This is a genomic window from Bradyrhizobium sp. HKCCYLS3077, assembly GCF_051167555.1.
Classification (GTDB): domain Bacteria; phylum Pseudomonadota; class Alphaproteobacteria; order Rhizobiales; family Xanthobacteraceae; genus Bradyrhizobium.
In genome coordinates this window covers 676,933-729,901 of record NZ_JBNPTH010000004.1, presented here as the reverse complement: position 1 = coordinate 729,901, position 52,969 = coordinate 676,933, and the positions used below count along the sequence as shown (strand labels likewise).

Here is a 52,969-nt window from a genome sequence, read left to right as displayed (position 1 = left end):
TTTCGCGGGCAGTTCGGGGGCGGCCAGCGGCGCCGGCAGCGCTGAGAGCGTGATCGACGGCGGCGCGACCGGTGCCGGCGGTTCGATCACCGGAAGCGGCGCGGCGATCTTGGCGGGCGGCGCGAGGGCGGCGGTCGTGATCTTGTCGCTGCTCTCCGCGGCCTGCGCGGGCGTCCTGACATCGGCGGGCGGATTCAGCGTCTGAGTCTGCGCATGGGCCAGCATCTGCCGCGCGGTCATCGGCGTCTCAGCCGACGCCGAGACCGGGATGAGCACGGCGGCTGCGAAGGCCAATTGGAGGGCAGTCTGGCGAGAGGTGAACTTGATCATGGCAGGCTCCTTGTCGTCTCTGCGAAATCGTTGTGTTGCTCAGGCCGCTGCGCTGGTGTTCGCCTTGTCGTGGGCGACGACCACGCGCTGGCCGCGCATCTTGGCGATCACCTCGTCGCGCGGGCCGAATGCCAGCGACTTTCCGAAGGCCATCACCATGACGCGATCAACATGCGCCAAAAGCTGCGGACGGTGCGTGACCACGATCACGGTGCGGCCGGCGGCCTTCATCTGCGCCATGGCATGAGCCAGCGCCCGCTCACCATCCTCGTCGAGGTTGGAATTCGGCTCGTCGAGGATCAGCAGCCGCGGATTGCCGTAGAGCGCGCGAGCCAGGCCGACCCGCTGGCGCATGCCGCCCGACAGCGCCACGCCGCCTTCGCCGATCGGGGTGTCGTAGCCATTCGGCAGGCGCAGGATCACCTCATGCGCACCGGCGGCCTTGGCGGCGGCGATCACGGCCGCTTCGTCGACCTTGGCGAGGCGGGCAATGTTGTCGGCGACCGTGCCGGAGAACAGCTCGATGTCCTGCGGCAGATAGCCGATGTGCTTGCCGAGGCGGTTCTGGTCCCACTGGCTGTAGGCGGCGCCGTCGATGCGGATCACGCCTTCGCGCAGCGGCCAGACGCCGGCCATCGCGCGGGCCATGCTGGACTTGCCGCTGGCCGAGGCACCGACGATCGCGAGGCTCTCGCCGGCCTTGAGCGAGAAGCTGACGCCCTTGACCGAGGGACGGCCGGCAGCCGGCGGCCACACCACCGCATTCTCGACGTCGATGTCGCCGCGGGGCGTCGGCAGCGCGGTCGGGGCGGCCGTGACGGGAAGCGCCTGGAACAGCTCCTCGAGCCGGCGATAGGCGGAGCGGAAGGCGACGATGCGCTTCCACTGGCCGACGACCTGCTCGACCGGCGCCAGCGCGCGGCCCATGATGATCGAGGTCGCCATCATGGCGCCGGGCGAGATCTGCTGCTCGATCGCCAGCCACGCACCGATGCAGAGCAGGGAGGTCTGCACCGCCATGCGGGCAAACTTGGTGACCGAATGCATCGCCGCGCCGCGCTCGACCAGGGTCGAGTGCGCGTCGACCATTGCCGACTGCCGGCAGCTCCAGCGATCCAGCACGATGTCGCCCATGCCGAGGCCGCGCACGACCTCGCCATTGCGCAGCGCCGATGCGACGAAGCGTGAGGCCTCATTGGCCAGCGCATTGGTGCGCTCGACGCTTGAGCGGGTGTAGAACTCGGTGAACAGCGCCAGCGAGAACAGCACGATCGCGCCGAACAGCGACAGGATGCCGAGATAGGCATGCTGCAGGAAGCACAGCGCGACGAATACGGGGGTCCAGGGCAGGTCGCAGGCGATCGCCGCCGTGCCGCTGGAGATGCAGTCGCGGATGGTCTCGGCGTCGCGGATGATCTGCTGGCCGTAACGATGCCGCGGCGACAGCTCAGCCTTCATCATCGTCTCGAACAGCGGATGCCGCAGCGTGCCTTCGAACTGCACGCCGGCCCGCGCCAGCACGCCGGAGCGGGCGAATTCGAGCACGCCGTAGAGGATCAGGAACACGCCGACGATAAGGGTCAGCATGACGAGGGTGCTGACATTGCGGCTGGTCAGCACGCGGTCGTAGACCTGCATCGAGTACAGCGGCGAGGCCAGCATGCTCGCATTGATGAACAGGCTGAGCACGAAGGTCGCGGTGAGCGCGGGAAAGCAGGCGCGCAGTGCGGTTCCGAGCGGACTGCGGGCGGTGGTCGTGGTCATGGCTGATCCCCTTGGCATTGGCGCTCCGACCTTCGCCCAGCCAAGCGCCTTCGACCGTGACCGGCGTCACATAGGGTGACGCCGATTCACGGGCGCTTGAGTTGGCGAGATGCAGCCGCTACCGGATGGGTCAGCCGTGCTCAGAGCTCGAAGTTGGCCTCATTCGCAGTGACCTCATGCCTGCCGTAACGTTTCAGACCCTCCGGCTCGTCTCGGGCCTCATCCTGTTTGCATTCGCGGCGACCCACTTTCTCAATCATGCCGTCGGCCTGTTCAGCCTCGAGGCGATGGACGAGGTCCAGGAATGGCGGCTTCTCGTCACCCGGTCCTGGCCAGGGATGATCGTGCTGGCGGGGGCGCTGCTGACGCATGCGGCGCTCGCGTTCGCCAAGACGATCCAGCGCGGCACCTGGCGGCTGCCGCCGTGGGAGCTGATCCAGCTCGCCACGGGATTTGCGATTCCCCTGCTGCTGCTGCCGCATCTCGTCGAGACCCACGTCGCCCATGCGCTGTTCGGCGTCCAGGACGGCTACCTCTATGCGCTGGCGCTGCTGTGGCCGAAGGCGGCGTGGATCCAGACCGCGCTTTTGCTGCTGGTCTGGACTCACGGGTGTCTTGGCCTGCACCACTGGCTGAAGTTCCGCAGCTGGTACCGGCTGGCGCAGCCGCTGCTGATCATTCTCGCCGTAGCGCTGCCGATGGCCGCGCTGATGGGCTTCATGGTGGCCGGGCGGTCGGTCGCTGCGCTGTTGAGCGATCCAGGAATGGCTGAGCGGATGCGCGAGGTCACGCATTGGCCGGGTGAGCTCGATGCGAAATGGCTCGGCCTGTTCAAGATGTCGGCGTGGATTGCTGCGGCGGCATTGCTCGTGGCGGGTGCGACGATCGTCGTTTTCCGCCACATTGCGCTGCTCGCCGCGCCGAAGGTCGCGATCACGTTCCCGGGCGGAGCGACGCTGCAAGCGGCCATCGGCCCGACGCTGCTCGACAGCATCAGGAGCCACGATCTCGCCGATCCCTCGGCCTGCGGTGGGCGGGCGCGCTGTGGTCTGTGCCGTGTTCGCGTCGAGAAAGGCGCGGAGAGCCTCGCGGCGCCCAGCCGTGCCGAACGCGCCGTGCTGGACGAATTGGCGGCGCCGGGCAACGTACGGCTTGCCTGCCAGATCCGCCCCGCAGCGCCGCTCACCGTCACGCCGCTGATCGGGGAGGTCGAGATGCTCGCGCCGATTGCGGCGCAGGATGGTGGCCAGGGCGAGCGCCGCGCCGTCTGCCTGGTCGATATCCGCGTGCGCGCCTTCCCGGCGATCGCAGCTGATCGCTTGGCCTCGGACCTCGCCTTCATCCTGAACGAGATCTTCGGAGCCGTGGCTGACGCCGTTGACGCCCACGCCGGCCGCATCGACCGTTTCCTCGGCGATGGCGTGCTCGCCGTGTTCGGCGAGCTGCGGGGGCTGGATCAGGGCTGTCGCGATGCGCTGCAGGCGATCCAAGCGATGGATCTCGCGATGGATCGGGTGAACGAGAAGATCGGAGCCGAGATCGGCCGCCCGGTCGAGCTTGCGATCGGCGCGCGCGCGACCGAAATCGTGGTCGGGCGCCTTGATCTCGGACGGTTGACACAGATCGCCGTGCTCGGGCTCGGGACGGAATGGCCGGCCCGCATGGCGCAGCTCGCGGACACCCGCGGCTGGCAGCTTGTGCTTTCGGGCGACGTCGCGAGCCGTGCGGGCTTGGGTGACCTCGGCGATGTGAGCCGTGAAACCCTCGCGGCCGGGCAGGGCGGGGCACTTGAGGTGATCGGCGTGAGCCGCGCCCGGGACATCGCTGTCCCGAGCGCGGCACTGGCGAACCCTGGTTAGACGATCGCTGATCATTTTTCGCGGAACGTCTTGGCGAGCGTGTTGAGCAGCGGACCGACCAGATATTCGAGCACGGTGCGTTCACCGGTCGAGATGATCACGTCGGCCTGCATGCCCGGCATGATCTTCTCGGCGATCTCAGGCGGAATGGTCGAGTAGTCGATCACGACGCGCGCCGAGTAGTAGCTCTGCTTGCTCGCCTCGTCGGTCATCGCGTCCGCTGAGACGCTCGCGACCTTGCCGAAGATCGTCGGCGTGCTGCGCGAGGAGAAGTTGGGGAAGCGCACCTCGGCCTTCTGGCCGATGGCGACGCTCTCGATGTCGCGCGGCGACACATGCGCCATCACATCGACGCCCTCGCCGACCGGCACGATCTCGGCGAGCGTATCGCCGGGCTTCACGACGGCGCCGACAGTGTGGACCTTCATGTTCATGACGATGCCGTCGCGCTCGGCGCGGATGTCGACGCGGCGGAGCACGTCCTCGGCAATGACGATCTTCTCGCGCAGATCCGACAATTTGGCGCGGGTTCCGTCGAGCTGCTGCCCGACCTCGGTCAGGTACTTCTGCAGCGTCTGATCGATCTGGAATCGCGTCTGGCCGATCGTCTGCGTGAGCCGCGCCACGTCGGCCTGGGCCTGGCCGAGATCGCCCTCGACGCGGGCGCGATCGCGTTCCAGCTCCAGGAACTTGTTGCGCGGATAGTAGCCTTGCGCGACCGCCGGCCGGACATTGTTCATCTGGGTATCGAAGCTTGCCAGCTGCGAAGTGAGCGAGGCCCGTTGACGGTCGCGGCCGGCGAGCTCCTGCTGCTGCTGGGCGATCTGCGAATTGAGGATGTTTATCTGGCTGATCAGCCCGTTGCGCCGCTCGATGAACAGGCGCTGCTGGTCGGCGATGGCGAGCACGGCTTCCGGCACGTTCTGCCGGTTCAGGAGGCTCTCGGGAAAGGTGATCATCCGCGCATTGCCGCGCTCGGCCAGCAGCCGCGCCTCCTCGGCGAGCGCAGCATCCATCTGCTTGCGCAGGAGATCGGTGTTGGCTTGCGCCTCGGTCGGCTGCAGCCGGAACAGCAGGTCGCCGCGATGGACCGCGTGGGTCTCCTTGGCCAGGATCTCGCGGACGATGCCGCCCTCGCGATGCTGGACGACCTTGTGGTCGCCGGAGACGGACACCGTGCCCTGCGCGATGGCGGCGCGGTCGAGCGGCGCGAGCCCGGCCCACACGCCGAAGCCGCCGAACACGAGGGCGATCGAGGCATAGCCGAGCAGGGCGTAGCGTCTGAAGTCGGCTTTGTTCGGCTCCGGCCGGGCCGCCGGTTCGATGAAGTCGTTTTCCTGCACCAGTGACATCGACATGCTGCGTCCCCGCGTTTTCTCGTCGGACGCCAGCATCGGCAAACCATGCCTGCAGCACTGTGCGGCATGTCACATTGAGAGGAAAGGCGGCAGGAGATGCTGTTGGTGGGGCCGCCTACTTCTTCTTCGGCCCGAAGCGCGGCACGCATTTCACGCTGCGGACGATGCCGGTTTCCGCCATCCTGGAGCCGGAAACCTCCTTGACCTGGCCGGCAGGGCAGGTGCCGTCATCGACCATCACGCGCTGCCCGAGCCGGAGATCGGTGATGTCCTGCTCGCGCCCGACATATTGGGCTTGTGCGGGGGCGGCGAGAAGACTCGCCGAGACGGTCAGGCCGAATACAGCGACCGGCAAGCGCAAAGACAGCACGTCACGCATCACTTCCCCTCGATCTTCACACCGTTCGGGCCGACATTGATCTGGAATCCGTCGGGCTGCCGCTTCGACTGATAGAAGTTGTAGCCGAGCACGACGACAGCGGCGGTGAGAATGCCGAGCAGGAAATAGAGAATGTTGCGATGGTCCGACATGCCGAGTTCCAGAATCCGCGCTCGCGCGCATGCGCCAATGTACGGGGAGACCTGCGATTCTGAAAGCAGCGGCAAATTGGGTGCACGGACGCGCGGGATTGTGATTTGCTGCGGCCTTCAGCAATGGGATTTCGGACCAGCATGATTACTTCGGACACCACGCAGCGCATTCTCGACGCAGTCGACGCCGGCTTCGACCGCCAGCTTGCGACCACCAGCGACTTTGTCGCGATCCCCTCGACCCGCGGCGCCGAAGGACCATGCCAGGACATGTTCGGCGATCTCCTGCGCGAACGCGGCTACGAGGTGGACGACTGGCACATCGATCTCGACGAGCTCAAGGACATGCGCGGCTATGGTCCGATCGAGCATGATTTTTCGAAGGCTCGCAGCGTGGTCGGAACCTATCGGCCGGCGACCACGGCCGGACGCTCGCTGATCCTGCAGGGGCATTGCGACGTGGTGCCCGCGGGCCCGCTCGACATGTGGGAGACGCCGCCGTTTTCACCGGTGATCCGCAACGGCCGGATGTATGGCCGCGGCGCCTGCGACATGAAGTCGGGCACGATCGGCGCGCTCTACGCGCTCGATGCGATCAAGGCCGCCGGCCTCAAGCCGACGGCGCGCATCCATCTCCAGTCGGTCATCGAGGAGGAGAGCACCGGCATCGGCGCGCTCTCGACCTTGCAGCGCGGCTATCGCGCCGATGCCTGCTTCATTCCGGAGCCGACCAGTGAGAAGATGGTGCGATCCCAGGTCGGCGTGATCTGGTTCCGCATCAAGGTGCGCGGCATTCCGGCCCATGTGTTCGAGGCGGGTATCGGCGCCAACGCGATCAAGGCGAGCTATCATCTCATCCATGCGCTGGAGAAGCTCGAAGCCGACTGGAACGAGCGCGCCAAGCGCGACCGGCACTTCAAGACGCTGAACCATCCGATCAACTTCAACCCGGGCATCATCAAGGGGGGCGACTGGGCCTCAAGCGTGCCGGCCTGGTGCGACGTCGATTGCCGCATCGCGATCCTGCCGGGCTGGTCGGTCAAGGAATGTCAGAACGAGATCCTCGCCTGCATCGCCGCCGCCTCGCGCGATCATCGCTTCCTCTCCAACAACCCGCCCGTCGTGGAATGGTCCGGCTTCCTCTCGGAAGGCTACGAGCTGACCAACTCGGCCGAGCCCGAAGCCGCGTTCGGCCGCGCCTTCAGTGCGGTCTTCGGCGGCGAAGTGCAGGACCTCGTGTTCACCGCGCTCACGGACACGCGCTTCTACGGCCTCAACTACGACATTCCGAGCCTGTGCTTCGGCGCGACCGGCGCGGCGATGCACGGCTTCAACGAATATGTCGAGATCGACTCGCTGCGCCGCGCGACCAAGACCATGGCCTTGTTCATTGCCGAGTGGTGCGGAATCGAGAAGGCGTGAGCCGGGAGAGTCACCCCGGAAGCAATGACCTCTGAGGTCATTGCTTCCAGTTGGACGCTCGGCTCATCAGATGCGCTGAAGGCACGCGAAGAGGTGCCGTGCGATGAAGAGGAGGGAGAAGCATGACGCCGCTCGACAAGATCAAGTCGATGAAGATGCCGTTCGCGGAACTGAAGGGCGTCGTCTTCACCGAGGCCAGCGCCGAGCGGGTCGTTGCGGTCATGCAGGTGCGTCCCGACCTCTGCACGCTGCATCAGACGATCCATGGTGGCGCCGTCATGGCGCTCGCCGATTCCGTTGGCGCGGCAGCGACGGTCATCAACCTGCCCGAGGACGCCAAGGGCACCACCACCATCGAGAGCAAGACGAACTTCATCGGCGGCGCCAGGGAAGGGACCGTCGTGACCGCGACCGCGACGCCGGTGCATCGGGGCCGCCGGACCCAGGTCTGGCAGACCCGAATCGAGACCGGTGACGGTAAGCTGGTGGCGATCGTGACACAGACCCAGCTCGTGCTGTGATGATTCGTACACAAACGAGTTGTTAACTCACGCGATCCGCGCATGGCCGCATGATCTCACCGTAGAGAGCAGGGCTTGCAATGGATGCTGCGATGCACAATATAGCCCCTGTCTAGGGAAAGACGTCTGTGCGGGAGGGCTTCGAAGAGGAGTCTTTGGCAGTGTCACAGGTAGATACTTTTCGTCCCCGGCCGGGCTTCGGCTATGTGCGGACGCTCAGCCAGCACGAGGAACTGCCGCTGCTGCGCGATCATCTGTTGCGGCTCGATTCAGAAAGCCGGCATGATCGTTTCAACGGCTTCCTCGATGACAGTTTCATCGAACGCTACGCGGCCCGTTGTGCGGCTGACGGCACCATCGTCGTCGCCTACATGGAAAACGGCATGGTGCGCGGCGCAGCCGAATTGCATCCGCCGGAGCAGTCCGAGGACGGGCTTCCGGAGATCGCGTTCAGCGTGGAGTCGTGCGTGCGCCGGCGCGGTGTCGGCAGCCTGCTGTTTCAGCGCGTCATCTCGGAAGCGCGCTGGAAGGGATATCGCAAGCTGCGCGTGACGACGGGATCGCAGAACCACGCCATGCGTGCGCTGGCGCTGAAGTTCGGCGCGCATCTCGCATTCCGCCATGGCGAGTCGACCGGTACGATCGATCTCACCGAGCAACCGCAGGACGAACTGACGAAGCTCGTCATCGACACGCCGATCGCCGCGGCCCGCGCGTTCTTCAACCTGAACCGCGCCTGCTGGAAGCTGATGACGCGCATGTACGACAAGCGCGCCGCTTGATCTGAACGGTTCGGCGACACAAAAAGCGCGGCAGCTTCATGGCTGTCGCGCTTTTGTCGTTTGATGAAGCAGGGCGGATGAAACGAATGCGCGCGCCGGTGAGCTGTGCGCGCAAGCGCCTCAGGTGCCGGTGCGCTTGTCGAAGTTGAAGCGGCGCACCGTGCGGCGCTCGACCACCACGGCGCGCTGCTGCGTGCCCTGGTCGGCGGTGATGACACGGGTGTTGGTGCGCGCGGCGACGCGGCTCGCCTTCTTGACCTCGGGCAGCACCTGCTCGAGCGGCATTCCCATCAGCGCCGAGGCGATCTCGGCCTGGGCCTGGACGTCGTCGGTGATGCCTGACGCCGCGAAGATCGCCTCCTCCAAAGTCGGGGGATCACGCCTGACGCGACGCGTACCGTACTTGGTGTTCCAATCTTCGCTCATGGTGGCCTCGTGAATCGTCCGGGATACCTAGAAGCAGCATTGTTGCATTGCAATATAAAATCCGCTGGGCAGCCCAGCTATGCATTCACCATGTCGCGATCCGGCAACGCTGCCGTGGGCATGTGGATATCCTGAGGCCACCGGCGCAAGGCCGCGTGTCCAGCTTTCGTCAGTCCGTACACGCCGCGCTCGGCGCGATCGAACCAGCCATAGACGTTGCGCTGGAGGATCTTCGATGCGTCCGGAATGTCGGCGCGCAGATCCTTGATGCGCTTCGGTCCATCGGATAGGGCCGAAGCGCAGGCCAGCGCCTGCTGGCGGTATGCGGTCATGATCGGCGCGCGCGTCGATCCTCCGGCGACGGGGTCGCCCTTGCGGCGCTGATGCTCGATCACCAGACGCGAGCGCTTCTTCGGGTTCTTGCGCGGCGCTGTCGTGGGCGGCGGGACCAGCACCTCGACCTGGCCCGCTGATGTGACGGCCAGCATGCCGAAGCCGAGGCGGCGGCACAGGTTGCGATAACGCGCGTCGCTTTCCCGGCCCTTGCCGCGCGCGGACAGATTGGCCGCGACCCAGACCTCGTCGCAGGCGCCGGCACGATCGACCGCCTGAAGCAGCAGTTCGAGGTTGAAGGCCTGCTTCAGCTCGCAGATCACGACCACCGGCGGATCATCGCCCTTCAGCCCGACGACGTCGCAGCCGCCGACCTCGCCCTTGACCAGGAAGCCAAGGTTTTCGAGGAAGCGTTTGACGGGGAGGTAGAGCGCGGTTTCCAAGGGCGGTCCATGAGTGCGACTCAGCGCGCGCGAGTCTAGCCCGGCGAGACTCGTCGTGTCAGCGTCCAGTATTCGATGTGACGCGCGGGCTCTACACCCGGCCAACCACCGGTATCAGCGCGCCGGTCACGCCGCTTGCGGCGTCACTGGCCAGGAACAAAATGACCTCCGCGAGTTCCTGCGGTGTCACCCATTTGTCGAAATCGGCCTTCGGCATGCTGGCGCGGTTGGCCGGCGTATCGATCGTCGAGGGCAGCACCGCGTTGACGGTGATCTTGCCCTTCCATTCGGCAGCCAGCGCCTCGGTCAGCCGATGCACGCCCGACTTGGAGGCAGCATAAGGACCCATGCCGGCGCCGGCCTGCAGCGCGCCCATCGCGCCGATGTTGACGATGCGTCCCGTATTGGAGCGCACCAGATGCGGAATGGCGGCGCGGGAGGCGTGCAGCGCGGTCATCAGGTTGCGTGCATGCATCTTGTCCCAGACGCTGTCGTCGCCCTCGGCGGTGGTCTCGAATGCAAATGCGCCGGCGATGTTGATCAGGGCGTCCAGCGTGCCGAAATGGGCGGCCACGGAGTCGATGGCGACCTTGGCCTGGTCCGGATCGGAGAGATCGACGCCTCCCAGTTCGATGCGGTCGTCGCTTGCCGGAATTTCAGCCTGCGCGTGATCGATCCCGGCCACATGCGCGCCGCGCGCCAGCGCGAGGTCGGCAACGCTGCGCCCGAGCGCTCCTTGCGCACCGGTAATGACAATCACTGCTCCGTTCATTCCGTCCCTGGTCCCCGTTCACACGCCCCGCAGCGCCACCGTCTAATACTATTGGCAAGCCGACGAGTTGCAATGGCTGCGCGGACGCGGCATGGAATTGCAATCAGAGAGCGTGGTTTGCCAGGGGTGACCATGACCGCGGCACAAGACATCGATTTTCCCGACGTTTTTATTACTTTCCCTCATTCGATCAGACATTTCCGGCAAAGTCTGGAGATCAGGCGCAAGACCCGGATCGTGGCGCTGGGTTCGTCGTCCACGGCTGGCACAAATGACATCGTCGCATTTCCGGCCCGTCTCGAGCAGTCGCTGCGCAAGGCAAACTTCGGCTGCATGATCGACGTTATCAATCGCGGCATCGGCGGACAGGAGTCTCCCGAGGAACTGTCGCGCTTCGAAAATGACGTGATCGCCGAGAATCCTTCCCTCGTCATCTGGCAGGTCGGCACCAATGCGGCCTATCGGCCTGAGGTCTACAGTCCCGATGCCGTCGAGGCGGCGTTGCGGCGTGGCCTGCAATGGTTGGCCGGGCTATCCGTCGAGGTCATCGTCATGGACCTGCAATACACGGCAGCGATCGTGACCTATCAGAACCGCCTCGACCGGGCCGAGGAGATCCAGCGGCGGATAGAAAAGGTTACGTCGGCTGCCAAGGTCAATCTCTTCCGGCGCTGGGACCTGATGAAGGGCTGGCACAAGACCGGCAAGATCCCACTGTCGGCGCTCGACGACGGGCACGACGATCGCCTTCATCTGAGCGAAGCGGCCACGGCGAAGATCAGCTTGATTCTGGCCCGTGCCATCATGGCGACGCCAGCGCCGCTGGCCTGATCGCTAAAATTTTCCGGACTTTCGTAAGTGGATCGCCAGCGTGGACGGCTAGCCTGACGCTGTGCCGCTTGAGGGGCGTTGGAGCTTTGTCATGATGAGACATCTGCCGGACCATGGTTTGCCGCTGGTGCAGTTGAAGGAGCAGCGTCGCGATCTCGTGGTGGCCTTGCAGAACCGTGCGGGTCCGGTCACCGGCTGGGAATTGATGCAGATCGCGGCTGTGCAACAGGCGATTTCCGCCTTCGAGGAGGTGATTGCCGATCTCGATGCCATGGAAGCTGCCGAAACGGCCGACATCGAGGCGGCCTGATCGACGCGCGCGAGCGCGTCTGACCACCGCTCGCTCGTCCTTCAGCGAATACAGCAGTTGCAAGACCGCAAAAGTCCGGCGTGCGCCCCATGGGCCCTGCAGCTAACATGCTGCGCCATGCGCCGCCTCGCCACCCTCGTCGCCGTTGCCTTCCAGACACTCTCGTCGTGTCTCGCCGCTGGGGCGGCCTGCATCCCTGATCAGTCGCGCAGCTTCATCTGCGGCGAGGGCAGGGATGCCATTTGGGTCTTTCCTGACACCATCGCTCCGTCGCGCAAGCTCGCTTTCGGCTGGCGAACGTCAGCCGGACTGCCGTCGGGCCAGGCCGAGCCGCCTGGTGACGTCGAGAATGTGCTGATCAAACTGCCGGAGGGCGACGTTCTCGGCCGGCTCGGGGGCGCCTATTGGGCGACCGGCGAAATGCGGGCGAACCGCTACGACTTGGTTGCGGCCTGGTCGCCGGACAGCCGAGCGGTGGTCGAAGTCGCGAACAGCCGCTGGCAAACCGACTCGTTCCGGTTCTACGCGATCAGCGATTCGTCGGTCGTCGCGCTCGACCTTCACGATCTGACAGAAGGCGCTGTCCGCGCCAGGAGCCCGCAAACATCCGACAAGAGCCGTGTGTTTCGGATTCGGGAGGATCTGCCGGTGAAGCTCGGCGCCGACGGGCATCTCAGCTTCGCGGCGATGTTGTTCATTCCAAAGAGCGCGAAGCCAGCGCTCGGCTTCCGGGTGGAGATGACGATCAGGACCGTCAAGTCCGCCGCTGCGGCGCGCATCGTGACAGTCGAGCGCGCCAAGCTGCCTGATTGAAAGGGCGCCTCATGCCGTAAGGTAGCGCTCCCGCAACGCCGCGCGCGCCGGATCGTCGAGACCGAGGCCATCACCCAGATAGGTGTCGATGTCACCGAAATCGTCGCGCATGGTGTCGAATGCCGCCTCCAGGAACGAGGCCTGCACCGTCCCGATCGCCTGGAAGACTTCGAGGGGGAGATCAGGGTGGGCCACGCCCTCGCGGCGATACAATTCGTTGGTCAGCAGGTAGTCCTGCAGAATGATCTCGTGGGGGACGTCGAGCGCCTTCAGGATGAGCGCACACGCGACGCCCGTGCGGTCCTTGCCGGCTGTACAATGGATCACCAGGGGAGCGTCGTCCTGGATGAGATGATCGAACAGCGCGCGGAAGCGGGGCGTGTAGCTGCGGATGTAGTTGCGATACGACTCCCGCATGAGGTCCAAGGCAGCCTCGGCCGTGAGCTGCCCGGCCGCTGCCCGCGCCCGCAAGGCGGGAACGACGCTCGGCTCGATCGGCACGGAGCGCACGCTGATCTCGTCAAGCGCGCAGACGCCGGCCAAACGCTCGTCGCGCCCACGGAAGTCGAAGGCCGTGCGGATGCCGAGCCCGCGCACGGCTGCGATGTCGGTCTCCGTCAATTGGCCGAGATGGTTCGACCGAAACAGCTGCCGCCAGCGCACATGCCCGCCAGCGCGGCTTGGATACCCGCCCAGATCTCTGAAGTTGCTGGCGCCGTGAAGGCCGAGATGGCGGGGCTGAGGATCGGACATTCCGGTAGTCTATGACACGCAGGCTTCCTGTGCGAAAGTTCGTGCGCGCTGTTTTCAGCGGGGAAGCGCATGCGTAGCAGAGAGCAGGGGGCTCGATGAAGTGGATCATGACCACAGCCGTGTGGTTCGCAGCGTTCGCGGGCGCTGCGGTGCCTGCGGTCGCGCAGTCTGTCACGAGCTATGGCTGCGCCGACGGCACGCGATTCATCGTCGGCTTCTATCCTCACGATGCCCGGGCCTTCATGCAGATCGACGGCGGCGAGGTGACGCTGGCGCGCAGAATGGCCGTGTCGGGCCAACGTTATGCGGGCGGCGGTGTCACGTTGATCCTGACCCGCGACGGCCGGACCATGATCCGGCATGCGCGGCGGCCCGCGGCCGTTTGCGAGCGATTGTAGCACATCCGGACAGGATCAAAAAGCAAAGGGCCGCAACCTCATCGGTGCGGCCCTTCAGCAGTGGCGCGATTGCGTCAACGTACAGCCTGACATTAGCGATCCCATGCCGGCTTGGCTTCCTGGATGGCCTCGTCGTGATACCAGCTGCCGCTGTAGATCGTCGGTTGGATTGACGGCGCAACCGTCCGCGCAGACGTTACTCCGGGTGAGCGGGGCGCAACACCGGCCCGCCCTCCGCGCGGAAATTGATAGATCCGTGCGGATCCCTCGTTCACATTGGTGTCCATACTCCAAGTCTCCTTCCCATCGGGCAATGATGATGGTGCGCCCGACTCGTTCTCTTGTGGTTACCACTTGCGATATCGGCGGCTGCCCCGGGGAATGCAATATGATGAAAACGAAATCACATTTTGCGCATTTCTTAGGCATTCATGGATTTGCCTCCTGCAAAGCAACGGGCACCTGACTAACCCTTGAGCCGGACTGAAGGTTGCGAGGATTGGCGGTAATCTTTTCAAAAATGTCGAGGAACTGCTGACGCCTTGTTCGCGGCGTTTTTTGCGCCGCCGCAATGCCAAGGAATCAAGCGGGTTTTTGACAACACCGTTCCGTCGCCATGCGCTCCGTGCAATCCCGGGCGCGCCGCTTTGCCGCACCCTGTGAGTGTGCCGGTAGGGCCGTGGGGGGCCGGGATTGCGCGCCTTGCCTGCGGCGGGAGGTCGCGGCAGTTGGCACGTTCCGTGCTTAAGAGTGCGCTGGCCGATCGTGGCCGGGTAAGCGGGGAGCCTTCGATTGCTGGGCTCCCACCTTTCGATAAGACAGAGAGGCTCAATGACGAAATACAAGCTCGAGTACATCTGGCTCGACGGCTACAAGCCGGTGCCGAATTTGCGCGGCAAGACACAGATCAAGGAATTTTCCTCTTTCCCGACCCTGGAACAGCTGCCTCTTTGGGGCTTCGACGGCTCGTCGACGATGCAGGCCGAAGGCCATAGCTCCGACTGCGTGCTGAAGCCGGTCGCCGTGTATCCCGATGCCGGCCGTACCAACGGCGTGCTGGTGATGTGCGAAGTCATGATGCCCGACGGCAAGACCCCGCATCCGTCGAACGCCCGCGCGACCATCCTGGATGATCCGGATGCATGGTTCGGCTTCGAGCAGGAGTACTTCTTCTACAAGGACGGCCGTCCGCTCGGCTTCCCCGAGTATGGCTATCCGGCTCCGCAGGGTCCGTACTACACCGGCGTCGGCTTCAAGAATGTCGGCGACGTCGCCCGCAAGATCGTCGAAGAGCATCTCGACCTCTGCCTCGCGGCTGGCATCAACCACGAAGGCATCAACGCCGAGGTGGCGAAGGGCCAGTGGGAGTTCCAGGTGTTCGGCAAGGGCTCGCGTACCGCCGCCGACCAGATGTGGATGGCCCGCTACCTGATGCTGCGCCTGACCGAGAAGTACGGCATCGACATCGAGTTCCACTGCAAGCCGCTCGGCGACACCGACTGGAACGGCTCGGGCATGCACTGCAACTTCTCGACCAAGCACATGCGCGAAGTCGGCGGCAAGGAGTACTTCGAGAAGCTGATGGACGCCTTCAAGGAGGCCCGCGCCGACCACATCGCCGTGTACGGTCCGGACAACCACATGCGTCTGACCGGCAAGCACGAGACCGCTTCGATCGACACCTTCAGCTGGGGTGTGGCCGACCGTGGCGCCTCGATCCGCGTGCCGCATTCGTTCGTGAACAACGCCTATAAGGGCTATCTGGAAGACCGTCGTCCGAACTCGCAGGGCGACCCCTACCAGATCGCGTCTCAGGTCCTGAAGACGATCGCGACGGTTCCGACCGGCGCGAAAGCCGCAGCCTAAGACGCCGAACATCATACCCCGGGGCCGGGGCTGACGTGATGATCCGCCGGAGCAGCCGCTCCGGCGGATCATTCGTTTTAAAGGTCGGTCGGCCGAGGCCAAGCCGGTATGGCCGCCCTTGATCAATCGCAAGTCCCGTGCGCTGGGACGGCGGTATGTCCATCTCGGATCGCAGTGGTTCGGATCTGGGAAGCGAGGGATCGAATGACGTATCGCAAGTGGGCTGCAGGTGTGGCGCTGGCCTGTTCGATCGTGTCGCTCGCGGCGGTGCCATCGCGCTCCAGTGCAGACCAATATCTGCCGCGTCTCGGCGACATCATGAATCTGGTGCAGGTCAGGCACGCCAAGCTGTGGTTCGCCGGCCAAGCCAAGAACTGGGATCTGGCCGGCTATGAGCTGGCCCAGTTGAAGCAAAGCCTCACCGATGCGGCGATCTTCTATACGGGTCTTCCGGTGAACAACGTGACGACCCTGAGCCAGCCGATCCAGTCGATTTCGGACGCGATCGCCGCCAAGGACGGCAAGCGCTTCGCCTCCGCCGTGACCGAGCTGACCTCGGGCTGCAATGCGTGCCACGCCACGATGGATCGCGGTTACGTCGCCATTCGAATCCCCACCGACAAGCCGTTCGGCAACCAGGATTTCCGGCCGCAGGGGCGGTGACAGGGGCCGCCGGAGGCGAAAGTTGCGGTGCAAAATTGCGCCTTCCACCGGGGGCGCGCATCGACTAAGAGCGGCGGCATCCCGTCCACCGCCTGAGCCCACATGATCCGCCTCGATAACATCAGCAAGCAAGTCGGCCACCAGATCCTGTTCATCGAAGCGTCCGCCGCGCTCCAGCGCGGCGAGAAGATCGGGCTGGTCGGCCCCAACGGCGCCGGCAAGTCGACGCTGTTCCGGATGATCTCGGGCCGCGACCAGCCGGATGAGGGCCAGGTGTCGACCGATCGCGGCATCTCGATCGGCTATTTCAATCAGGACGTCGGCGAGATGTCCGGCCGCAGCGCCGTGGCCGAGGTGATGGACGGGGCAGGGCCGGTATCGTCGGTCGCCGCCGAGCTCAAGGAGCTCGAGGCGGCGATGGCCGATCCGGAGCGTGCCGACGAGATGGACGAGATCATCGCGCGCTATGGCGAGGTGCTGGCGCGGTTCGAGGAACTCGACGGCTACGCGCTGGACAGCCGCGCCCGCGAGGCGCTGGCCGGCCTCGGCTTCTCCGAGGAGATGATGGACAAGGACGTCGGCCTCTTGTCCGGCGGCTGGAAGATGCGCGTCGCGCTGGCCCGCATCCTGCTGATGCGTCCCGATGTCATGCTGCTCGACGAGCCGTCGAACCATCTCGATCTCGAAAGCCTGATCTGGCTGGAGCACTTTCTCAAGGGTTACGAGGGCGCGCTGCTGATGACCTCGCACGATCGCGAGTTCATCAACCGCATCATCAACAAGGTCATCGAGATCGACGCCGGCCAGCTGACGACCTATTCGGGCGACTATGACTTCTACGAGCAGCAGCGGGCGCTGAACGAGAAGCAGCAGCAGGCGCAGTATGAGCGCCAGCAGGCGATGCTCGCCAAGGAGATCAAGTTCATCGAGCGCTTCAAGGCGCGGGCGTCGCACGCGGCCCAGGTGCAGAGCCGGGTCAAGAAGCTCGACAAGATCGAGCGCGTCGAGCCGCCGAAGCGACGGCAAACCGTGGCGTTCGACTTCCTGCCGGCACCGCGGTCGGGCGAGGACGTGGTGGCGCTGAAGAAGGTGTCCAAGAGCTATGGCAGCCGCCGCATCTATGAGGGGCTGGATTTCACGATCCGCCGCCGCGAGCGCTGGTGCGTGATGGGCGTCAACGGCGCCGGCAAATCGACCTTGCTGAAGCTCATCGCCGGCACGGCCGAGCCCGATGACGGCTCGGTGACGATCGGCGGCAGCGTCAAGATGGGCTACTTCGCGCAGCACGCGATGGATCTCCTGGACGGCGAGGACACCGTGTTCGAGTCGCTGGAGCATTCGTTCCCGCAGGCCGGCCAAGGCTCGCTGCGCGCGCTGGCGGGCTGCTTCGGCTTCTCGGGCGATGACGTCGAGAAGCGCTGCCGGGTGCTGTCGGGCGGCGAGAAGGCGCGGCTGGTGATGGCCAAGATGCTCTATGATCCGCCGAACTTCCTGGTGCTGGACGAGCCGACCAACCATCTGGACATGGCGACCAAGGAGATGCTGATCGCCGCGCTGTCGAACTTCGAGGGCACAATGCTGTTCGTCTCGCACGACCGACACTTTCTCGCCGCGCTGTCCAACCGCGTGCTGGAGCTGACACCGGACGGGCTGCATCAATATGGCGGCGGCTACACCGAATATGTCGCGCGTAGCGGCCACGAGGCGCCTGGCTTGCGCAGCTGATCGTTCGTCCCTTCATTGTTTGACCCATTCGAAGGCCAGCGGGGCGGCACGACGCAGCGTGTCGTCCATCGCCGGGCCGTTGCCCGGAATCGACTGCCGGCTGGCGGCCGGCTCATCGAAGCCGTGCGTCGCGCCGGGGTAGATCGTGACATCGATCGCCGTGCCGGCTTGCCGGGACCGATCGGCCATCGCGCTGCACAGCGTCGGTGACACCTCCTCGTCGTCGGCCGCGAGAAACAGCTGGATCGGCACGCGCGAGGTGAGCGTCGGGCCGAGCAGCGATTTGTCGCCGCAGCCGGGGTAGAACACCAGCGCGCCGCGAAAACCTGCTGTCTGCGTGCCCTGGCGGAACAACACGTTCAGACTGGTGCTGCCGCCGTTGGACCAGCCCTGCAGCAGGATGCGGCTCTGCGTGACGTCACCGCGCTGGCGCAGATAGGCCAGGGCGCCCTCGGCGTCGAGCGGCCGCACCGTCCGTTCATTGACATCGTCGCGGTCGGCATCGTCATGGGTGTGACGGCCGAAGCCGTGCGCCTTGCCGCGCGGTCCGAAACTGTCGGGCAGCAGCGCCACGTAGCCGCGCTCCGCCCAGTAGTTGCCCCACATCATGTGTCGCTTCGACAGCGAGCCGGCATTGCAGGGCGAAGCCGGTGCGGTGCGGGCGACGAGCGAGCAATCCTTGTTGACGTTCGACGAGTAGGGGCCGCCGCGTCCATGCAGCATGACGATCGCAGGGAAGGGACCCTTGCCCGCCGGCTTGAACAGATAGCCCGTCAGCTCAGTGCCGTCGCCGCTGGTAAAGTAGACCGTCTCCGGCGCCGCGGCGAATGCCGATCGCGATAGCAACAGCGCCAACAGGCTAAGTCCTGCAACGGCCGCATGCCGCCAGAGCGGGATCATCGGTGACCTCTCTCCATCTTCAGCTCTCCAGCATCTCCCTGACGCGTCCTGCCAGCGCCTCGACATCGAACGGCTTGGTCAGCACCTGCATGCCCGGCGCAAGCTGGCCGCTGCCGAGGATCGCATTCTCGGCATAGCCGGTGATGAACAGCACCTTGAGGTCCGGCCGCGTCGCGCGCGCGGCGTCGGCGAGCTGGCGGCCGTTCATGCCGCCGGGCAGGCCCACATCGGTCACCAGCAGATCGATCTGCGCATTCGACTGCAGCGCGGCCAGTCCGGTCGGCCCGTCCTTGGCCTCGATCACGGCATAGCCGCGCTCGTCGAGCACCTCCATCACCAGCATCCGCACCGTCGGCTCGTCATCGACGACGAGAATGGTCTGTCCGGTTCGCGCCGACGTCGCGGCGCTTGCCTGCGCAAGATCAGTGGCTTCCGCCTCGCCGACATAATGGCGCGGGAAATAGAGACACATCGTCGTGCCCTGATCGATTTCGGAATAGATCCGCACCTGTCCGCCGGATTGGCGCACGAAGCCATAGACCATCGACAGGCCAAGGCCCGTGCCCTGGCCGATCGGCTTGGTCGTGAAGAACGGATCGAAGGCGTGCTCGATCACGTCGGGCGTCATGCCGGTGCCGGTATCGGTGACGCAGAGAGAGATGTATTGGCCGGGCGGCAGGTCGCGCTCGCGCGCAGCACGGTCGTCGAGCCATTTGTTGGCGGTCTCGATCGTGATGCGGCCGCCCTCGGGCATCGCGTCGCGCGCATTGATGCAGAGATTGAGCAGGGCGCTTTCGAGTTGCGAGGAATCGATCAGCGCCGGCCAGAGACCGCCGGCGGTCACCACTTCGAGATGAACCTGCGGGCCGACGGTGCGGCGGACCAGTTCCTCCATACCCATCACCAGCCGGTTGACGTCGGTGGGCTTGGGATCGAGCGTCTGGCGGCGCGAGAACGCCAGCAGGCGGTGCGTCAAGGACGCCGCGCGCTTCGAGGCGCCCTGGGCGGCGGCGACATAGCGGTCGACCTCGGAGAAACGGCCTTGCCGCATCCGCGTCTGCAACATTTCCAGCGAGCCCATGATGCCGGTCAGCAGATTGTTGAAGTCATGGGCGATGCCGCCGGTGAGTTGCCCGACCGCCTCCATCTTCTGCGACTGGCGCAGCGCCTCCTCGGCCTCCCGCAGCCGCGCCTGCTCGCGCAGACGCTCGGTGACGTCATAGGCGAACTGATGGGCGCCGATCTGCTGTCCGGTGGCGTCGCGCAGCCCGGAGAAACGCAGCTCGTAGAAACGGCGGTCGCGGCCGCTCACACCGAACTCGCCGACCTCGACGAATTCCTCGCCCGCCAGGGCGCGCGACCAGACGGCGCGGACGGCAGCCTGGTGCTCGGGAAGATGGTTGAAGAGCGCGACCAGATCGTCGCCGACTTTCGGCTGCAGGCCGAAGATGCGTTCGAACTCCTGGGTGGCGGCGCCGTTGATCGCGATCAGCCGGAACTGCATGTCGACGACCTGCACGAAGGCGTTGGTGCCCTCGACGATGTCGGCGAGCAGCTTGCGCTCGGCCAAGGCGGCGACGACGCGCGCCTCCAGGGTGTCGTTGATCTCCTGCAGCGCGGCCTCGGCGCGCTTGCGCGCTGTAATGTCCTGGAACAGCACCGCGACCTGCCGCCTCGTGGCCGGCTCGACCCTGAAGGCCGCGAGCTCGAGGTAGCGGCCGGTCGCGACCAGCTCGCGCTCGAAGCGGATCGGCTCACCGGTGCGCAACACGCCGCCATACAGCTCAACCCAGCCGTCGGCTTCATCGGGCACCATCTCGCGCACCTTCTGTCCGACAACGTTCGGAATGCCGGCATGCAGCGCATAGGCCGGATTGGCCTCGACATGGACGTAGTCGCTGAGCGGGCCGTGCGGGCCGTCGAAGAACTCGATGATGCAGAAGCCTTCATCGATCGAGTTGAACAGCGTGCGGTAGCGCTCCTCGCTTTCGGCGAGGGCCGTTTCGGCTTCGGCGCGCTTGCCGGCGTCGGCGGCGAACCGCGCCTTCAGGCGGGCATTCTCGGTTTCAAGCTCCAGCAGGCGCTGGCGGAGCGCGTCGGCCTCCACGGAACTCACGCGGTACAGGCCTCGTTCGGCGTCGACATCAGGATGGTGGTGAAGGACATGAGCAGCTCGATGTGGAGTTCGGCTGACAATATACCATGTCAAAGAAGGCTGCGGTACGCTCCCTCCGATGGAACCTGCGGGATGGTTGTCAATCACCCCGCCGGCTTCCCGGCGGGGTGTCAGTGTCGCGAGCGGATCTCTCAGCCGCCAGCCTCGCACTTCTTCATGAAGCTGGTCTTGGCAGCGCCGGCGAGTTTCTTGCCGTCGGAGCCGACCGCCTTCACCTCGCAGGCATCGGCCATGCACTTCTTCATGAAAGAGGTCTTGGCCGCGCCGGACAGCGCCTTGCCGTCCTTGCCGACGGCCTTGGTCTCGCAGCTGTCCTCGGCGAAGGCGGAACCGGCGGCGAAGGTCGCGAGCGCGGCAATCAGGAAAAACTTCTTCATGAGCGTGTCTCCTTGGGACAATCAATGCGGCGGATGGGAGCCGCAAATCTTGGCGCGATCAAGTTTCGCATTCCGGCTATCACCTGAAATCCGGCGGATGCGGCTGTCGCTCATCAGCATGCTACCGATGACGCCGCTGTGACGCGCGGCGCTAGGGGCTGCCGCGTTGCAGAAAGGCCAGGGTCTGCGGATCGCGCTCGCCATCGCAGTAGCGATCGAGCGCGGTTGCGAATTCCGCGTTTGGACGCACCGAGTCGAATAGCGTCATGCAGGAACGGAATTTCACATCGTCGGGCGAGCCCATGATCTCGCGCAGCGATCTGCCTTCCACGGCGAGGACGAGACGGGTGCATTCGACCAGCCGGCTGCCGAGCACGGCATCGGCCAGATAGGTCTCCGCCTCCGCCCGCGACTGAATCGCATAGCGCTGCGCCATCGCGGAGCTGCCCAATCCTGCAACCTGCGGAAAGATGAACCACATCCAGTGGCTTTGCTTCCGTCCGGCCGCAAGTTCGGCGGTCACGCGGGAATAAATCGAACTCTGTGCCTCGGCAAATCGGCCAAGGTCGGCGGCATCTTCGGTCATCGGCATCTCCAACCTGTTGAGATATCGAAATAATCGCTGAGGCGCCCCGGCATCCCCCGGGTTTTGCCGGGCGCCATCCGGCCGCTGTCCGGGATCAATCGGGGCTGGCCTTTGTCTAGATTATGCCGCACTCTTGCCATCCTATGTCATGACGGGTCGAATCGTACCCCTTGGGGTCGGACATCCTCCGCGGGTGGTCCGAAAGGGGGGTATATCGGGGACGTGATGGCTTCCAGTGAAGCAAGCGTAGAGGTGCTGTTGACGCGTGGCCGCTTCGGGCGCTCCGAAGCGATCGCGCTTGTGCTCGCCGCCCTGGCCATCGCCGCGGGCGCAGCCGCATGGGTGGGTGCGAGCAGCGAGCAGGCGTCTGTCGCCACCGCCACGGCGCCCGCCGCACCGCCGCCGGCGATCACCTTCGAAACCCGGTTTGCGCCGGCGTCTGCCTCGGCGACTGCCTATTCCGAAAAGGACGCGGTGCGCGCGCTCGACCGCTTTGCGCTGCGCGGCACCGATCGCCAGTTGCTGGATGCCCGTGCCGCGCTGGTGAAGGGCATGGAGTCGCGTGATCCGAATGCGCGCGATCCCAACAATGCCGACTGGCGGCCGATGCTGACGGAAGGCAATACGGTTGCGATGCCTGCCCCCGGCGTTCCGCTGCCGCGTCCGCGCCCGTCGCTTGCGAACATGCCGACCAGCCTGGTTTCGGCGAGCGCGGCCGAAGCGGTGGGGCGCGCCGATGACCGGTCGATCCTGCAGAAGCTGACGGATCTGCTGCCGAGCCCGACCAAGTTCGCCTCGCTCGGCCCGGACGCCGGTATCGTCCGCTCCGGCGTCGATCTCGCGGCGCTCGGCTACGAGAGGACCGCCGTCTACGACATCAAGGCCAAGATGGTCTATCTGCCCTCGGGCATCGGGCTCGAGGCGCATTCCGGAATGGGCAGCCTGCGCGACGATCCGGAGCACGTGAACCAGCGCATGGTCGGCGCGACGCCGCCCGCGACCTACGACCTGAAGCCGCGTGAAAAGCCGTTCCACGGCGTTCGCGCCCTGCGCATGAACGTCGTGGAGGGCACGACGCTCGGCCGGGTCGGCTTGCTGACCCACCCTTACATGCTGGGTCCCGAGGGCGATTCGAATGGCTGCGTCTCGATCAAGAATTACGATCGCTTCCTGAAGGCGTATGATGACGGCGAGTTCAACCGACTCGTCGTCGTCGTCGGGCTCGAGGCTGGTACCCCGACGCGGACCGCGCAGAAGACCGAGTGACGGCTTGTTGCTTGGCCCCGGCGCGACCTCGGCGGCAACGCCGGTCGCATCTTCCGGAAGGTCTTCATGATTGATCCCGCAAAGTCGGAAACGCGTCTGCGTACAACGTTCAACATCAAGGTGAACGGCAAGCCGGTCGTGATTTCGACGGTCGGGCAGGCGCATCAGTTCCTCACCAGTCTCAACGCCGTCGAATGGATGGAGTTCAAGTCGCTGCACGACGCCGCGATGTCGGCGCTGCAGGCGGCGGCCGACAACGCCATCATGACCGTGCAGGCGACCAATGCGGTGCGGACGCTGTTCGTAAGTGCGAAACTGTTGTGACGGGGAATTGTGCCGGGGACTGTGCGTGGCTTGCTCCTGCCTGGGTTGGCCGTCTGCTCCCACTCCAAACTCACCGTCATCGTCCGGCTTGCCGCGTTCGCTGAAACTGCGGCGCGCCCTTGCAGTGGTAGCCGCGTCGAAGCCCATCGGGATCGACCGAGAAGCCGCGGCGTACTGGATGCCCGCCTTCGCGGGCATGACGGCAGTCGGTGGGGCCACGGTCTTTCCACATCGTCATTCCGGGGGCGCGCGCAGCGCGAATCCGGAATCTATAACCACGAGCGGTCGTGTGAGGCGTGCTGGTGGCTCCAGCTCGCTCAACGACCCCGTTCGCGAGTATGGATTCCGGGTTCGCGCTGCGCGCGCCCCGGAATGACAGCGGGGGGTGCCGAGGCATCTCGCAAAACTCGGGCTTTCTATCATTCGCAAATGATCTCGCATTCTCGCGACGCGCGGCGTCCGAGTGATCCGTCCGTTTTGCCCTCCTCATAAACGGAGGGCGCGGGGAATGCCGGGCTGCTGGCCGCAACCCATGGCCCGCCTGCAACAAGAAAAGCAGGCGGCAGTCACCACAGGTTCAGCCGAACAACCGGCATTCCCCGCGCGGCGATCTTAACGGCTGCTTCGCGTTCTCCCCGGTGCGCCGGGCGTTCTGGTCACCGTTGCGCATGATGCTTTCGCACCAGCGCGGCATCAGCGTCGGGATGCCAGGACCACGCGACTTGACCGTACGCGACGACGGCGTTCGTCGGCGCAACAAGCGCTGCGCTGCCATCGCGTTCACCGCTCCTCCCGCTCAACGTCCGTGACGACCGCGAACCGCCCCTCCTGCGAGCGGGAGATGGCCCTAGAAGACCACCGAATCCGGATTAGGAAAAGCGGAATATTTGTGACAGCGGGACTGGACAGGCCAAATCAGCTTGATGCGTCGATAGAAAATCGTTTCTGCGCGCAGTGCTGGATCGCTCCAATCAACCTCCGGATGTTCAGATGTCCTGAAAGAATTCGTACTGATTTGCCCGACGGGCAGTATCATTGTTCTTATTTCGAGATTGTTCCGAGTGGTGGACAGCCGAAATTCGCACTTATTAGTTCGCATCCGGCGGCGAGGTCTCGTGCGACGGAACCGAAACAGGGGCGGAAGCAAAATTGATCCACGTCGCGCCAAACTACGGAAGACGTTTTTACCTCCTCATTCAAAAAGAGACGGTCTTGGACTCGCTGCACCAGCACTTCTCTGCGACACTTCGTGCGTCGGTCGAACAGTGATTGACAGAGGGGATTTGCATGATCGGCAACAACGGCCATGACTCCAGCGATGCGTTTTCGCGCATGAATGGAAGCCTGTTGCGCACGGTCTGCGCCTGGTTCTGTTGATGCACTGACATGACGGCCGAGGCGCGCGACGCCTCGGCACCTGGCAGGCATGGCCTGCTCATCACGCGACATCATCAAGTCAACCGAAATGTGCTGCCGAGCCGGCAGCGCAGAGGCCGGCGGCCGTCCTCATCGAGGCGGAACGGCATGCATGACGATCAGGACAAGTGAGGGAAGCCTATGACGACCAAGGATTCGTCGATCAAATTCGCCTATTGGGTGCCCAACGTTTCGGGCGGCCTCGTGATCTCCAACATCGAGCAGCGCACGAGCTGGGACATCGGCTACAACAAGAAGCTGGCGCAGATCGCAGAGGCGAGCGGGTTCGACTACGCGCTGAGTCAGATCCGCTTCACCGCCGGCTATGGCGCCGAGTATCAGCACGAGTCCGTCTCGTTCAGCCACGCGCTGCTGGAGGCGACGACGAAGCTCAAGGTGATCGCGGCGATCCTGCCCGGCCCCTGGCATCCGGCCGTCGTCGCCAAGCAGATCGCCACCATCAATCATCTCACCGAGGGGCGCGTCGCCGTCAACATCGTCAGCGGCTGGTTCCGCGGCGAGTTCGCCGCGATCGGCGAGCCCTGGCTCGATCATGACGAGCGCTACCGCCGCTCGGAGGAGTTCATCCGCGCCTTACGCGGCATCTGGACCGAGGACAATTTCAATCTGCGCGGCGACTTCTATCGCTTCACGAACTACTCGCTGAAGCCGAAGCCGATCGATCCGCAGCCGGAGATCTTCCAGGGCGGCAGCTCGCGCGCGGCGCGCGACATGGCCTCGCGCGTGTCCGACTGGTACTTCACCAACGGCAACTCCGTCGAGGGCATCAAGGCGCAGGTCGACGACATCAGGGCCAAGGCGAAGGCCAACAACCATCAGGTCAAGATCGGCGTCAACGCCTTCGCCATCGCGCGGGACACCGAGGCCGAAGCACAGGCCGTGCTCAAGGACATCATCGACCACGCCAATCCCGAGGCCGTGCACGCCTTCGCGCATGAGGTGGCCAATGCCGGCAAGGCCTCGCCGGAGCGCGAGGGCAATTGGGCGAAATCGACCTTCGAGGATCTCGTCCAGTACAATGACGGCTTCAAGACCAACCTGATCGGAACGCCGCAGCAGATCGCCGAACGCATCGTCGCGCTCAAGGACGTCGGCGTCGACCTCATTCTGCTCGGCTTCCTGCATTTCCAGGAGGAGGTGGCATATTTCGGCAAGCACGTGATCCCGCTGGTGCGCGAGCTCGAAGCCAAAGCCGCGGCCAAGGCTGGCGTGCAAGTCCAGGCGGCGGAGTAGGGCGAGCGCGATGCTGTTGAGCGGGCTTACCACTCCGCTGGATGTGCTGGCTCTGGAGACCTGGGCTCCAGGAGCAGCGCGTCAAGTGCTCGCGATGGAGCAGGCCGACGCGTCGGCGCAGACTGCAGGCGAGTCGCGCGCGGTACTGCGGCTCGCCAACATCTCGCTGTCGTTCGGCGGACTCACGGCGCTCCGCGATGTCGATCTCGACGTCGCGGAGGGCGAGATCCGCGCGGTCATCGGCCCGAATGGCGCCGGCAAGAGTTCGCTGCTCAACGTCGTCAGCGGGCTGTACCGGCCGGACCAGGGCGAAGTCTGGTTCGGCGGGCATGCGTTCCGGCAGGTGCCGACGGCGCAGCTCGCGCGTCACGGCGTCGCCCGCACCTTCCAGAACCTCGCATTGTTCAAGGGACTTTCGGTCTTCGACAACGTGCTGATGGGGCTGGCGCATCGGGTCCGCGCCGGCTTCCTTCGACAGCTCGTCGGCACGCCCGCGGCGCGGCGGATCGAAGCCGACAATCGCGCGGCGGCAGAGGAGGTGATCGGCTTCCTGCATCTCCAGGAGGTCCGCGACCGCATCGCCGGCACCTTGCCTTATGGCCTGCAGAAGCGGGTCGAACTGGCGCGCGCGCTCGTCGCGCGTCCGAGGCTCCTGCTGCTCGACGAGCCCTTCGCCGGCGTCACCTTGAGCGAGAAGCAGGAGCTGGCGCAGCACGTGCGCGGCGCGCGCGACCGCTACGGCACCACCATCGTGCTGATCGAGCACGACATCGGCATCGTGATGGATCTCTCGGACCATATCGCCGTGCTCGATTACGGCCGCAAGATCGCCGACGGGCCGCCGGCCGAGATCAAGACCAACCAGGCGGTAATCGATGCCTATCTCGGCGTCGCCCACGAGGACGAGACGGAGCTTGCGATCTGATGTTCGACTATCAATTCCTGATCGAGGTGCTGGTCGGCGGCCTGCTCTCCGGGGTGATGTATTCGCTGGTCGCGATCGGCTTCGTGCTGATCTACAAGACTTCGGGCGTGCTCAATTTCGCGCAAGGGGCGATGCTGCTGTTCGCGGCGCTGACCTTCGTCAGCCTGGTCGAGCGCGGCACGCCGTTCGCGCTGGCGCTGCTGGCGACGCTCGCCATCATGGTGGCGCTCGGCATCACCATCGAGCGCGCCGTGCTGCGGCCGCTGATCAATCAGCCGCCGATCACGCTGTTCATGGCGACGCTCGGGCTGTCCTATGTGATCGAGGGCGCTGCGCAATTGCTGTGGGGCACGCAGGTCCACGGGCTGGAGATCGGCGTCAGCGACATCCCGTTCGACATCGGCGGCGTGTTCATCAGCCGCTTCGACCTGTTCGCCGCCGCCGTGGCCGGCAGCCTGGTGGCGCTGTTCACGGTGTTCTTCCGCTACACCCGGACCGGCCTCGCGTTTCGCGCGGTCGCCGATGATCAGTTCGCCGCGCTCGCGGTCGGTCTGAGGTTGCCGCGGGTCTGGGCCGCGGTGTGGACAGCGGCTGGCATCGTCGCGTTGGTGGCAGGGCTGTTGTGGGGCGCGCGGCTCGGCGTGCAGTTCTCGCTGTCGCTGGTGGTGCTCAAGGCGCTGCCGGTGCTGGTGCTCGGCGGCTTCGATTCCATCACCGGCGCGATCGTCGGCGGCCTCCTGATCGGCGCGATCGAAAAGCTCGCCGAAGTCTATGTCGGGCCGTTCTTCGGCGGCGGCATCGAGGCGTGGGCGGCCTATGTGGTCGCGCTGGCGCTGCTGCTGGTGCGCCCCTCCGGCCTGTTCGGCCAGAAGCTGGTGGAGCGGGTGTGATGAGCACGATCACCGAAACCGCTCTGACGCCTTCGCGGCTCGCTTGGCTCACTCCGAACCTGCTCGGCGTCGTGCTGCTGCTCCTGCTCGGCTACGGCGTCGTGCCGTGGATCGGCTCGGACTACCTGATGGACGCAGTGCTGACGCCGTTCCTGGCGCTGGCATTGGCTGCGGTCGGGCTCAACGTGCTGACCGGCTATGCCGGCCAGGTGTCGCTGGGCTCGGCGGCGTTCCTCGCGGTCGGCGCTTATGCGGCCTACAATCTCAATCTGAGATTGCCGGGCCTGCCGCTGCTCGCCGATATCGTGCTGGCCGGCGGCATCGCCGCTGCCGTCGGCATCGTGTTCGGCCTGCCGAGCTTGCGGCTGCGCGGCTTCTATCTCGCGGTCTCGACGCTGGCGGCGCAGTTCTTCGTGCAGTGGGCGCTGACCAAGTTCGGTTGGTTCTCCAATGACAATGCCTCCGGCGTCATCGACGCGCCGGTGCTCCGCATCGGCAGCCTGACGTTCTCCTCGGCCACCGGCCGCTACGTGTTCTCGCTGACGATCGTGACGATCGCGACCGCGCTGACGGCACGGCTGCTGGCCTCGCAGACCGGGCGCAACTTCATCGCGGTGCGCGACCACGAGGTCGCGGCCAAGGTGATCGGCGTGCCGCTGTTGCGGACGAAGCTGCTCGCCTTCGGTTTCTCGTCGTTCCTGATCGGCGTCGCCGGCGTGCTCTGGGCGTTCGCCTACCTCCGCACGGTCGAGCCGGCCGGTTTCAACCTCGATCGCTCGTTCCAGATCCTGTTCATCATCATCATCGGCGGGCTCGCCTCGCTGCGCGGCGCCTTCATCGGCGCGGCCTTCATCGTGGTGTTTCCGCTGCTGCTGTCGCGGCTCGGGGCCGCCGTGCTCGGCAGCGTGTTCGACTCCGGCGTGCTCGAGATGAGCCAGCGCATCGTGATCGGCGCGCTGATCATCGCCTTCCTGATCGCCGAGCCGCGCGGCCTGGTCGCGCTGATCGACCGTGCCGTCGCGGCAGTGCGCCGCCTCCGTTCATCCCAGTCCTGAAACAGTCACACACAAGGAGAGACACGATGACGACATTCAGACACGCAAAGCTGGCCAGGAGACTGACCTTGGGGGCGGCGCTCGCCCTCGGGCTCGTCACCAGCCTGCCGGCGCAGGCCGACGAGCAGTTCTTTCCGCTGCAGAGCTATCGGGTCGGACCGTATGCGGCGGGCGGCACCGGATTCTTCGGCGGCTTCATCGACTATCTCAATCTGATCAACATCCGCGACGGCGGCGTCAATGGCGTCAAGCTGACCTGGGACGAGGGCGAGACGCAATACGAGGTCGAGCGCGGCGTCGAGGTCTATGAGCGGCTGAAGAGCCGGCCGGGTGTCGCCGCCTGGAACCCGCTCTCCGTCGGCATCGCCTATGCGATGATCGACCGCATCGGCAAGGACAAGGTGCCGCTGATCACGATCAATCACGGCCGCACCGACTCCACCGACGGCCGCGTCTTCCCTTACGTGTTCCCGCTGCTGCTCAATCCCTACAGCGAGACCTCGGGCATCGTGAACTACATCGCCACCCGCGAAGGCGGGCCTGAGAAGCTCAAGGGCAAGAAGATCGTGGTGCTGTATCACGGCTCGCCCTACGGCAAGGAGACGATCCCGATCTACAAGCTGTTGTCGGACAAATACGGCTTCGAGCTCGAGCAGATCGAGGTCCCGCATCCCGGCAATGAGCAGCAGTCGCAATGGCTGTCGATCCGCCGCGCCAAGGCCGACTACGTCGTGCTGCGCGGCTGGGGCGTGATGAACCCGGTGGCGCTGAAGACGGCGCAGAAGACCGGCTTCCCGGTCGACCACATCATCGGCAACGTCTGGTCCAACTCCGAGGAGGACGTGATCCCGGCGGGCGACGCCGCCAAGGGCTATGTGGCGATCACCACGCAGGCCTCCGGCGCCGAATATGCGGTGCTGCAGGAGGTGATCAAGACCGTCTACGGCGCCGGCAAGGGCAATCTCGACGACAAGAAGCGCATCGGCAGCGTCTACCACAATCTCGGCATCGTGAACGGCATCCTCAACGTCGAGGCGGTCAGGATCGCGCAGGAGAAGTTCGGCAAGCGGACCCTGACCGGCGACGAGGTGCGCTGGGGCTTCGAGCATCTCCAGCTCGATCCGGCACGGGTCGAGGCGCTCGGCGCCAAGGGCCTGTTCCACTCGATCAACGTCACCTGGGACAATCACGAGGGCAATGGCCGCGTGACCTTCCAGCAATGGGACGGCGCCAAGTGGAAGGTCGTCTCCGACTGGATCTCGCCGGATTGGGCGGCGCTGCGGCCGATCATCGAGAAGTCGTCGACGGCCTACGCGCAGGAGCGCGGCATCAAGATCCGCACCTCCGGTGACGATCCGGTCGGGCAGTAAGAGCAGCATGCGCGGGGGCGGTACTCCCGCGCACTGATCGGGGCCTCATGGTTCGAGATGGCGCTGCGCGCCTCCTCACCATGAGGGTTCGGATCCCTCCGCGACTTCGGACCTCGTCCTGAGGAGCACGCCGTGAGGCGTGCGTCTCGAAGGACGGCTACGGGGCAGCTATCGGCGGGCGCTCTGCGCAGTGAAGGAGTCTTTGTCATGAGCGATGTGCTGCTGTCGGTCGAGCATCTCGCGGCGACCTATGACCAGGCGATCCGCGCGGTCAGCGACGTGTCGTTTGCGGTCCACGCCGGCGAGATCGTCGCGGTGCTCGGCGCCAATGGCGCGGGCAAGTCGACGACCCTGCAGGCGGTCTCAGCGCTGTTGCCGGCGCGGCGCGGCCAGATCACGGGTGGACGGATCAGCTATGACGGACGCGACGTGTCGTCGTCCTCGGCGGCGCAGCTGGTGCGCGCTGGCCTCGTGCCGGTGCTCGAAGGCCGGCACTGCTTCGCCTCGCTGAGCGTCGAGGAAAATCTGATCACCGGCGCGATCGGCCGTGATGCCAGACGCGGTGAGATCAGCGCGGACCTCGAACGTGTCTACGCATTGTTTCCGCAGCTCACGCGGCACCGCCGCTCGGTGGCCGGCCTCACCTCCGGCGGCGAGCAGCAGATGACGGCGATCGGCCGCGCGCTGATGTCGCGGCCGCGGCTCCTGGTGCTCGACGAGCCGTCGATGGGGCTCGCGCCGCTGGTGGTCGAAGGCATCTTCCGCGCTCTCAAGACGCTCAATGCGGAGGAGGGGCTGTCGATCCTGGTGGCCGAGCAGAACTCCACCGTGGCGCTGCGCTTCGCCGACCACGCCATCGTGCTCGAAGGCGGCTGCAGCGTGCTCGCGGGCCCCGCGCGCGAGCTCAGGCAGCGGCCGGATATCAAGCATCTCTATCTCGGCGGCGCCACCGCGCCGGCCGCGACCACCCAGGCCGTGGCCTGATTTCATTACAGCAACAGGAGACCGTTCATGGCGACCAGCACTGCCGCACGCAAGATCGAGGACAGTCCATATCCGCAGCTTGACGCCGTCGTCGCTGACGTCATCAAGGCCCATGCCGATCGCAACGACCGCGAGGGACGTTTTCCCCGCGAGAACCTGCTGGCGCTGGCCGAGGCCGGCTGGACCGGGGTGCTCAACGATATCAGTTTCGGCGGGCTCGGGCTCGGCCATGTCGACTTCGCCGAGGCCGCCTACCGCATCGGTCAGGCCGATGCCTCGACCGGGCTTGTCTATGTCATGCATGTCGGCGCGGCGCAGACCATCAATCTGTTCGGCAATGACGACCAGAAGGAGCGCTGGCTGAAAGCGAACAATGGCCGGCTGCTCGGGACCTATTCGACCAGCGAGCGCGCCACCGGCGGTCACTGGTGGTACAATCTGTCGGAGGCCGCGCGCGACGGCGAGGATTATCGCCTGAACGCCGACAAGTCGTTCACGACCAGCTCGGGCCAGGCCGACTTCTACGTCGCCCAGACCCGCAGCCCCGGCGCCAAGGATCAGGCCGACATCATCTTCTTCATCGTCGACGGCAAGGCCGAGGGCATCGAGTCCAGGCCGTGGGAGGCGCTCGGGGTGCGCGCCAATCATTCCGGCGGCATCAGCTACAAGAACGTGCACGTGCCCAAGCGCGACCGGCTCGGCGCCGAGGGGCAGGGCAAGGAGATCATCTATGACGGCGTTTCGCCGGTCTATCTGATCGGGCTCGGCGCCGTCTGGGAAGGGCTGGCGCGCGGCGTGCTCAATGCCGCGGTCGCGCACACCACTGGCTTCGTCCACAAGGACCGCAACAAGAGCCTCTCCGACTACCAGGCGATCCGGCAGGAGCTCGGCGCCGCCAAGGTGCTGGTCGAGAGCCTGCGTCCGTGGCGGATCGAGCTGGCGCACAAGCTCGATGAGCTCTGGCGCGCCGGCAAGCCGCAGAGCGAGATCCTGATCCCGCTGACCGAGTTCAAGGTGCATGCGGCTGAAGTGGCCAACAAGGTGGCCTCGACGGCGCTCACCGTGACCGGCGGCTATGGCTACCACCGCGGCCCGATCGAGCGCGCCTTCCGCGACGCCCGGGCGGCGATCGCGATGGGGCCGTCCAACATCATCGCGCGGGAGTGGATCGGCAAGGCCCAGGTCGGGCTGCCGCTCGAGCTGTTTTACGAAGGCGGGGAGTAAGTCTCGCCGATGCTGCGGCGCGGCCGCAGCATCAATCCGCCATCTCGGCGGCGTCGAGCGCGATCTCCTCGCGCTCGGCCTTCTCGGCCGGCACCGCGTTGGCGGCCTCGGCCGTTTCGAAATCGTCCTCGGCGATCTCCTTCACCTCGGCCACGGCCTCCGTCTCGACCGCCTCGGCTTCGAGCTCGGCGGCGACGACGGCTTCCGGCGTGGCGTCGTCATTGGCCGGCTCGGAGAACAGGTTCGGTCCGGGAATGGTCGTCGGCACCACCGGCCGCGACTTCGGCTTGTACCAGGACGAAAACTTCTGCGAGAGGCCGGCTTCGAACTCGGCGAGCGGCAGGCTGTTGCCGTCCTCGTCGGTGATCACCACGGTCCAGCCTTCCGCCTCCATCACCTGGGCATTGGCGATCACGATCAGCGCGCTTTCGCGCTGCTTGCGGATCTTCTGCTGCTCTCGCTCGGCGATCATCGTGTACGCCATGGCCACAACTCCCACACTTTGACGAAGGGCGTGATGGCCCGAAGCACCATCAGGACGCCGTCACTACGCCGCGAGACTGTGAGCGTCGCTGGGCCGGATTGCGTTCGCCTAATGACAATTTGGCGGCGTCGCACAGGTTCCGTTCGGCAAAAGGAGTCGAAGATGCAACAGCCGGCAAAATAGTGGTGCAGGACCGAGGGCGCTTGTTGAAGGCGCGCGGCCCTGTGTCATCATTTGATTCTGCGGCGGCAACTGCTTCGCGACAGCAGCGCGGGCAGCGGGTGATCAGGACAAACAGCGGGCGAATTGGGGACAACGATGCGAGCTCATCTGTTCAGGATGCGGACTTGGAATGTGGCAATGGCGGGGCTTGCGTTGGCGATGGTCGCCAGCCCGCGCGCGGGCCATGCCTTCACGGAAGACGACCAGCGGCGGCTGTGCACCGGCGACGTGTTCCGGCTGTGCTCGTCGGAGATTCCCGATCGCGAGCGCATCATCGCCTGCATGGTCAAGCAGCGCGCCAGTCTGAGCGACGGCTGCCGCAGCGTGTTCGGCCGTCCGAGCGAGCGCTCGGCATCGGCGACGGTGACGCGCTGAGTTCACGCCGCTCGATCTGAACGACGACGCGCCGCCGATCGGTCGATCCGCGGCGCTCCCCACCATCTCATCGTTCGCAATGCGGCGTGGTAGGCTGGCACGGATCGACCGGCCAGGAGTTGACCCGCCATGAGCAATCGCATCCTCGTCTTCTACGGTTCCTATCGCTCGGACCGGATGGGTATCCGGCTCGCGCAGTTCGTCGTCGACGGGTTGCGCGGCAAAGGCCAGGACGTCGAACTGATCGACGCCAAGGCGGTTGGCCTGCCGATGCTCGACCGCATGTTCAAGGAATACAAGCCGGGCGAAGCCCCTGCGGCCATGGCGGAGCTCGCGGCGAAGATCCGCGCGGCCGATGGCTTCGTGTTCGTCACCGGCGAATACAATTGGGGCATGCAGCCCGGGCTGAAGAACCTCACCGACCACTTCCTCGAGGAATGGTTCTGGCGGCCGGCGGCGATCGCGAGCTATTCGGCCGGCCGGCTGTCGGGCGCCCGCGCCGCGACGGCGTGGCACGGGACGCTGTCGGAAATGGGTATGGTCGTGGTGTCGAGCACGCTCGCGGTCGGTCCGATCGGACAGGCGCTATCGGAGGACGGGACACTGGTCGGCGACGCCGGCAAGGCGCTTGCGCATGCCTTCCCGCGCTTTGCCGACGATCTCCTGTGGTGGGTCGAAGCGGGCAGGGAGCAGCGCGCGCGCAGGACGCCGCCGTACTAAAGGTTGCTCTGGGTGACTGTCGCCAACTGCCTAAGATGACGATGGCAAGCGCGGCGATCTCAGTCTCACCCTCCCCTGGAGGGGGAGGGTCGCTCGCACGCGAAGCGGGCGAGCGGGGTGGGGTGAGCCGCGGACACCGGTGCAAGCGGAGAGATCACCCCACCCCGGCTCACATTCCGCTGCGCTCCATGTGAGCCGAACCTCCAGGGGAGGGTGACAGCGGGGCTGCCCTCCGATTGGATGGTCCGGCGGAGCCGGCTACCGGGTTGCGTTGGTCGGCGTCGTGGTCACCGACTGCTGCCGGCGTGGCGCCGCTGCGGTCTGGCCCTGACCCTGGCAAGGCAGCTCCTTCCAGGTCCCGTCGGGCTCCTGCTGGTAGGCCCGGCAGGGCATCGATGACGTTGCCTGCTCTTCAGGCTTGGGGGTCTGGGAGTTCTTCGCCAGTGCGGGCGCGGCCGTCGCGACGAGGGCTGCCAGCGAACCGACGAAGATCAATCGATTGATCCGCATCTCAAGGGTCCTCCTGCTCGAAGCACGCTCGATTCAGAGCCGGAATGTGGAAACTTTGAGGCAAAGTGTCTCGACGGGTTCGGTCACGCTTAAGGATCCATATCCCGGCCGCTCAGCGCGTTAACCGACCGGCCTTGCCGCGCCGTCGCAAGGCGACTGTGCCTTTATCTGGGCTGGCGTGACGCGGCCCGTGAGGCTAAGAGCGACCAACGCGCGAAAGCGCCCTCATGCCTCAGCGGCGCTCCGATCGGAGCGCTCGCGTTCGATCAACGGACGTCGCCGACGTGGCCGGCGTTCCGACATCAGCCGCGTGACCATTGATGGTGGCGCACGCCAACAGGCGGCGAGGGAGCGGTTCGCGCAGGCGGACGACTGTGCGAGCATGACGCGACCTCGATTGCCCTCTCTCATCGCGCTGCGTGCCTTCGAGGCCGTCGGCCGCAAGGGCAGCGTGCGCGCCGCCGGTGACGAGCTCGCCGTCAGCCACACCGTCGTGTCGCGTCATCTGCAGAACCTGCAGCGCAGCCTGGGCGTGGCGCTGGTGCGCGCCGAGGGCCGCGGTCTGGCGCTGACCGATGCCGGCCGGCAGTTCCACGCCGAGGTCACCCAGGCCTTCGACATCATCGCCCGCGCCACCACGCAGGTGCGCCCCGCAGCGCGGCCGACGCTGAACATCTGGTGCATTCCCGGCCTTGCCAACCGGCGGCTGCTGGCCCGGCTGCCGGAGCTGACCGGGCCGCCGCGCAATTGGGACATCAACCTGCAGCCGACGCTCGCGCATCCCGACCTCGCGCGCGGCGAGGCCGACGCCGAGATCGTCTATGCCGAAGCGACTGAGATGCGCAGTCCGCTGACGGCGGAGGCGCTGGTGCGGCCGCGCGTCTTCCCCGTGGCGAGCCCGGCCTATCTCGCGCGCTTCCCGGCGATCGCGACGTTGCCCGGTCTCGCCAAGGCGTCGCTGATCCACGAGGAGTCGACCGCGCAATGGGAGCAGTGGTTCGAACTGGCCGGCCATCCGGACCACGTCACCCTGCGCGGCCAGCGGCTGTGGCATGCGCATCTCGCGATCGAGGCCGCCAGAATCGGGCAGGGTGTCGCGCTCGCCAATGAGGTGCTGGTCGCGGATGACATGCGCAGCGGCGCGCTGATCGAGGTGATCCCGTCCACGATCCACATGGGAGCCTACCAGCTGGTCGCGCTGCGGGAGCGCTGGGACGAGCCGGCGATCGTCGCGCTGCGGGCGTGGCTGAAGAAGGTGCTCGCTCCTCAGCTGTGAGCGGCAGTCCCGGGGTCTGGTGCATTGGAGTCACCTGTCGGCGGGAACAAGCTGATTGATCGCGACCGCCACGCTCCTAGCCTGCGTCTCGACCTTTTTCCTGCGAGGAGTCGAGCCCACATGACTGCGAAGGCTGCAAACGAAGACCTGCTGGCGCGTCGGCACGAGGCCGTCGTCAGAGGCGTGAGCTACGCGACGCCGCTGTTCGCCGACCGCGCCCTCAACAGCGAAGTCTGGGATGTCGAAGGCAAGCGTTATGTCGACTTCGCCGGCGGCATCGCCGTGCTCAACACCGGCCATTGCCATCCGCATGTCGTGGCGGCGATCCGCGCCCAGCTCGACCGCTTCACCCACACCTGCTTCCAGGTGCTGCAATACGAGCCTTACGTTCGCTTGAGCGAGCGGCTGAATGCGCTGGCGCCGATCGCAGGCCCCGCCAAGTCGATCCTGCTCACGACCGGCGCCGAGGCGACCGAGAACGCCATCAAGATCGCGCGCGCTGCGACCGGGCGCAGCGGCATCATCGCCTTCACCGGCGCTTTCCACGGCCGCACCGCGCTCGCCAACGCGATGACCGGCAAGGTGATGCCCTACAAGAAGCCGTTCGGCCCGCCGCTGCCGGGCGTGTGGCACGCGCCGTTCCCGATCGCGGGCAGCAACGTCTCGGTCGAGGACACGCTGTCCTACATCAACTTCATCTTCAAGGCCGACATCGATGCCTCGCAGGTCGCGGCCATCATCATCGAGCCGGTGCAGGGCGAGGGCGGTTTCCACCAAGCGCCGCCGGAGCTGATGCGCGGGCTGCGCCGGATCTGCGATGCCAACGGCATCGTGCTGATCGCGGACGAGGTGCAGACCGGCTTCGGCCGCACCGGCAAGATGTTCGCGATGGAGCACTACGACGTTCAGCCCGACCTGATCTGTGTCGCCAAGAGCCTCGCCGGCGGCATGCCGCTGTCGGGCGTGATCGGCCGCGCCGCGATCATGGATGCGGCGGAGCCGGGCGGCCTCGGCGGCACCTATGGCGGCAATCCGCTGGCCTGCGCGGCCGCGCTCGCCGTGCTCGACGTGTTCGTGCAGGAGAAGCTGCTCGACCGCGCCAACGCGATCGGCGACCGGCTGCGCGCCGCGATCACCCGTTTCTCGCGCGCCAACAATCTGGTTCCGGTTTCCGAGCCGCGCGGTCCTGGCGCGATGGTTGCATTCGATATCCTCAAGCAGCGCGGCAGCGATGAGCCGGATGCGGAGATGACCAAGCGTGTGACCCGGGTGGCGCACGAGAACGGACTCATTCTGCTATCCTGCGGCGTGACGGCGAGCACCATCCGCATCCTCGTGCCATTGACGGCGTCGGACGCGATCGTGGACGAAGGGCTCGCGATCCTGGAGAAATGCCTGGCCGCGTGACGCGGGCAGGGTGAGTTGGGAAGGCTGGAGGCTTTGCGTGACTGACACTGCGGCGGCTGTGCCGAATGACGTGATGGAGCGGCTCGCCGCCGCTGTGGATGCCAACTTCAAGCAGCAGGTCGCCTTCCTGCAGCAGCTCGTGCAATTTCGCAGCCTGCGTGGCGAAGAGGCGCCGGTGCAGGAGTGGCTGGCAAGTGAGTTCGAGGCGCGCGGCTACAAGGTCGACCGCTTCAGCCTCGCCGATGTCGACCTGATGCAGCATCCCAAGGCGGCGCCGATGGATACCATCGCGCTCGACGGCTCCAGGCAGGTGGTGGCGACGCTCGATAGCGAAGGCAAGGGCCGCAGCCTGATCCTGCAAGGGCATATCGACGTCGTGCCGGAAGGGCCGACCGATCTGTGGGGCGATGCGCCCTATGGGGCCATCGTGCGCGACGGCTGGATGATCGGCCGCGGCGCGCAGGACATGAAGTCCGGCGTCTCCGCGATGATCTTCGCGCTCGACGCGATCAAGGCCGCCGGCTTCGTGCCGGACGGGCGCATCCATCTGGAGACGGTCACGGAGGAGGAGAGCACCGGCAACGGCGCTCTCTCGACCTTGATGCGCGGCTACACCGCTGACGCGTGCCTGATCCCCGAACCGACCGGCCACACGCTGACGCGGGCTCAGGTCGGCGCGATCTGGTTCCGGCTGCGCGTGCGCGGCACGCCGGTGCACGTTGCCTATGCCGAGACCGGCACCAACGCGATCCTGTCGGCGATGCATCTGATCCGCGCCTTCCAGGAGCACACCAGCGAGATCAACGCGCGCGCCACCTCGAATGCGTGGTTCTCGGGCGTGAAGAATCCAATCAAGTTCAACGTCGGCATCATCAAGGGCGGCGACTGGGCGAGCTCGACGCCGGCCTGGTGCGATCTCGATTGCCGTCTCGGCGTGCTGCCCGGCGAGACGCCGGCGCAGGCAATGGCCGGCATTGAGCAGTGCCTTGCCAAGGCGCAGGCGGCCGACAGCTTCCTGTCGGAGAATCCGGTCGAGCTGGTGTGGAGCGGCTTCCAGGCCGATCCCGCGGTGTGCGAGCCCGGCAGCGCCGCCGAAGCCGCGCTCGCCGAAGTGCATGCGCGCGTGTTCGAGCAGCCGCTCGACGTGCGGCTGTCCACCGCCGTCAACGACACCCGCTACTACTCCGTCGACTACGGCATCCCCGCGCTGTGCTACGGGCCCTATGGCATCGGACCGCATGCGTTCGACGAGCGCGTCGACCTCGACAGCGTGCGCAAGACGACGCTGTCGATCGCGATGTTCGTTGCGCAATGGTGCGGGCTGCGCAAGGCATGATCACCGTCGCTTTGTTGAGCCGTCCCGGGCTGATGGATCCGATGAAGGCCGTGCTCGCCCGCGAACTGCCCGGCGTGACCGTCGCGTCGTGGCCGGAGCCGGCCGCGCGCGAGGCTGAAATCGCGGTGTGCTGGAAGCCGGAAGCGGGTGCGCTTGCGTCGATGCCGCAGCTGAAACTGATCCATGCGATCGCGGCCGGCGTCGACAACATCCTGTCCGATCCGACGGTACCGGACCTGCCGCTGTGCCGGATCGTCGATCCCGACATCACCTCGGCGATGACCGAGTTCGTTCTGTGGAGCACGCTGTACTTTCATCGCGATTTCGATCGCGTGGTGAGCAATTCGCGCGACGGCGTGTGGCAGCGCTATGAGCAGCGCGCGGCACGGGACCGCAAGGTCGGCATCCTCGGGCTCGGCGAACTCGGCGCCGCGGCGGCGTCGCGTCTGGTCGAGCTCGGCTTCACCGTGAGTGCGTGGTCGCGCTCGCCTAAGACGATCGCGGGCGTGCGCGCCTATCACGGCGCCGATGCGCTCGATGCGTTCCTGAGCGAGACGGAGATTCTGGTCTCGCTGCTGCCGCTGACAGCCTCCACCATCGGCCTGCTCAATGCCGAACGTCTGAGCCGGCTGCCCAAGGGAGCCGCGCTCGTCCTGTGCAGCCGCGGCGAGCATCTCGTGGCTGATGATCTGGTGGCGCTGTTGCGCAGCGGCCATCTGCGCGGCGCAGTGCTCGACGTGTTCGAGCAGGAGCCGCTGCCGGCGGATCATCCGCTGTGGCGCGAGCCGGGCGTGCTGGTCACACCGCACATGGCGGCGATCGCCTCCTGGGAGACGATCGCGCTGCAGGTGGCTGAGAATGCGCGGCGGCTGCTGCGCGGCGAGCCGCTGCTTAACGTTGTCGATCGCGCCCGCGGCTACTGAGCCGCCGGCGTCGACCTATTCGAGCGTCTGCACCGGCGGTGCGACGGGACCGCGCGGCTCTGGCGCAGGCGGAACTGCGGCCGCGGTGCGCGCCGGCGGAGCAGCCATCCGGGGCGCCGTCTGCTGCGGCTGCATCGGCTCGGTCATTGCAGCCTGGCTATCCCGCACCGGACGCCGGACCTGCTGCGAGCGCGCGGCGCGCGAGCGGCGGAAGCCCCAGGAGCGCGCGATCGACGGACCTGCGGTGTAGCCGACAACGGCGCCAGCAACTGCGCCAACGGGTCCGAACACCACCGCGCCCGACAATGCACCCAATGCGGCGTCCCCGCCGCGGTGCTCGTCGGCAACAGCCGTCGATGCCATCAAGGTGAGCGCCAGGGCCGAGGTGGCCAACAGTCTGGTCATTGAATGTCCCCTCCGTCGCAACGGCGACGAAATGGCGGACAAATGTGGCGAGAACAATGCGATGTGCGGCGCTCAACTCACCTCAAAGCGGCCGTATTGTCGCCGCTGTCACGACAAGCGCGCAGTGCCGCTCAATGCATCGCGCCGAGCACGTCCGTGAACGGCATGGCGATGATCTCCTCGCCGAGATCGTCGGAAATGTGCACGACCCATTCGCGCCAATCCTCATCGCTCTCGGAGGCGATGAGCGAATGCATCACGCGCTCGGCATGATCGCAGGCTTCGGCGAGGTCGAGCACCGCGGTTCCACGGCGATCGATGAGGAACTCATCGGGATTGGAGCAGTGAAAGAAGACCTGCGTCATGTCCGTCTCCTCAAATCGCCCTCAGGCGAATCGCCTCACTGGCATAACAGCGCACGCATCCGCGCGAAATCGGATTGAGCACGTAAGGTAAATTACGGGAGGTAGCTTGTGCCGCTGGAACCCGTCGCGCAGTGACGCAGCTCACGGAACGCATCATGCCGGCGAGGGTTGTCGCCGAGATTTCCAATTCGCGAGAGGAGCCAGGCATGATGTCTGAAATCCAGATCCATGCGATCGCCCGGCAGATGCTCGAGATGCACGGTGCGGGCGCAGTGGCCCAGGCGGCCCAGAAGGCGCAGCAATGCGAGGGCAGCGGTGACACCGAGGAAGCCCGCGAGTGGCGCCATATCGTGGACGCGATGAAGATGATGCGCGGACCGCATCAGAGCTGACGGCGATTTCCGAAAATCAGCTGATGCAGGATGCTGTCCGGTCGATTCTGCCGAGCCGACGGCGGGGCGCGCTGCGGACCGTCAAGAGCTTGTGCGCCGTATCTCATCCTGGTTTCCGACCCAATTTCCACGCAAGAATCGGGCAACATGATTCGGCAGTCGATTCGCTGCCGACCAACGTTGCCGGCGCGCCCGCCGTGCAGGGATGATTGCCATGGTCTTCTTCAAGCGTGAGCTGAGCCCGGTCGAGATTTTCGAGCGCGCGCTGAAAGACAAGCAGGCGGCGCGGCAGCGGCTGACGGAACGCCTGCGCGTGGCCGAGCAGGCGCTGGAGGAAAAGCGCGTCGAGGCGGAGCGGCTGGCGAAGGCCGGCGCCAGCAATGGCCAGCTCGACCGCGCCGAAGCGAAGATGCAGTCCGTCGAGCAGAAGGCCAAGGCGCTGCGCGCGTCCGTGGCCGAATATGACGAGCAGATCATTCTCGCCGAGCGCGCGCTTGCGGAGGCGATCGCGCAGCGCGATCGCGACCGCGCGGCCAACGACATCGAGGCGGTGGCGTCCGCGATCGAGCAGGCCGTGCCGCGTTTCGAGATCGGCGCGGCGGCGCTGGTCGATGCGGTCACGCGCGGCCGCGCGGCGTTGAGCGAGGCCAGCCGCTTCGCCTCCGATGTCGACGACATCAGGCGTGAGGTGCTCTCGGCGGCCGAACTGATCTGCTGGGAGCTTCGCGCGGCGGCGACGCGCACGCGCGCCGGCAACATCAACGTCGCCCTGCTGGCGCCGCCCGAGACGAGGCAACTGCCGGCGCCGGAGACCGACCGCCAGATGATCTACACGCTCAGCCCGCTGACCTGGAAGGAGGGCGAGGAGGTGAAGCGCGTCGCGGCCTACACGATGACGGCGCTGCCCAAGGCGCTCCTGCCGCTGGCGCTCGCGCATCAGCATGTCGACTATCTCAATGCGCGGCGGGTGCAGACGCTGATGCATGTGCATGGTGGCGGCCAACAGCAGAGCGAGCCTGCGGCGGACGATCCGGCGCTCGTCGACCTCGATGTGCTGGCTGCGCCGGCCGAGGAAAGCCCCCGCGCGGACGTCGCCTGAGTGGAGGCGCGCCCGATGCAACTGCAATCGGTGCTTGTGCCGTCGCCGCCGGCCCGAGGCCTGAAACGTGTCGGTGCGCGGGGCCCGAGGTGATCCGGATCAGCACCGCAGCGCCGCGAACATGAGCTGCTCAGGTGTGGCGGACAAGCAATCTTGCCCGCAAATTCCCGGTCCTCGTCATCCGGATGTGGCCGACCCCTGCGACCTGGGCTATGCTCGCCGGCATCAGCGGACGGGACGCCGCGACGTCGTGAGCTGACGTCGTTGCCGTAGCGGCCGCAGTGCCATGCTGAGCCGCGCTTTCGTGATTTGTGTTTTCGGGCGTTGCGTCTTTCATAGTTGTGTTTGGGCTGTCTGAGGCGGGGGCAGCAACGATGATCACCTTACCGGAGCTGGCGGCAGAGGCGTTGGAGCGGTTTCTCAGCTCCTACATGCGCCGTCGCTTTGGCTCCTCGGAAACGCAACTGGCCGAGATCCTGCCGGGCGCCGCACGCGTCGCGCTGGAATGCATCGGCAACAGCGACGCGCTCTACCACAATGTCGAGCACACGCTGCTGGTCACGCTCGCCGGTCACGAGATCATGCGCGGACGGGCGCTGCACACGCACATGACGGCCGACGACTATGTGCATGTCATCATGGCCTGCCTGCTGCACGATATCGGCTATGTCCGCGGCCTGTTCAGGGAGGATGATTCAGACGGGTTCATCGTCGATCGCGGCGGCCGCAAGATCTGCCTGCCGCGCGGGTCGTCCGACGCCAGCCTGATGCCGTACCACGTCGATCGCTCCAAGCTCTATGTGATCAACCGTATCGAGGGCATGGCGCCGCTCGACAAGGACCGCATCGCGCGTGCGATCGAAGGCACGCGCTTTCCGCCGCTCGCCGGCCAGCAGTTCGACGAGGAGCAGTCGATCGTACGCGCCGCCGACCTGATCGGACAGCTCGGCGATCCCAACTACATCCGCAAGGCCAACGCCCTGTACCACGAGTTCGAAGAGGTCGGCATCAACCGGCAGCTCGGCTACGAGTCGCCGGCCGACATCGTCAACCGCTATCCGCAGTTTTATTGGAACAGCGTCGCGCCGCACATCCAGACCGAGATCCGCTACCTCAACATGACCTCGACCGGACGGCAGTGGATCGCCAACCTCTACGCCAACGTGTTCCGCGCCGAGCGCGACATCTCACTCTCAGGCCCGCAGAGCTGACAGCGCGGCGCGATCTAGCGGCGGCCGCCGACCTCGTCGATATGCTCGAGCAGGTCGGCGGGATCCTCATAGACGCGGATGGCGCCGGACTGACGCAACTCCTCCGAACCATAGCCGCCGCTCAGCAGGCCGACGCCGAGCGCGCGGCAGCGCGTTGCGGCAAGCATGTCCCAGATGCTGTCGCCGACCACCACGGCACGCTCGATCGGCGCGTTCAGGCGGGCGGCCGCGGCGAGAAACAGGTCGGGATCGGGCTTTGCGTAGCGGACCTCGTCGCGCGTGACGACCGGGCTCTGCCCGGGATCGACGCCCAGCGCGGCGAGATTGACGGACGCCGTTTCCATCCGGCCGCTGGTTGCGATCGCCCAGGGAATGCCGGCGTCGGTCAGGAAGGCGAGCAGCTCGCGCGCGCCGGGCAGCGGACGGACCTGACCGCCGAGCTTCCGGTAGGCGTCCGCATGCGCCTGCCGCAGCCGCTCGATCCGATCAGGTTCCATGGCAAGGCCGGTTTCGCGCAGCAACTGGTTCGTAAACAGGCCGCCGCTCATGCCGATCTTGCGATGGATGCGCCAGACCGAGAGCTCGATGTTCTCTGCATCGAGTGCCGTCTTCCAGGCGAGCACGTGCTGATAGACGCTGTCGACCAGCGTGCCATCGAGGTCGAACAGGAAGGCCGTCTCGAGGCGCATGGGTCTTTCTCCGGGCGGACATGAGGAGGGCCGCTGCGAGCCAAGCGGCAGCGGCCGTCATCGGTTCCTGTCAGCCCACATCAGCCCTTGGGTCGGATGAAACCGGCCAGCGTCTTCTTGTGCTCCTCGCACCAGTTCGTCATGCCGAGGCGGCGCTGATCCATGTCGATGGCCTGCGTGGCGACGGCGACCTCGGCCATCAGGTCATCGTCCTGCTTCTCGCCCATCTTGCCGCCGGTGTGCATGTAGGCGATGGCCTTGCGGACCTTTTCGGTCGTGCCGTCGGGCAGGTGCATGTCCTGCGCCTTCTGCACGAGGTCCTGATAGACGACATCGATCCCGGGGCATTCGACCTTGGTGGCGAACGCCTCCAGCACCATGGTCGTGTAGGTATGGCGCGGCTCGGCGCGAGCTGAAGACGTCGCCGCCAGCATTGCCGCGATGATCAAAGTGCAACGCACACCATTTCGCATACCCTGGCATCCTCCCATTTGTTTTCAGGGAGGCTAGCCTGCGGGTCTGCCAGGAGCAAGTTTCAGCGCGCTGCAACAGGCGCGATTTGATCGGCCGCGAACCGGACGAACGACCAGCTACTTGTTCAGCCGTCGCTCCTGCTCCTTGAGCAGGACCTCCAGTTCCTCGCTCTGTTGCGCGAGGCGGTCGGCATTGCGTTCCTCATCGGCGGCGCCCGACTGCGACGCGGCCTGCTCGGTGATCTGTCGGATGTTGTCCCGCAGGATCGCGATGCGGTCTGCGAGGTCGGAGGCGGACAGGCTGGTCGGATCGGTCAGGCTCATGAGTTCCTCGGCAAATGCGCATGTCAGGCGCAATGGCTTAGCTCCAAAAGCCTCGTGGCCACAAGTTCCGTTGATCTCCGTAGGTGGGCGCGGGCAAGCGATGTTCCGGGCCAGAATTCACCCAGGGCCGCCCGGGTCAGCGCACCGGCATCGGCGGACGCACCACGGGCTGGTCCGGGTCCTGTGCCGGAGCGGACGGCAGCGCCATCGGAGCCGGCGGCGGTGGAACCATGCTGGCCGTGGACGGCGCCGCGGGACGGGGCCGGTGCGGCACGGCGGCCGCTGGCTGGGCCGGCGTCACGGCCGCTGTCGCCGGGCGCGGGGCAGGGCGCGGCCGGATGGCCTGCTCGATCACGCGCTGGTCGAACGGCCTCGCTTCCGCCGTCCGTTCGCTCGGGCGGTCGGCCGGCTTGGCCTCGGCGACCCGGGCCATGTCGCGGACCATCTGCTCCTGGCCGGCCTTCAACTGCGCCAGACTCGATTTCAGCTCGCTGATCTGCTGGTTCAGGGCGGCAAGGTCGTTGGCCATCGACTGCAGCAGCTGCGCCTGGTCCTGGCCGCCGGTCGGGCCGATCGCGCCCGTCGTCGCGTGGTCCTGCGCCGGTGCCGCGGCAACGGTCTCCTGCGGCGACGTTGCCGTCGGCGCCGCGGAGCCATCCTTGTCGGCATTCGACACCAGGGAGATCCGCGGCATCCAATGCGCGATCATCTCCTGCGCCTGGTCTCCATAGCTCTGCCAGGCGGCGGCTGCGACGGCGCTGCCGACCGCGAACAGCACGGCGAGAACGGTGCGGACGACCCACGTTGCCAGCGTGCTCCGTTCTCGAGATGCGGCGGGATTGCTGCTGGCCTGCGCGCGGAATTCAGGATCGATCTTGGGAAGAGGAACGTCCGGCGGCCGTTGCGCGCTGCGGCGCTCGCCTTCGACGGTTGCGCGATCCGCGCGCGCGGCCAGCACGATATCGGGATCGATCATCGCATGAGGCTGCTGATCGCTGTCTTTCGTGGTCGTCGTTGCAAGCATTGACGCTCCGTCCTCCGTTGTCGTCCGCCTCGGCGGCGGCGCTCGGCTCTGTCCCGATGGTCGTCGTACCAACACGTCGTCGTACTAACGCTGTCGTACCAACGCTTCATCGTCCTGCGCCCGATGGCCACGCGGCACATGACGCTGACGTCATGCGACGCTCGGCCGATCGGCCGCATCCGCACAGAACCTGGATACCGGTTGTCCCTCGTGCTCACACTCTTGCGTGAGCACGGCGATCGTAGTTGCTGGCTAAGCCGGATGCCTCGGAACGTCCCATCATCATTCCGCGGCCTCGAGGCTCGGCGAATTCACTGTTTTGCGCCGCGCTCAGCCGTATCAGCCCAAACCTGGGCGAAGACAAGGCGGTTGCGCGATGCCAGCGGCCTCTACCTCAGGCCGCAGGCTTGAAGCATAGCCCGAATGAACGGCGAAGGCTATGCCGATGGCGCGGGGCTGCTGGAACCAGACCGGCCATTACTGCCGACTGTCGAAGCCATACGGGCTCGCAAGAGGCGCTTTCAGCGCTTCAGGATGTCGGCGGCCGGCAGCCGAATCTCGCAACGCAGCCCGTTCGGTTCGAAGCGTCGATCGACATGCGCGCCAAGATCGTAGGGAAGCATCTGCTCCAGCAATATCGTCCCAAAGCCCGACCGTGACGCGTCGAGCGGGCGGCCCGACAGGCCGGTCTCCTTCCACGTGATCACCACCCAGTGGTCCGCATCGCTTTCGTCGAGGCGCCATTCGATCCTGATGAAGCCGCGCGGCACGGTCAGCGCGCCGTATTTCAAGGCGTTGGTCGCCAGCTCGTGGATGGCGAGCCCGATGCTCTCGGCCGCCTTGGCGTTGATCCGCACCGGCGGGCCGGACAACGAAATCTGCCGGTCCTCGCGCGCGGCGCCCGCACGCAGCTCATCGGCGATCAGCTCAGCGAGATCGAAGCCGGCGAGCGGGTCGCGGGTGACGACGGTCTGGACCCGCGACAGCGCCGCGATCCGCCCCTCGAGATGACTGGCGAAATCCTCGACATTGTCACTCGAATCTCCGGTCCGCCGGATGATCGAGCGGATCACGGCGAGCAGGTTGCGGACGCGGTGCTGCAGCTCGGCGCGCAGCAATTTCTCGTCCTCGGCCGCCGAGACCAGCGCCGTGATGTCCTGGGTGATGCCGCCGATTCGCTGCACGCGGCCGGCGTGATCGACCATGGGAAAACTCCGGATGCGCAGCCAGCGCGCGGCGCCATCCGTCCGCCTGATGACGCGAAAGTCGACGCTGTCGCGCTCCCCTTGCCTGACGCGCTCGAGGCCTTCCATCACGCGTGGCCGGTCGTCCTCCTGCATCAGCTCGAGCCAGGATGTGAGGTGGTCGCCTTGCAGCACGACATCGCGAGGGACGCCATAGATCGCCTCGAAGGCCGGGCTCAGATATTCCCATTGCAGGCTGTCGGCGTTTCGGATCCACACCACGTCCGAGGACGCCTCGCCGAACTGGCGAAAGCGCGCCTCGCTGTCGCGCAGGGCGGCTTCGGTGCGCTTGCGGTCGTCGATGTTCATCGCGAGCTCGACGAGCGTGCCGTCGCCGAGATCGCGGCCGGCAAACATCATCCAGGACCGCTCGCCATTCTTGCGGAAGTATTCCTTCTCATAGGGACCGATCCGGCCGGTCTGTCGCAACAGCTCGACCTGGGCGGCGGACCGCTCGATCCATTCCGGCGGCGTCAGGACCTGCCATGTCAGCTGGCGGCTCGCCACGTCCTGACGGGAATAGCCGGTCATGTCCAGGAACGCGTCGTTGGCATCGATCAGGGTGCCCTCGGCATGGTCGAAGAACAGCACGCCGACCGAGTCGATCTCCAGCAGGCGCTGCAGCCGGTGATCGCTGGCGTGGCTGCCGTTCGGCCCGGAGGCGGCGGGACGCGAGTCCGCGGCCGCTGCAAGCTCTTCGAGGCGCAGGCTCTCGGCAAGTTCGGGTGCGGCCTGGAGCAGGGCCTGAATGTCGGGGTCGATCCTGAGGTCTGGGTGCATGTCGGCCCAGAACTGCGCCATCCGCAAATAGGTGAGCAGGGCGGCGAGCAGCTCGAAACGGTCGCTGCCCAAGACGCGGCGGAGGATGCAGCGCGCCCTGTCCGCAGCGTCCCCCTGTATGAACAGTGCCGCTGCCGCGTCGAACAGGTCGGCCTCTCCATTGCTGTCGGGCGCGGGAATATCCAGCGGGGCCGGGCCGGCTTCGAGCCGGTCCAACGACGCCCCGATACGCACTGGGTCGGCCAGGGGGCGCGTCAGCAACGGCCGGGCGCGTGCGATCGCCTCGGGGTCGTACGCATGGGCGCCTTCAGGGTGCCCCTGTCCGATCAGGAAACCGAAATGCCTGGCCAGGCAATAGGGCGAGCGGCCAAGACGGGACAGGTGGACCGCCAGACGCGCCTTGAACAGGTCCGGAAGGGGAGCATCGAGATAGGCCGATTTTGCGAACTGCCATAGCTGCCGGGTGCTGTCCGGTGCGGGTGGCGCCGGTCTGAACAGGTTGGGCACCAGGCCGAGGCGCTGCACGATCTCCTGCTCGAAGCTGCCGTCAACCATCCGCTGTTCGACCATCGCCGTTTCCCCGGCAGAGTGCCCGAGCCGGTCAGCACTGCGCAATCCGTCTTGCCGAGCGTGCCGACCGTCTCATTCATTCGCGTCGAGTTGACGACCTTCGCGCTCCAAATGCAAATAATTCGCGTTGAACAGGCCGGCGCTCATCAGGCGCTCGAGGTCGGGGAGTACCAGCATCTTGCCCTTGAGCACGATCAGGTTGCTCGCCCGCAGCTCCTGGAGCGTGCGGTTGACATGGACCTTGGAAAGCCCGGTCGCCTCGGCGAGATCGGCCTGGGTGAGCGGGAAGCTGCAGCTGTTGGCGTCAGCGAGACCGGCGAGACGGAGCCGGAAGTACAGCTCGCACAACAGATGCGCCATCCGCTCGGACGCCGTACGCTGCCCGAGATTCATGGTCCATTCGCGCTGAATCGCGGCATTGACCAGCGTCTCCCACCAGAAGGCTGTGGCGATCCGCGGATAACCGGCGCTGATCTCGTCGAAGAATTCGCGCGGCAGGTCGGCGATCGAGACCGAGGTGATCGTGCCGATCGAGTGATCCATCTCGCGCAGGATGAAGATGTTGAGATCGCAGATGTCGCCCGGCAGGAAGAACGACACGATCTGGCGGCGGCCGTCCTCAAGCTGCTTGTAGCGGCAGGCCCAGCCGTTAAGGATCAGATGGACGTCCTTGGGCTTCTCGCCCTCGCGGGCAATGTCGGTCCGCGGCGCGAAAGTCCTCACCCGCTGCGCCGCGGCGCGGTTGAGCATCAGGCGGTCGGCCGCCGAAAGGCGGACGAAATTCTCGAGCTTACGGACGAGATGACTCAAGGAGCGGTTCCCCCAATTGGGCTTATAGGGGTTCCAGGACGTCTTGCTTCAATAACCTATGTTAGCACGGCGACACATTGAAGCTGCATCTTTCTCGATGAGCGATGGAACCATTGAGAAGGAGCGGCCCAACGAACTCATCAGCGGAGCGGAACGGCAACGATATCGGCCGCGGGTGAACTGGCGTCGCACTAATGAGAAGGGCAATCAATCCGGGTACAACCAGCGAGCCGATGTTCCGACAATGGCTCGCTGGCCCGAAGATCTCATGCAATCCGCAATGGGTTTGACAAACAATAACTGAAACAGGTCGCGCTCGTCTGGCAAAGCATCGCCTGACCCGTGCCCGCTGGCGGCCGCGCGGCGCGAAGCGCGGGTGGTGAGCGCTGGACCGCGAGGGACCAGCGCTCGTTCGGTCGGCCCGGACGATCCGAGCAGGGCGCGCCGTTTCGGCACCGGCGCGACGTCGTTCACTTGGCCTTGTCGAGATTCTGCGCCATGTCGAGATGGTGTTGCAGGGCCGGGAGAGTCTTGCCAGCCCAGTCCTTCAAGGCGGGATTGTCGCCGCCCTTGGCATAGCGCTCGAACAGCGACACCGCGTCCTTGTGGGCGCTGACCTGCATGTCGGAGAAGTCGTCGCTGAACTCCTTGCCGTTGGCGGCCTTCAACTTGTCCAGCTTGCTCAGATGCGCGCTGTCGAGCGCCGTCGGCAATGTCGCCTTGACCTTGCCGCTTTCGACCATGCTCTTCAGCTCGCTGGAGGTCTTGGTATGGTCCTTGACCATCTGCGCGGCGAAGGTCTTTTCCTGCGCGTTGCCTTTCTGCTCGCCGAGCTGATTCGATTGCAGTTCGAACATGTCGCTGATGGCGACCTGCTTGACGAAGTCCTCCGTGCTTGGCGCGATGCCGAGCGCCGAATTGACGCCGGTCTTCTCTCCGACGGATTGAGCAAGGGCAGGGCCCGCCAGCATCAGGCAGCCGAGCGCAATGAGCGTGCGTCTCATGGATCGTTCCTCTCGTTTGGTTGCAGACCTAAACCGAGAGCTGACGCCGATGTTCCTTGCGAGACCCGCGACGGCCGTCGTGACCGGACGCATCTAATTGGCGTCGTAGCCGCAAAGCGTCGGCGGGAGCCGCACTCTTCTGGTCGTTGTCGAAATAGACGTAGACGTCGATGCCGTGGGCCGACCACGCACGGATGCGCTTGGCCCAGGCCGCGAGCGTTGTGTCCGGGTAGTTGTCCTTGTAGCGGCCGCCGGGCCCGTGCCCACGCACATAGACGAAATCGGCGGTGCGCCGCCACGGCGCCGGTGCATCGTGATGGTCCGACAGGCACAGCGAGATGTTTGCATCCCGCAGCAGGCGCATGACGGCCGGCGTGTACCAGCTCGGGTGACGGAATTCGAAACTGTAGCGTCGGTGGGCCGGCAGCAGTTTTAGAAAAGAGCCGAGACGGTCGGTATCCGCTTCGAATTGCGGCGGCAGTTGAAACAGCACCGGCCCGGCCTTTTCGCCCAGCAGGGACAACCTGCTCTCCAGCAGTTCGAGACTGTTGGCCGAGCGGGCGGACAGCCGTTTCCAATGTGTGATGAACTTCGACGCTTTCCAGGCGAAGACGAAGTCTCGTCCGGTCTGGTCGTGCCAGCTGCGCACCGCCGCGTCCGTCGGCGTCCGGTAGAAGACGCCGTTCAGTTCCGTCGTGTCGAACTGACTGGCGTAGTAGGACAGCTGGTGTCGGATCAACAAGTTCAGGGGAAAAAAGGCGCCGCGCCAGGAGCCGTAATGCCACCCCGATGTGCCGACCACAACACGCGCCATTCACGCCTCACCGAGCGTCCGATCTCGGAAAGACGCGCTGGAATGCCGCTTGTTCCAACAATGATTGGCAAGGGAAGATCAGGCGGGGCGCAACATGTTCGACGCGAATATCCGCTCGTCAGCGCTGTGCGGCATGCATGACGGGTGCGCTCAGCAGCTCGTTGATGTGCGCGGCCGTCTCGGCCTGCATCGCCTTCTTCAACATCAGATCGCGTTCCGGGCCAGAGGGAAGTCGTGCCGCAGCCTGCCGCGCCGCGGCAGCCGCCCGTTGAAGTCTGTCGCCGAACGAGATCGTATGCTTCTGTCGGTTTCTCTTCATCACCATCGCGGATCTCCTGTGTCGACCCCCACAGAAGCTTCCGACGTTGGCGTGTCGCTGTCGCTAACCCACGTTAGTGTGCAGATCACGATCCGCGGAACGACAATCGAGCGCGGCACAGCATAGATTAGTTGTTCGAACGATCCGGATCGTTCCCGGGAATGCTCAGATGGACCTCATGGCCTTGCTTGATCGCCAGCGTTGCTGCCGCTGCCGCGGACTCGAAGGCCGCTTCCTTGGTGGCGTAGTCGCCATGCGCGTTGCCGTCGTGCAGCACGCTCCAGTGATCGCCGACCGCGACGATCGCGTATTGTGCCAGTCCCATGCCGTTCTCCATTCTTTACAAAGATGCTTGAGCTTCCGGACGTTGTGACGCGCCAGACCGCATTTCCGACGCCGTCGGCAATCATGCTCGCCGACGAAAGCGCCCGTTGCCTGCCCGCGGAGAACTTCGGGCATCAGCGTGCGTTCCGATCGCGCTTCCCAAATCGGTGATGCTGCGCCCAACAGATGGGCAGGAGACGCCTGCGTTTTGCGATTGCCTGCGTCCGCTCGCAGCACGATGATCGACGATGGGCCGGAGGTTCTCGCGCATCGTGATGGTCAATCAACGTCTGTTCTCGTTCGTCGGCGGAGCCGAGGGAGCTTGGTCGGTGGTGGAGATTCGCGCCTTTCGCGGCGCGCCGCTCCCCACGGTCGACCGGTTGCAGGTGCGGTCCGGCCGCGTTGCGGCGGAGCATGCTGTGTGGTCGCTGAGCGGCGTGACCAGCAACATGCGCTACACGACGCGGACCGAGCAGGGCGCGCTCGGCTCGGTGCAGGCCGGCCTCGGACGGACCGAGGCGACCTGCGCGGCGCTGATCCCGATCCGCAAGTCCGGCGCCTGGTGGGATCTGCCGCAGGACGAGCGGCGGGCGATCTTCGAGGACCAGTCACGGCACACTAGCATCGGGCTGCGATATCTGCCGCCGGTCGCGCGGCGGCTGCATCATTGCCGCGATCTCGAAACGCCGGAGCCCTTCGACTTTCTGACCTGGTTCGAGTTCGCGCCCGAGCACGGGCGCGCCTTCGACGATCTTCTCGCCGAGCTGCGCGCCACCCGGGAATGGGACTTCGTCGAGCGGGAAGTCGAGATCAGGCTGCGGCGGCAGCCGGCCGGGAGCGACTAGCGCCGCCCGCCTCGGTCATTGGCTCTTGTTGAGCGGGGCCGCGCCGCGCGCGCTGTCACTGCCGGTGTCATTGCGCGGCGCTGCCGGGGCCGGAGCGGCTGGCTGGCTCTGGTTCGGCGCGGCGCCCGTGGTCTGCTGGCTTCTTGTCTGCGGGGCGTTGCCCTCGGCAGCTTGGCGCGGGCCGCGGTCGCCGGCGAAGGACCACAACATCAGCGCAATGGCGCCGATGACCACGACGATCGGAATTAGCAGCGCATAGGGTGTGTTGCTCTGCATGCCCGGCACATGTGAGCCGGCGCCGCTGACGCGCTCCGCCCGGTCATGCGCGGCGAGTGAGTCCCGCGTCCGTTCATCGAGCCTGGCGCGTTCGCCGGGCC

Annotated in this window: 60 protein-coding genes (2 of these 60 running past the window's edge); 30 read left to right on the top strand and 30 right to left on the bottom strand. The window is 65.8% G+C overall.

Features of this window, described 5'->3' with window-relative positions:
- A protein-coding gene (locus tag ACQR0Z_RS19575; RefSeq protein WP_434919701.1) for a hypothetical protein crosses the window boundary here: on the bottom strand, positions 1-330 show its beginning. The gene continues 423 nt to the left of window position 1, outside the view; only the first 330 of its 753 coding nucleotides appear in the window; the start codon lies at positions 328-330; the stop codon falls past the left edge of the window.
- Positions 331-369: 39 nt separating this feature from the next.
- Complete coding sequence (locus ACQR0Z_RS19570) at positions 370-2,094, bottom strand: type I secretion system permease/ATPase (protein ID WP_434861283.1); 1,725 nt, start codon at positions 2,092-2,094, stop codon at positions 370-372.
- A gap of 176 nt (positions 2,095-2,270) precedes the next feature.
- Here ACQR0Z_RS19570 and ACQR0Z_RS19565 point away from each other — a divergent pair, with 176 nt between their 5' ends.
- Positions 2,271-3,953 carry a 2Fe-2S iron-sulfur cluster-binding protein gene (locus ACQR0Z_RS19565; RefSeq protein WP_434919700.1) on the top strand — a complete coding sequence of 561 codons (1,683 nt, stop codon included), beginning with the start codon at positions 2,271-2,273 and terminating at the stop codon, positions 3,951-3,953.
- Positions 3,954-3,964: 11 nt separating this feature from the next.
- Here the strand turns inward: ACQR0Z_RS19565 and ACQR0Z_RS19560 are convergent, their stop codons facing one another.
- The 3 genes from ACQR0Z_RS19560 to ACQR0Z_RS19550 all read right to left on the bottom strand — a co-directional run bounded on the left by ACQR0Z_RS19560 (position 3,965) and on the right by ACQR0Z_RS19550 (position 5,842).
- The gene (locus tag ACQR0Z_RS19560) at positions 3,965-5,311 is read right to left on the bottom strand and encodes an HlyD family type I secretion periplasmic adaptor subunit (RefSeq protein ID WP_434919699.1); all 1,347 of its coding nucleotides are present in this window, start codon (positions 5,309-5,311) and stop codon (positions 3,965-3,967) included.
- 115 nt (positions 5,312-5,426) lie between these two features.
- Positions 5,427-5,690 carry a DUF6719 family protein gene (locus ACQR0Z_RS19555; RefSeq protein WP_434919698.1) on the bottom strand — a complete coding sequence of 88 codons (264 nt, stop codon included), beginning with the start codon at positions 5,688-5,690 and terminating at the stop codon, positions 5,427-5,429.
- Complete coding sequence (locus ACQR0Z_RS19550; RefSeq protein WP_434861287.1) at positions 5,690-5,842, bottom strand: hypothetical protein; 153 nt, start codon at positions 5,840-5,842, stop codon at positions 5,690-5,692. The genes ACQR0Z_RS19555 and ACQR0Z_RS19550 overlap by 1 nt, the downstream gene beginning before the upstream one ends.
- Positions 5,843-5,983: 141 nt before the next feature.
- Here ACQR0Z_RS19550 and ACQR0Z_RS19545 point away from each other — a divergent pair, with 141 nt between their 5' ends.
- From ACQR0Z_RS19545 to ACQR0Z_RS19535, 3 genes are all read left to right on the top strand, one after another.
- Positions 5,984-7,264, top strand: coding sequence for an ArgE/DapE family deacylase (locus ACQR0Z_RS19545; protein ID WP_434919697.1), 1,281 nt, complete (start codon positions 5,984-5,986; stop codon positions 7,262-7,264).
- A gap of 122 nt (positions 7,265-7,386) precedes the next feature.
- Positions 7,387-7,785 carry a PaaI family thioesterase gene (locus tag ACQR0Z_RS19540; protein WP_434919696.1) on the top strand — a complete coding sequence of 133 codons (399 nt, stop codon included), beginning with the start codon at positions 7,387-7,389 and terminating at the stop codon, positions 7,783-7,785.
- 128 nt (positions 7,786-7,913) lie between these two features.
- The gene (locus tag ACQR0Z_RS19535; RefSeq protein ID WP_434861290.1) at positions 7,914-8,567 is read left to right on the top strand and encodes a GNAT family N-acetyltransferase; all 654 of its coding nucleotides are present in this window, start codon (positions 7,914-7,916) and stop codon (positions 8,565-8,567) included.
- A 120-nt stretch (positions 8,568-8,687) separates the two neighbouring features.
- On the opposite strand, the gene ACQR0Z_RS19530 is transcribed toward ACQR0Z_RS19535, so the two are convergent.
- The 3 genes from ACQR0Z_RS19530 to ACQR0Z_RS19520 all read right to left on the bottom strand — a co-directional run bounded on the left by ACQR0Z_RS19530 (position 8,688) and on the right by ACQR0Z_RS19520 (position 10,541).
- Positions 8,688-8,993, bottom strand: coding sequence for a hypothetical protein (locus ACQR0Z_RS19530; RefSeq protein WP_434861291.1), 306 nt, complete (start codon positions 8,991-8,993; stop codon positions 8,688-8,690).
- Positions 8,994-9,070: 77 nt separating this feature from the next.
- Positions 9,071-9,769 carry a DUF2161 domain-containing phosphodiesterase gene (locus tag ACQR0Z_RS19525; RefSeq protein ID WP_434919695.1) on the bottom strand — a complete coding sequence of 233 codons (699 nt, stop codon included), beginning with the start codon at positions 9,767-9,769 and terminating at the stop codon, positions 9,071-9,073.
- Positions 9,770-9,860: 91 nt separating this feature from the next.
- The gene (locus tag ACQR0Z_RS19520; protein WP_434861293.1) at positions 9,861-10,541 is read right to left on the bottom strand and encodes an SDR family oxidoreductase; all 681 of its coding nucleotides are present in this window, start codon (positions 10,539-10,541) and stop codon (positions 9,861-9,863) included.
- 132 nt (positions 10,542-10,673) lie between these two features.
- On the opposite strand from ACQR0Z_RS19520, the gene ACQR0Z_RS19515 reads away from it, so the two are divergent.
- The 3 genes from ACQR0Z_RS19515 to ACQR0Z_RS19505 all read left to right on the top strand — a co-directional run bounded on the left by ACQR0Z_RS19515 (position 10,674) and on the right by ACQR0Z_RS19505 (position 12,495).
- Positions 10,674-11,372: an SGNH/GDSL hydrolase family protein gene (locus tag ACQR0Z_RS19515; RefSeq protein WP_434861294.1), complete on the top strand. Its 699-nt coding sequence runs from the start codon at positions 10,674-10,676 to the stop codon at positions 11,370-11,372.
- A gap of 91 nt (positions 11,373-11,463) precedes the next feature.
- Positions 11,464-11,682, top strand: a complete 219-nt coding sequence (locus ACQR0Z_RS19510; protein ID WP_012044361.1) for a hypothetical protein — start codon at positions 11,464-11,466, stop codon at positions 11,680-11,682.
- Between the two features lie 117 nt (positions 11,683-11,799).
- Entirely contained in the window at positions 11,800-12,495 is a 696-nt protein-coding gene (locus ACQR0Z_RS19505) for a hypothetical protein (protein WP_434919694.1), read from the top strand.
- Between the two features lie 9 nt (positions 12,496-12,504).
- Here the strand turns inward: ACQR0Z_RS19505 and ACQR0Z_RS19500 are convergent, their stop codons facing one another.
- Positions 12,505-13,248, bottom strand: a complete 744-nt coding sequence (locus tag ACQR0Z_RS19500) for a tyrosine-protein phosphatase (RefSeq protein WP_434919693.1) — start codon at positions 13,246-13,248, stop codon at positions 12,505-12,507.
- Positions 13,249-13,343: 95 nt separating this feature from the next.
- Between ACQR0Z_RS19500 and ACQR0Z_RS19495 the strand changes: the two genes are divergently transcribed.
- Positions 13,344-13,646, top strand: coding sequence for an MliC family protein (locus ACQR0Z_RS19495; RefSeq protein WP_434919692.1), 303 nt, complete (start codon positions 13,344-13,346; stop codon positions 13,644-13,646).
- Positions 13,647-13,738: 92 nt separating this feature from the next.
- Here the strand turns inward: ACQR0Z_RS19495 and ACQR0Z_RS19490 are convergent, their stop codons facing one another.
- On the bottom strand, positions 13,739-13,933 hold the full coding sequence (locus tag ACQR0Z_RS19490) for a DUF2735 domain-containing protein (protein ID WP_434861298.1): 195 nt from the start codon (positions 13,931-13,933) through the stop codon (positions 13,739-13,741).
- 544 nt (positions 13,934-14,477) lie between these two features.
- Between ACQR0Z_RS19490 and ACQR0Z_RS19485 the strand changes: the two genes are divergently transcribed.
- The 3 genes from ACQR0Z_RS19485 to abc-f all read left to right on the top strand — a co-directional run bounded on the left by ACQR0Z_RS19485 (position 14,478) and on the right by abc-f (position 17,900).
- Complete coding sequence (locus tag ACQR0Z_RS19485; RefSeq protein ID WP_434861299.1) at positions 14,478-15,512, top strand: glutamine synthetase beta-grasp domain-containing protein; 1,035 nt, start codon at positions 14,478-14,480, stop codon at positions 15,510-15,512.
- Between the two features lie 204 nt (positions 15,513-15,716).
- Entirely contained in the window at positions 15,717-16,175 is a 459-nt protein-coding gene (locus ACQR0Z_RS19480) for a hypothetical protein (protein ID WP_434919691.1), read from the top strand.
- 102 nt (positions 16,176-16,277) lie between these two features.
- Positions 16,278-17,900, top strand: a complete 1,623-nt coding sequence (gene abc-f, locus ACQR0Z_RS19475; RefSeq protein ID WP_434919690.1) for a ribosomal protection-like ABC-F family protein — start codon at positions 16,278-16,280, stop codon at positions 17,898-17,900.
- A 12-nt stretch (positions 17,901-17,912) separates the two neighbouring features.
- Here the strand turns inward: abc-f and ACQR0Z_RS19470 are convergent, their stop codons facing one another.
- From ACQR0Z_RS19470 to ACQR0Z_RS19455, 4 genes are all read right to left on the bottom strand, one after another.
- Positions 17,913-18,800 carry a dienelactone hydrolase family protein gene (locus ACQR0Z_RS19470; RefSeq protein ID WP_434919689.1) on the bottom strand — a complete coding sequence of 296 codons (888 nt, stop codon included), beginning with the start codon at positions 18,798-18,800 and terminating at the stop codon, positions 17,913-17,915.
- Positions 18,801-18,819: 19 nt separating this feature from the next.
- Complete coding sequence (locus tag ACQR0Z_RS19465) at positions 18,820-20,916, bottom strand: PAS domain-containing protein (protein ID WP_434919688.1); 2,097 nt, start codon at positions 20,914-20,916, stop codon at positions 18,820-18,822.
- A gap of 191 nt (positions 20,917-21,107) precedes the next feature.
- Complete coding sequence (locus tag ACQR0Z_RS19460; protein ID WP_434861304.1) at positions 21,108-21,353, bottom strand: hypothetical protein; 246 nt, start codon at positions 21,351-21,353, stop codon at positions 21,108-21,110.
- Positions 21,354-21,504: 151 nt separating this feature from the next.
- Complete coding sequence (locus tag ACQR0Z_RS19455) at positions 21,505-21,939, bottom strand: DUF1810 domain-containing protein (RefSeq protein ID WP_434919687.1); 435 nt, start codon at positions 21,937-21,939, stop codon at positions 21,505-21,507.
- Positions 21,940-22,164: 225 nt separating this feature from the next.
- Between ACQR0Z_RS19455 and ACQR0Z_RS19450 the strand changes: the two genes are divergently transcribed.
- Together ACQR0Z_RS19450 and ACQR0Z_RS19445 are read left to right on the top strand one after the other, a co-directional pair.
- Positions 22,165-23,205, top strand: a complete 1,041-nt coding sequence (locus tag ACQR0Z_RS19450) for a DUF2778 domain-containing protein (protein WP_434919686.1) — start codon at positions 22,165-22,167, stop codon at positions 23,203-23,205.
- A gap of 66 nt (positions 23,206-23,271) precedes the next feature.
- A complete protein-coding gene (locus tag ACQR0Z_RS19445) occupies positions 23,272-23,529 on the top strand; it encodes a hypothetical protein (protein WP_434861307.1) in 258 nt (85 codons plus the stop codon).
- A 577-nt stretch (positions 23,530-24,106) separates the two neighbouring features.
- Here ACQR0Z_RS19445 and ACQR0Z_RS19440 read toward each other — a convergent pair.
- On the bottom strand, positions 24,107-24,304 hold the full coding sequence (locus tag ACQR0Z_RS19440) for a hypothetical protein (RefSeq protein ID WP_434861308.1): 198 nt from the start codon (positions 24,302-24,304) through the stop codon (positions 24,107-24,109).
- Positions 24,305-25,086: 782 nt separating this feature from the next.
- On the opposite strand from ACQR0Z_RS19440, the gene sfnG reads away from it, so the two are divergent.
- The 7 genes from sfnG to ACQR0Z_RS19405 all read left to right on the top strand — a co-directional run bounded on the left by sfnG (position 25,087) and on the right by ACQR0Z_RS19405 (position 32,647).
- Entirely contained in the window at positions 25,087-26,199 is a 1,113-nt protein-coding gene (sfnG, locus tag ACQR0Z_RS19435; protein ID WP_434861309.1) for a dimethylsulfone monooxygenase SfnG, read from the top strand.
- A gap of 10 nt (positions 26,200-26,209) precedes the next feature.
- Positions 26,210-27,124, top strand: coding sequence for an ABC transporter ATP-binding protein (locus ACQR0Z_RS19430; RefSeq protein WP_434919685.1), 915 nt, complete (start codon positions 26,210-26,212; stop codon positions 27,122-27,124).
- A complete protein-coding gene (locus tag ACQR0Z_RS19425) occupies positions 27,124-28,014 on the top strand; it encodes a branched-chain amino acid ABC transporter permease (RefSeq protein WP_434875842.1) in 891 nt (296 codons plus the stop codon). Before ACQR0Z_RS19430 ends, ACQR0Z_RS19425 begins: the two co-directional genes overlap by 1 nt.
- Positions 28,014-29,069 (top strand): branched-chain amino acid ABC transporter permease, encoded by a 1,056-nt coding sequence (locus ACQR0Z_RS19420; protein WP_434919684.1) that lies wholly within the window; start codon positions 28,014-28,016, stop codon positions 29,067-29,069. The genes ACQR0Z_RS19425 and ACQR0Z_RS19420 overlap by 1 nt, the downstream gene beginning before the upstream one ends.
- A 26-nt stretch (positions 29,070-29,095) precedes the next feature.
- A complete protein-coding gene (locus tag ACQR0Z_RS19415) occupies positions 29,096-30,439 on the top strand; it encodes an ABC transporter substrate-binding protein (protein ID WP_434875844.1) in 1,344 nt (447 codons plus the stop codon).
- 207 nt (positions 30,440-30,646) lie between these two features.
- Positions 30,647-31,423: an ABC transporter ATP-binding protein gene (locus tag ACQR0Z_RS19410; RefSeq protein WP_434875845.1), complete on the top strand. Its 777-nt coding sequence runs from the start codon at positions 30,647-30,649 to the stop codon at positions 31,421-31,423.
- A gap of 27 nt (positions 31,424-31,450) precedes the next feature.
- A complete protein-coding gene (locus tag ACQR0Z_RS19405; protein WP_434875846.1) occupies positions 31,451-32,647 on the top strand; it encodes an acyl-CoA dehydrogenase family protein in 1,197 nt (398 codons plus the stop codon).
- Positions 32,648-32,678: 31 nt separating this feature from the next.
- Here ACQR0Z_RS19405 and ACQR0Z_RS19400 read toward each other — a convergent pair whose 3' ends face one another.
- Positions 32,679-33,131, bottom strand: a complete 453-nt coding sequence (locus tag ACQR0Z_RS19400) for a hypothetical protein (RefSeq protein WP_434919683.1) — start codon at positions 33,129-33,131, stop codon at positions 32,679-32,681.
- A 360-nt stretch (positions 33,132-33,491) separates the two neighbouring features.
- Between ACQR0Z_RS19400 and ACQR0Z_RS19395 the strand changes: the two genes are divergently transcribed.
- Both ACQR0Z_RS19395 and ACQR0Z_RS19390 read left to right on the top strand, forming a co-directional pair.
- A complete protein-coding gene (locus tag ACQR0Z_RS19395) occupies positions 33,492-33,728 on the top strand; it encodes a hypothetical protein (protein WP_434861317.1) in 237 nt (78 codons plus the stop codon).
- Positions 33,729-33,857: 129 nt separating this feature from the next.
- Positions 33,858-34,448: an NADPH-dependent FMN reductase gene (locus tag ACQR0Z_RS19390; RefSeq protein ID WP_434919682.1), complete on the top strand. Its 591-nt coding sequence runs from the start codon at positions 33,858-33,860 to the stop codon at positions 34,446-34,448.
- 258 nt (positions 34,449-34,706) lie between these two features.
- On the opposite strand, the gene ACQR0Z_RS19385 is transcribed toward ACQR0Z_RS19390, so the two are convergent.
- Positions 34,707-34,958, bottom strand: coding sequence for a hypothetical protein (locus ACQR0Z_RS19385; protein ID WP_434875849.1), 252 nt, complete (start codon positions 34,956-34,958; stop codon positions 34,707-34,709).
- A 382-nt stretch (positions 34,959-35,340) separates the two neighbouring features.
- Here ACQR0Z_RS19385 and ACQR0Z_RS19380 point away from each other — a divergent pair, with 382 nt between their 5' ends.
- The 4 genes from ACQR0Z_RS19380 to ACQR0Z_RS19365 all read left to right on the top strand — a co-directional run bounded on the left by ACQR0Z_RS19380 (position 35,341) and on the right by ACQR0Z_RS19365 (position 39,900).
- Positions 35,341-36,234: a LysR substrate-binding domain-containing protein gene (locus ACQR0Z_RS19380; protein ID WP_434861320.1), complete on the top strand. Its 894-nt coding sequence runs from the start codon at positions 35,341-35,343 to the stop codon at positions 36,232-36,234.
- 120 nt (positions 36,235-36,354) lie between these two features.
- On the top strand, positions 36,355-37,641 hold the full coding sequence (gene gabT / locus ACQR0Z_RS19375) for a 4-aminobutyrate--2-oxoglutarate transaminase (protein ID WP_434919681.1): 1,287 nt from the start codon (positions 36,355-36,357) through the stop codon (positions 37,639-37,641).
- A gap of 37 nt (positions 37,642-37,678) precedes the next feature.
- The gene (locus ACQR0Z_RS19370) at positions 37,679-38,977 is read left to right on the top strand and encodes an ArgE/DapE family deacylase (RefSeq protein WP_434919680.1); all 1,299 of its coding nucleotides are present in this window, start codon (positions 37,679-37,681) and stop codon (positions 38,975-38,977) included.
- Positions 38,974-39,900 (top strand): 2-hydroxyacid dehydrogenase, encoded by a 927-nt coding sequence (locus ACQR0Z_RS19365; protein ID WP_434875852.1) that lies wholly within the window; start codon positions 38,974-38,976, stop codon positions 39,898-39,900. The genes ACQR0Z_RS19370 and ACQR0Z_RS19365 overlap by 4 nt, the downstream gene beginning before the upstream one ends.
- Positions 39,901-39,915: 15 nt before the next feature.
- Here ACQR0Z_RS19365 and ACQR0Z_RS19360 read toward each other — a convergent pair whose 3' ends face one another.
- Both ACQR0Z_RS19360 and ACQR0Z_RS19355 read right to left on the bottom strand, forming a co-directional pair.
- A complete protein-coding gene (locus ACQR0Z_RS19360; protein WP_434919679.1) occupies positions 39,916-40,305 on the bottom strand; it encodes a hypothetical protein in 390 nt (129 codons plus the stop codon).
- 131 nt (positions 40,306-40,436) lie between these two features.
- Positions 40,437-40,670, bottom strand: a complete 234-nt coding sequence (locus ACQR0Z_RS19355; RefSeq protein WP_434861325.1) for a DUF6894 family protein — start codon at positions 40,668-40,670, stop codon at positions 40,437-40,439.
- A gap of 209 nt (positions 40,671-40,879) precedes the next feature.
- Here ACQR0Z_RS19355 and ACQR0Z_RS19350 point away from each other — a divergent pair, with 209 nt between their 5' ends.
- The 3 genes from ACQR0Z_RS19350 (at position 40,880) to ACQR0Z_RS19340 (ending at position 43,372) form a co-directional block, all read left to right on the top strand.
- Positions 40,880-41,062 (top strand): hypothetical protein, encoded by a 183-nt coding sequence (locus ACQR0Z_RS19350; protein WP_434861353.1) that lies wholly within the window; start codon positions 40,880-40,882, stop codon positions 41,060-41,062.
- Between the two features lie 214 nt (positions 41,063-41,276).
- A complete protein-coding gene (locus tag ACQR0Z_RS19345) occupies positions 41,277-42,161 on the top strand; it encodes a hypothetical protein (protein WP_434919678.1) in 885 nt (294 codons plus the stop codon).
- A gap of 374 nt (positions 42,162-42,535) precedes the next feature.
- On the top strand, positions 42,536-43,372 hold the full coding sequence (locus ACQR0Z_RS19340) for an HD domain-containing protein (RefSeq protein ID WP_434861327.1): 837 nt from the start codon (positions 42,536-42,538) through the stop codon (positions 43,370-43,372).
- A 14-nt stretch (positions 43,373-43,386) separates the two neighbouring features.
- Here ACQR0Z_RS19340 and ACQR0Z_RS19335 read toward each other — a convergent pair whose 3' ends face one another.
- From ACQR0Z_RS19335 to ACQR0Z_RS19290, 10 genes are all read right to left on the bottom strand, one after another.
- On the bottom strand, positions 43,387-44,061 hold the full coding sequence (locus tag ACQR0Z_RS19335; protein ID WP_434919677.1) for an HAD family hydrolase: 675 nt from the start codon (positions 44,059-44,061) through the stop codon (positions 43,387-43,389).
- 80 nt (positions 44,062-44,141) lie between these two features.
- Positions 44,142-44,534 (bottom strand): hypothetical protein, encoded by a 393-nt coding sequence (locus tag ACQR0Z_RS19330; RefSeq protein ID WP_434919676.1) that lies wholly within the window; start codon positions 44,532-44,534, stop codon positions 44,142-44,144.
- Positions 44,535-44,651: 117 nt separating this feature from the next.
- Positions 44,652-44,858, bottom strand: a complete 207-nt coding sequence (locus ACQR0Z_RS19325) for a hypothetical protein (RefSeq protein ID WP_434861354.1) — start codon at positions 44,856-44,858, stop codon at positions 44,652-44,654.
- 136 nt (positions 44,859-44,994) lie between these two features.
- Positions 44,995-45,882, bottom strand: a complete 888-nt coding sequence (locus ACQR0Z_RS19320; protein ID WP_434919675.1) for a hypothetical protein — start codon at positions 45,880-45,882, stop codon at positions 44,995-44,997.
- Positions 45,883-46,403: 521 nt separating this feature from the next.
- Entirely contained in the window at positions 46,404-48,476 is a 2,073-nt protein-coding gene (locus tag ACQR0Z_RS19315; protein WP_434919674.1) for a sensor histidine kinase, read from the bottom strand.
- A 72-nt stretch (positions 48,477-48,548) separates the two neighbouring features.
- Positions 48,549-49,286, bottom strand: a complete 738-nt coding sequence (locus ACQR0Z_RS19310; RefSeq protein WP_434861332.1) for a Crp/Fnr family transcriptional regulator — start codon at positions 49,284-49,286, stop codon at positions 48,549-48,551.
- A gap of 470 nt (positions 49,287-49,756) precedes the next feature.
- Positions 49,757-50,290 carry a DUF4142 domain-containing protein gene (locus ACQR0Z_RS19305; protein ID WP_434919673.1) on the bottom strand — a complete coding sequence of 178 codons (534 nt, stop codon included), beginning with the start codon at positions 50,288-50,290 and terminating at the stop codon, positions 49,757-49,759.
- Positions 50,291-50,318: 28 nt separating this feature from the next.
- Positions 50,319-51,104: a DUF72 domain-containing protein gene (locus ACQR0Z_RS19300; protein ID WP_434919672.1), complete on the bottom strand. Its 786-nt coding sequence runs from the start codon at positions 51,102-51,104 to the stop codon at positions 50,319-50,321.
- Between the two features lie 118 nt (positions 51,105-51,222).
- Complete coding sequence (locus ACQR0Z_RS19295; protein WP_434861335.1) at positions 51,223-51,429, bottom strand: hypothetical protein; 207 nt, start codon at positions 51,427-51,429, stop codon at positions 51,223-51,225.
- A gap of 121 nt (positions 51,430-51,550) precedes the next feature.
- Entirely contained in the window at positions 51,551-51,748 is a 198-nt protein-coding gene (locus ACQR0Z_RS19290) for a hypothetical protein (protein WP_434861336.1), read from the bottom strand.
- A gap of 247 nt (positions 51,749-51,995) precedes the next feature.
- Between ACQR0Z_RS19290 and ACQR0Z_RS19285 the strand changes: the two genes are divergently transcribed.
- A complete protein-coding gene (locus ACQR0Z_RS19285) occupies positions 51,996-52,592 on the top strand; it encodes a chlorite dismutase family protein (protein ID WP_434919671.1) in 597 nt (198 codons plus the stop codon).
- Positions 52,593-52,607: 15 nt separating this feature from the next.
- Here the strand turns inward: ACQR0Z_RS19285 and ACQR0Z_RS19280 are convergent, their stop codons facing one another.
- Positions 52,608-52,969, bottom strand: partial view of a hypothetical protein gene (locus tag ACQR0Z_RS19280; protein ID WP_434919670.1) — the 3' portion only. The gene runs 97 nt beyond the window's last position; 362 of the gene's 459 nt are visible here — the last part of the coding sequence; the start codon falls outside the window, past its right edge; its stop codon occupies positions 52,608-52,610.

Excerpts from the sequence above, each read along its gene's own strand:
- ACQR0Z_RS19570 (WP_434861283.1), bottom strand. The coding sequence starts at position 2,094 with ATGACCACGACCACCGCCCGCAGTCCGCTCGGAACCGCACTGCGCGCC.
- ACQR0Z_RS19565 (WP_434919700.1), top strand. The coding sequence starts at position 2,271 with ATGCCTGCCGTAACGTTTCAGACCCTCCGGCTCGTCTCGGGCCTCATC.
- ACQR0Z_RS19560 (WP_434919699.1), bottom strand. The coding sequence starts at position 5,311 with ATGTCGATGTCACTGGTGCAGGAAAACGACTTCATCGAACCGGCGGCC.
- ACQR0Z_RS19555 (WP_434919698.1), bottom strand. The coding sequence starts at position 5,690 with ATGCGTGACGTGCTGTCTTTGCGCTTGCCGGTCGCTGTATTCGGCCTG.
- ACQR0Z_RS19550 (WP_434861287.1), bottom strand. The coding sequence starts at position 5,842 with ATGTCGGACCATCGCAACATTCTCTATTTCCTGCTCGGCATTCTCACC.
- ACQR0Z_RS19545 (WP_434919697.1), top strand. The coding sequence starts at position 5,984 with ATGATTACTTCGGACACCACGCAGCGCATTCTCGACGCAGTCGACGCC.
- ACQR0Z_RS19540 (WP_434919696.1), top strand. The coding sequence starts at position 7,387 with ATGACGCCGCTCGACAAGATCAAGTCGATGAAGATGCCGTTCGCGGAA.
- ACQR0Z_RS19530 (WP_434861291.1), bottom strand. The coding sequence starts at position 8,993 with ATGAGCGAAGATTGGAACACCAAGTACGGTACGCGTCGCGTCAGGCGT.
- ACQR0Z_RS19520 (WP_434861293.1), bottom strand. The coding sequence starts at position 10,541 with ATGAACGGAGCAGTGATTGTCATTACCGGTGCGCAAGGAGCGCTCGGG.
- ACQR0Z_RS19515 (WP_434861294.1), top strand. The coding sequence starts at position 10,674 with ATGACCGCGGCACAAGACATCGATTTTCCCGACGTTTTTATTACTTTC.
- ACQR0Z_RS19510 (WP_012044361.1), top strand. The coding sequence starts at position 11,464 with ATGATGAGACATCTGCCGGACCATGGTTTGCCGCTGGTGCAGTTGAAG.
- ACQR0Z_RS19505 (WP_434919694.1), top strand. The coding sequence starts at position 11,800 with ATGCGCCGCCTCGCCACCCTCGTCGCCGTTGCCTTCCAGACACTCTCG.
- ACQR0Z_RS19500 (WP_434919693.1), bottom strand. The coding sequence starts at position 13,248 with ATGTCCGATCCTCAGCCCCGCCATCTCGGCCTTCACGGCGCCAGCAAC.
- ACQR0Z_RS19495 (WP_434919692.1), top strand. The coding sequence starts at position 13,344 with ATGAAGTGGATCATGACCACAGCCGTGTGGTTCGCAGCGTTCGCGGGC.
- ACQR0Z_RS19490 (WP_434861298.1), bottom strand. The coding sequence starts at position 13,933 with ATGGACACCAATGTGAACGAGGGATCCGCACGGATCTATCAATTTCCG.
- ACQR0Z_RS19485 (WP_434861299.1), top strand. The coding sequence starts at position 14,478 with ATGACGAAATACAAGCTCGAGTACATCTGGCTCGACGGCTACAAGCCG.
- ACQR0Z_RS19480 (WP_434919691.1), top strand. The coding sequence starts at position 15,717 with ATGACGTATCGCAAGTGGGCTGCAGGTGTGGCGCTGGCCTGTTCGATC.
- abc-f (WP_434919690.1), top strand. The coding sequence starts at position 16,278 with ATGATCCGCCTCGATAACATCAGCAAGCAAGTCGGCCACCAGATCCTG.
- ACQR0Z_RS19470 (WP_434919689.1), bottom strand. The coding sequence starts at position 18,800 with ATGATCCCGCTCTGGCGGCATGCGGCCGTTGCAGGACTTAGCCTGTTG.
- ACQR0Z_RS19460 (WP_434861304.1), bottom strand. The coding sequence starts at position 21,353 with ATGAAGAAGTTTTTCCTGATTGCCGCGCTCGCGACCTTCGCCGCCGGT.
- ACQR0Z_RS19455 (WP_434919687.1), bottom strand. The coding sequence starts at position 21,939 with ATGACCGAAGATGCCGCCGACCTTGGCCGATTTGCCGAGGCACAGAGT.
- ACQR0Z_RS19450 (WP_434919686.1), top strand. The coding sequence starts at position 22,165 with ATGGCTTCCAGTGAAGCAAGCGTAGAGGTGCTGTTGACGCGTGGCCGC.
- ACQR0Z_RS19445 (WP_434861307.1), top strand. The coding sequence starts at position 23,272 with ATGATTGATCCCGCAAAGTCGGAAACGCGTCTGCGTACAACGTTCAAC.
- ACQR0Z_RS19440 (WP_434861308.1), bottom strand. The coding sequence starts at position 24,304 with ATGGCAGCGCAGCGCTTGTTGCGCCGACGAACGCCGTCGTCGCGTACG.
- sfnG (WP_434861309.1), top strand. The coding sequence starts at position 25,087 with ATGACGACCAAGGATTCGTCGATCAAATTCGCCTATTGGGTGCCCAAC.
- ACQR0Z_RS19430 (WP_434919685.1), top strand. The coding sequence starts at position 26,210 with ATGCTGTTGAGCGGGCTTACCACTCCGCTGGATGTGCTGGCTCTGGAG.
- ACQR0Z_RS19425 (WP_434875842.1), top strand. The coding sequence starts at position 27,124 with ATGTTCGACTATCAATTCCTGATCGAGGTGCTGGTCGGCGGCCTGCTC.
- ACQR0Z_RS19420 (WP_434919684.1), top strand. The coding sequence starts at position 28,014 with ATGAGCACGATCACCGAAACCGCTCTGACGCCTTCGCGGCTCGCTTGG.
- ACQR0Z_RS19415 (WP_434875844.1), top strand. The coding sequence starts at position 29,096 with ATGACGACATTCAGACACGCAAAGCTGGCCAGGAGACTGACCTTGGGG.
- ACQR0Z_RS19410 (WP_434875845.1), top strand. The coding sequence starts at position 30,647 with ATGAGCGATGTGCTGCTGTCGGTCGAGCATCTCGCGGCGACCTATGAC.
- ACQR0Z_RS19405 (WP_434875846.1), top strand. The coding sequence starts at position 31,451 with ATGGCGACCAGCACTGCCGCACGCAAGATCGAGGACAGTCCATATCCG.
- ACQR0Z_RS19400 (WP_434919683.1), bottom strand. The coding sequence starts at position 33,131 with ATGGCGTACACGATGATCGCCGAGCGAGAGCAGCAGAAGATCCGCAAG.
- ACQR0Z_RS19395 (WP_434861317.1), top strand. The coding sequence starts at position 33,492 with ATGGCGGGGCTTGCGTTGGCGATGGTCGCCAGCCCGCGCGCGGGCCAT.
- ACQR0Z_RS19390 (WP_434919682.1), top strand. The coding sequence starts at position 33,858 with ATGAGCAATCGCATCCTCGTCTTCTACGGTTCCTATCGCTCGGACCGG.
- ACQR0Z_RS19385 (WP_434875849.1), bottom strand. The coding sequence starts at position 34,958 with ATGCGGATCAATCGATTGATCTTCGTCGGTTCGCTGGCAGCCCTCGTC.
- ACQR0Z_RS19380 (WP_434861320.1), top strand. The coding sequence starts at position 35,341 with ATGACGCGACCTCGATTGCCCTCTCTCATCGCGCTGCGTGCCTTCGAG.
- gabT (WP_434919681.1), top strand. The coding sequence starts at position 36,355 with ATGACTGCGAAGGCTGCAAACGAAGACCTGCTGGCGCGTCGGCACGAG.
- ACQR0Z_RS19365 (WP_434875852.1), top strand. The coding sequence starts at position 38,974 with ATGATCACCGTCGCTTTGTTGAGCCGTCCCGGGCTGATGGATCCGATG.
- ACQR0Z_RS19360 (WP_434919679.1), bottom strand. The coding sequence starts at position 40,305 with ATGACCAGACTGTTGGCCACCTCGGCCCTGGCGCTCACCTTGATGGCA.
- ACQR0Z_RS19355 (WP_434861325.1), bottom strand. The coding sequence starts at position 40,670 with ATGACGCAGGTCTTCTTTCACTGCTCCAATCCCGATGAGTTCCTCATC.
- ACQR0Z_RS19350 (WP_434861353.1), top strand. The coding sequence starts at position 40,880 with ATGTCTGAAATCCAGATCCATGCGATCGCCCGGCAGATGCTCGAGATG.
- ACQR0Z_RS19345 (WP_434919678.1), top strand. The coding sequence starts at position 41,277 with ATGGTCTTCTTCAAGCGTGAGCTGAGCCCGGTCGAGATTTTCGAGCGC.
- ACQR0Z_RS19340 (WP_434861327.1), top strand. The coding sequence starts at position 42,536 with ATGATCACCTTACCGGAGCTGGCGGCAGAGGCGTTGGAGCGGTTTCTC.
- ACQR0Z_RS19335 (WP_434919677.1), bottom strand. The coding sequence starts at position 44,061 with ATGCGCCTCGAGACGGCCTTCCTGTTCGACCTCGATGGCACGCTGGTC.
- ACQR0Z_RS19330 (WP_434919676.1), bottom strand. The coding sequence starts at position 44,534 with ATGCGAAATGGTGTGCGTTGCACTTTGATCATCGCGGCAATGCTGGCG.
- ACQR0Z_RS19325 (WP_434861354.1), bottom strand. The coding sequence starts at position 44,858 with ATGAGCCTGACCGATCCGACCAGCCTGTCCGCCTCCGACCTCGCAGAC.
- ACQR0Z_RS19320 (WP_434919675.1), bottom strand. The coding sequence starts at position 45,882 with ATGCTTGCAACGACGACCACGAAAGACAGCGATCAGCAGCCTCATGCG.
- ACQR0Z_RS19315 (WP_434919674.1), bottom strand. The coding sequence starts at position 48,476 with ATGGTCGAACAGCGGATGGTTGACGGCAGCTTCGAGCAGGAGATCGTG.
- ACQR0Z_RS19305 (WP_434919673.1), bottom strand. The coding sequence starts at position 50,290 with ATGAGACGCACGCTCATTGCGCTCGGCTGCCTGATGCTGGCGGGCCCT.
- ACQR0Z_RS19300 (WP_434919672.1), bottom strand. The coding sequence starts at position 51,104 with ATGGCGCGTGTTGTGGTCGGCACATCGGGGTGGCATTACGGCTCCTGG.
- ACQR0Z_RS19295 (WP_434861335.1), bottom strand. The coding sequence starts at position 51,429 with ATGGTGATGAAGAGAAACCGACAGAAGCATACGATCTCGTTCGGCGAC.
- ACQR0Z_RS19290 (WP_434861336.1), bottom strand. The coding sequence starts at position 51,748 with ATGGGACTGGCACAATACGCGATCGTCGCGGTCGGCGATCACTGGAGC.
- ACQR0Z_RS19285 (WP_434919671.1), top strand. The coding sequence starts at position 51,996 with ATGGGCCGGAGGTTCTCGCGCATCGTGATGGTCAATCAACGTCTGTTC.